The sequence below is a fragment of the Veillonella sp. 27098_8_77 genome (assembly GCF_041431535.1).
Classification (GTDB): Bacteria; Bacillota; Negativicutes; order Veillonellales; family Veillonellaceae; genus Veillonella.
Genome location: NZ_JAPVXW010000014.1, coordinates 1 through 54,119 on the forward strand (window position 1 = coordinate 1; position 54,119 = coordinate 54,119).

Genomic DNA, 54,119 nt, shown 5'->3' on the forward strand with positions numbered 1-54,119 from the left:
AGTTAAACCAGATTTTATCTAGCTCCGAAGCACTTTCATTTGAAGTGTTCCACCAACTGGCGACTAGATTATAATAACATGTTAACCACTCAGTGTCAAGCACTTTTTATAATCTTTTTTGTTTTCCATAGACTCGTTATTGAATCTAAAAAAACAAAAGTTTTAATAAGAAGCCATGTATATGTCTTCTCATTAAGAAACAGTCGCCTCAACGACTGTATGGTTATTATAGTATAAACTATATACCTATGCAACCCCTAATTCTCATTTTTATAAAACTTCACTTTCAACTCATTTTCCAACAAAATATATTGATTTTACGCAATCTATTTTGTACAATATACTTAACTTATGATGATATACATGTTATATTTCAATGAGTGGGCTCTCTGCACCTTCTATTAGTACTATACGTATAGTGGACTCTCTGCCCTTTCTATTAATATTATATATATGAAGATATACATGTCATATCTCAGTGGGGCATTCCTCCCCCTTTCTTTTAATACTATATAAGGAGAGATATATGAAATTCTCAAAACGCTTATTCACCAAAACAGTTGCTTTGGCCGCTATTTGTGCTTCTGTGGCTACAGCAAGCTTTGCAGCACCACAAGGATCCTTTGATACATCTGAAATCCATGTTACAGGTCAGGCCTCCCGTTCTGTGGCACCTACCTATGCAATACTCACTCTAGGCATTACAAGTGACAACACAAATATCAATGCTGCTAAATCAAATAATGATCGCATCATGAGCGATCTTATTAGCAGACTTTCAAATTTAAATGTTGCCAAAAAAGACATTTACACGTCCAATATTTCAATTAATCCTACTAATGATTACCAAGAAGGTAAACGCGTTAATACTGGATATAGAGTATCCAACCTTGTAACCGTTAAAATCAACAACTTGGATAATGTAGGTAAGGTCGTAGACGCAGCTGTTAATGCTGGTGCGAATGACATAAATAGTCTTTCATTCCAAAACGACACATCTCAACAGCTATCCGATTCTTTAACTACAGAAGCCATCCAAAATGGCCAACACAAGGCTGAGGTAATTGCCGCTGCTCTAGGTCGCACCTTAGGTCCTGTAAAAACTGTAAACATTAGCAACACAGAAACAAGTACATTCGACCAAGGCTATTATCGTAGTGCCAAAGTGCTCGCTGCAAATCTTAGCACGTCTACACCTGTCGAAAAGGGATCTTTAATCGTATCCCAAGATGCTGATATTGTATACTATCTACAATAACAACAAACATAACAAAAGACCGTATAACATATAATACTAACTATGTTATACGGTCTTTATTTTGTATTATTTTGTAGTAGATTCTGGCACAACGCCTTCGTGGACTGCCACAATGCCACCTGTTAATTCAGTATACTTAGCATTTTCATAGCCTAGAGATTTCCAGATTTCTAAAATCTCACTTTGATGAGGATAGCGACGCAAGGATTCAGGCAACCAGGCATAGGAAGAATTATCCTTACTCAATTTGCCTATAATAGGTAATATATAGGAGAAGTAGAAATTATATAATTGCTTAAATCCAAATGCACTTGGCTTAGCCAATTCCAAGACTACCACCTTGCCACCTGGTTTTACAACGCGTTGCATTTCGGATAGCACTTGTTTAATATCAGGTACATTACGCATGGCAAAGCCACTCATAGCCGCATCAAATGTATTGTCCGCATAAGGCAATGCCATCGCATCACCTTGGACCAAGTTCACTTGGTCTAACAGATCTACTTGAGCCATACGCTCACGACCTTGCTCTAACATTTCTGCATTAAAGTCTAATGCTTCTACGGTCAACGTCGGTTCTTGACGCAATGCTTCCTTTGTAAATACACAAGTACCACAAGCTACATCCAGCACATGTTGATAAGGTCCGATATTCATTTCTTTAACGGCGAACTTACGCCAGAAATAGTCTTGCCCAAAGCTGAGCAATGTATTCATCAAATCATAATGTTTGGCAATATTAGAAAATACACCTTGCACAAATTGTTCTTTGTCTTCATACGTGTTAAATTCTTTAGTATTCATGGTACCCACTTTCATAATCAAGAATATCACATGTTGACAGTATACCATAACCAACGATGACATTCTAGAACTTAGAACGATTCTAATATATATACTATATATACAAAGAATTACAAAATGTTCATATTAAAAAAACGCATCATATAATTAGCATTTATCTATTGAATTATAATAATGTTCGTTATATAATGACATATGTCTTTTCTATGAGGATTTATTATTTCTCTTCGATAAACGACAGAATTCATTGTTTTATGTAGTCTAATTAAGTATTGGAGTCTATTATGAATCGATTTATGAAATCCATTAATAGAGTCAGCCTCATCCAACAAATCATCATCGGTATGATTATCGGTATTTTGACGGCTCTCTATGTCCCTGATATTGCAAACGAATTATCGCTATTAGGGGTATTATTTGTTGGTGCCCTCAAAGGTATTGCACCAATCCTTGTATTCTTCTTAGTCATCGCGGCGATTAGTAAACATCGTTCCGGACAAAAAACAGGTATGGGCTCCGTAATTACGCTCTATCTATTGGGTACATTCCTTTCCGCCGCACTTGCCGTACTTGTGAGCTGGTTCTTCCCAACTACATTGCATCTAGCAGCTAGTGCCGCTGATGCAGCGCCTCCACAAGGCATTGCGGAAGTCATGAAAACATTACTCAAAAATATCGTTGATAACCCTGTGAAAGCATTAATGTCCGCTAACTATATCGGCATTTTAGGCTGGGCTCTTATCATCGGTGGTGCACTACGTCATGCACCTATGAATACAAAAGAAGTAATGGAATCCATCTCTCAAGCAATTACGACTGTAGTAGGTTGGATCATCCGCTTCGCACCTCTTGGTATCATGGGCCTCGTGGCTGATTCCATTGCAACAAATGGTATCGAAGCACTTATCAGCTACTTCCAACTTCTCGTATTACTCTTAGGCTCCATGATTTTCGTTGCCTTGGTAATCAATCCTCTTTTATCCTTCATCTACTTACGCCGTAACCCATATCCATTGGTGTTCAAATGTTTGCGCGAATCTGCTATCTATGCGTTCTTTACACGTAGCTCCGCAGCCAACATTCCTGTCAACCTTGACTTGGCTAAACGTTTGAAACTTAACCCTGATATGTATTCCGTATCCATTCCATTGGGTGCGACTATCAACATGGGTGGTGCTGCAATCACAATTACTGTTATGACATTAGCTGCTGCTCATACATTGGGCATCATCGTGGATGTACCTACAGCTATCCTTCTATCCATTATCGCTACTATCGGCGCTTGCGGCGCTTCTGGCGTAGCAGGCGGCTCCTTGCTTCTCATTCCGTTGGCATGTTCCCTATTCGGTATCTCCAACGATGTGGCTATGCAAGTAGTAGGCGTTGGTTTCATCATCGGGGTATTACAAGACTCCACAGAAACAGCACTCAATTCCAGTACAGATATTCTATTCACTGCTACTGCAGATTATGCAAAACGTGGCTATCACGAAAACTGGGATTAAACCATCATATAGAACAAGACGATCCATGAGGTCGTCTTTTCTTTTTGTGAAAGTTTCCCCTTGCGCCAGCTTTCACCAATAACAAAAACAATATATTTTCTATATTGATTATTTTCAATATAATAAGGTATAATATATTTAATGATAATAACTATTACTAGATATATATAGAAAGGAATCAACATGAAACAATACGATATTATTGTAGTGGGTACAGGTGGTGCAACCATCGTTGCTGACGCTGCTATAAAAACAGGTAAAAAAGTAGCTATCATAGAAAAAGGTAAATTCGGTGGCACATGCTTAACACGCGGTTGTATTCCTACAAAGGTTATGGTAACAGCTGCGAACGCTGTCCAAGAGGTAAAAGAATTCGGTAAAATCGGCGTCAATGTTGGTGATGCAACAATGGATTGGGGCACTGTAGCCAAACGTACATGGCATATGATTGACAAGTCTGCAGGCATCTATGATTACTATAACGCTTATGACAACGTAGATGTATATCGCGGTGCTGCAAGCTTTGTGTCCGATAAGGTGATGAACATCCACCTCAATGACGGCTCTGGCATCGTAGAAATTACAGCCCCAACCATCGTTCTTGGCACTGGTGGTTACAGTAATATTCCAAATGTATCAGGCTTACAAGAGGCCGGTTATCTATCTAGTGAAAGCCTCTTTGGCAACAAGTTTCCTAAACAACCGTACAAATCCCTTGCCATCTTAGGCGCTGGTCCTATAGGCGTAGAGTTCGCTCATGTATTTGACTCTGCTGGTACCGACGTAACAATTATTCAGCATAATGTACGCCTAGTACCAAAGGAAGATGCGGATATGTCCGAACATCTCCTTAACAATTATAGAGAACGTGGTATTAACGTAATTCTAAATCAAGATACCGTAGAGGTTCGCCAAGAAGATGGCTTAAAAGTCATCGTTACAAAAGATCGTACAACAGGTGAAACCACAGAAACTAAGGTAGAAGAAATTCTTGTAGCCGCTGGCATCCGCCCTGCTACCGAAGAGTTACACCTTGAAAATACAGGTATTGAAACATGGCCAAGGGGCTGGATCAAAACAAACGAGTTTCTTGAAACATCTGTGGATGGCATCTATGCGTTAGGCGATGTGAACGGCGAACCTGCATTCCGTCATCGCGCAAACTACGAAGCGGATATCATTGCACATAATCTTTACTTTGCTAAAAACGAAGCAAATTTCCGGTGGGCCCGCTACGACGTGTTGCCAAAAGTTACCTTCTCCTATCCTGAAATCGGTAGCGTAGGTCTTACCGAAACAGAAGCAATTAAGGCTGGTTACAATGTAGGTATAGGCAAAAACTTCTATTCCTATACTGCCAAAGGGTATGCTATGGGCATTGATCCTGGTGATGTAAATGACGGCTTTGTAAAAATCGTGGTCGATAAAGATACAAACCATATCCTTGGCATTCATGTGATTGGACCACAAGCCTCTATCCTATTCCAACCATACGTTAATCTTATGAACAGCGGTGTGACTCCATTGACAGCCATCAACGAGGAAATCGCATCAGAGCGCACAAAACGATTACGCAAAAAAGGTATTATGCGCAACATGGATCCTAGATCCGTAATCACCGTAGGTGAAACAATGAGCCCACATCCATCTCTTATCGAGGTTATTATGTGGACACAAGTGTACTACGAAAACCGTTGGTAATCGATTGTACCTAACAAATGAAATAGGGAGTCAACATCATTAGATATTGACTCCCTCCTTTTTTATATTATTTTTTATCCATAACGATATCATGGCCCCATACGAGGTTCGTACGGCGTTTGTCAAAACCTTGATCTGGTTCTGGAGGTAATTTTGTTGCTTTACTTTGTTCAATGTAAGCACCTGTATTACCATCAACAGTTACTACTGTTTTCTTACCATTTTGATGCATCGTTACATAGTAATTAACTTTACCATTGTGAGCTTCAACCTTCCAGCCCTTCATAACAGCATCTGCACCTAATTGCGCCTTAGCAGCTGCTTCTGCTTGAGATGGTTCGATAACTTTATCTTTATTGAAGATTTCACCAATAACGCGTTTAGGTTTGCCACCTTCGCTCATATCGGATTGATTGCCAGTGATGATATCAATCTTCATTTTGTATTCGTGATATTTACTATATCCAGTTACTTTATAAGCATAGGCCAAATCATTGGAATTCAATTCTACAGAGTGCAACGCTGCATTAGGGAAACGATTTTGGAAAATCGTACCAATTTCACTCATTGTCATAACCACAGATTGACCAGGTGCACGTTTAATCGTAATATCTGTGCTTGTTTCTGGTTTAGTCTTACGCGCTTGTGCTTCATACGGTGTGGCTACGGAAAAAACACCAACGGCCAACACGCCAGTCATAACCAAAGATAGTAATTTTTTATTCATTATAATCCTCCCAATAGTAATCGGATTCTACAAACTTGTATTTTAATTTATATTACAGCTATAAAACGCTATAAGCCTTCATTAGAGGCTAACCGTTCTTCAACGTCGGTCATCAGTAATTTATAGCAGGTGGCTACTAGTGGCACGCCTATAATCATGCCTGTAACGCCCATCAAACTACCGCCTATGATAACAGCGGCAAAGACCCATAAGCCAGGCAATCCTACAGAGTTACCTACGATTTTTGGGTAGATCACATTGCTTTCAATTTGATGTAAAACTTCTAGAATGATGACGTAAATCAACGCATCCATAGGACTAATGGTAAGCAATATAACTGCCCCCATCACGCCGCCTACATATATACCCACTAATGGAATTAATCCGGTGAGACCGATAACACAGGCAATGGTCGTAGCATAGGAGATGTTACAAATCCATAATGTAACGCCCACCATGATACCTAAGATCAAGGCATCGATAAACTGTCCTACAAAGAAACTACTAAATGTTTGAACAGCAACCTTGGCCACATAGGTTACGCGATTCACCCACGTATTAGATGCATAGGCTTTCAAAATACGCTTACCTTGCGACATGAGGCGTTCCTTATCGAGTAGCATGTAAATGGCAAAGATAAGACCTAATGCAATATTTACGGTCCACGATAGGATAGTGCCCATCGTATTCACCACATAGGTGCCACCCTTGGTCCCCCATTCACGCGTGTAGTTAACTACACTTTCACCATTCAAAGTATTTAATACCGTAGGATTCGAGGCCAATGGAATGGTATCACTCAAATGGTAAATCCATTGCTGAAAGTCTAGATATAGCTGCGGTGCTGCGGACACGATAAGTGTAATGGAATGCACTAACTGTGGCACAGCCATACGGGCAATAAAGTACACAATGAGACTAATCGTCACAAAGGATAGGATAATGCTCAACGGACGACGAATCTTATACCGCCACCCCGATTCGATACGCGGCCATAGCCAACGTTCATAGCGGACGACGAGAATATCGAGGACAAAGGCCATACAGGCACCTACGATAAGCGGTACAAAGGCCTTTATCAATGCATCGATGCCCGATGCTATATCGCTAATGCGCAAGGCCACCAATATCATAAGTCCTGCAAGGATAATCGCGCCGATAAGCTCCTTATAATATTTAAATTTTTCCATACTAATAACTCACTTTTACTAAACACATGGTAAGTATTGTACACAATGTAAATGAAAGCTATATGACAACGAGCATATTACATATGTACAGTAGTATTTCTAATAGATTTAGTATAACACAAAAGTCCATCTTATCGCACTCAAAATATATAGAGAGACGAAAAGATGGACTTATATGGGTTTAAATTAAATTGAGAGAGCTCAAATTAACGGTGAATGAAAACGTCTACACGACGATTTTCAGCTTTGCCGTTTGCAGTTGCATTAGTTGCAACAGGTTTAGCATCACCATTAGCGATACCGATCAAACGGTTAGCATCTACACCATTGTTTACCAAGTATTGTGCAACATCTTGTACACGGCGTTCGGACAAGCCAATGTTGTATTGAGGGTTAGCATCAGTATCAGCATTACCCAACAATTTTACTTGGTCGTTTTTGTATTGGTTAGCAGCGTTCAATGCAGCTTGTAAGTTAGCACCTTGGTCTGCACGAGGAACGTCTTGGTCAGAATCGAAGTAGATGGATTGTACATAGTAATCAGCTTTAGCTGGTTTTTGTACAGGTGCAGTAGTGTGTTCAACTACAGGAGCTGGAGCTGGTGCTGGAGTTACAGCGATAGGTTCAGCTTTTTCAGCGCCACCGAAACGGTAGGACAAGCCCACTACAGGACCTTGGAAGGATACGTTGTGGTTATCAGTTGCTTTTGTGTTTACATAACGGTAACCAGCATTGATATCAAGATCATCAGTTGCTTTGTAACCTAAACCTGCTTCCCAAGTTGTAGTTTCTTTTGTACCGATACCAGCTTTGCCGTATACGTCTACTTTAGAACCTAAAGCAGCTTTACCGATGATACCAACTTGAGCGACGTTGTTTGTATGTTTAATAGCATCGCTATGAATGCGACCCCAACCACCATACAATGCAAAGTTTTTGCTCAATGTTTGAATCAAGTTTACTTCTTGCATGTTGGAATCAACATGTTTGGAGTTCAAACCATGGTAACCGTATTGAACAGCAGTTTTGTCGCGCAATGCGTGAGTGATATCGCCATCGAAGTTCCATTTGTGAGCAGCGTTAAGACCATCTGCTTTAGTTTCAACGCTTGCAGCGCCAAGATCAACTTGTGTTTCACCTTTTGTGAATTGTGTTTGTGGTGTAGCACCTACAACAGAAATACCCATTGTAGCTACAGCCAATAATGCTACTAATTTTTTATTCATTGTATTATTCCCTCCATTAATCACCCTTACACACATAAGGGCTTTTTTAACGATAATTCTATTGTATACAATTCTTCGAAAAAAATCAATATTTCAATGAGGTTCTCATGAATCTGTGCTACCTCTCACATAAAATTCTATAGAATGTGATATACTAGCAATAGAATAGTTGTACATAGTTATAAGGAGGAATCATGAGTAAAACAGCCTATGTAGTACGTCATATCCACTTTGAAAATGCCGGTATTTTAGAACCTTTATTAATAGAACGGGGCTTTACCTTAGAATATATTGAGGCACCTCTTGCTGACTTTAATCAGTACGATGCAACGAAGGCAAATCTTGTCATCGTCTGTGGGGCCCCTATTGGCGCATACGATGAAGAAATCTATCCTTTTTTGACCGATGAAATCAAATTTATAAAGGACCGTATCGATAGTAACAAACCATTGCTCGGCATCTGTCTTGGGGCGCAACTTATTTCCCGCATCATGGGCGGTCACGTAGGTCCTATGAGTCATGGTAAAAAAGAAATCGGATTTGGTCCATTGCGTTTTACTGCCGATGGTCAACATACACCTCTAGCCCTCTTAGGAGATACGCCTGTTCTACACTGGCATGGCGATGAATTTGATATTCCAGAAGGCGCCGTTCGCCTTGCTGAAACAGACCTCTGCCCTAACCAAGCCTTTGTCATCGGCAATCATATTTTAGGATTGCAATTTCACCTAGAGGCAGATCCGACCGTTATTGAAAGTTGGCTTGTGGGGCACTGTGCAGAACTATGTAATGCGGGCATTAATATTCCTAAGATTCGCGAAGATGCACGAGTATTCTCCGAGTCCCTACCAGCAGCAGGCAAAAAAGCTATGACCGCATGGCTAGAATGTAATAATCTATAATTAATCTCATAAACATACTACAAGCCCCCAGTTTATCTGGGGGCTTAGTCATGTGCACACGCATATAAAAGAGGCATCGACCATTACGGCCGATGCCTCTTTATATTCATATATATATCCCTTACATATATACGTGAAATTGATGATTTTTACAAATAACACGTTCCCCAACGTGTCATTTATTCCACATCTGTATTGTAACCTATTCCCAATTTCTAATCAAGAAGTTTTTCATAAAACTTTCATAAATTATTTTAAAAGTTTCAATGTACCTATACCACCTTATGCTGCCATGAGCCACCGATGAAACGTATATATGCACAAACAAGGCGTAACGATTGATCTAAACATAGAGAAATCCACGCTCCATATAGACCAAGGCCTAAGGTAATACATAACACATAGGTAATGATTGGGCGAATAATAGTAACGCTAATTAATGAATACTTCATGATATAGAAGGTATCGCCGGCCCCTTTCAACACGCCTGCAAAGACCTGTTGTAGTGCTTGAGGAAAAGCAGCGATGGCCATAATGCCCATCAATGCCGTAGCCAGTGTGATAACCTCGCTTTCACGAGTATAGGCTTGTACAAGCAAATGACCTGCACTAATGAATATAAGACCGCTAATGAGTCCTACAAATAGCCCCATGCGAGCACCGATACGACCAAAAGCCTTAGCTAAATCCGGCCGTTTATGCCCCAAGTTTTGACCCGTATGAGAAGCACCGGCAAAGCCAAGGCCCATGGCGAAGTAATAGAATATATCCATCAAGTTCATACACACATAATGGGCAGCCAATGGTACGGCACCGAGGGATGCCACAATCATGGTATATGTATACATACCAAAACGTTCAAAGAATTGTTCCCCTAAGGAGCTGCCCCCTACGTGGAACACCGTATGAAGTACGGAACGCTCAAAGCGCCATTTTGACGGATGCAACAATGTGAGACCAGTCTTGGTATGTTGCGAGATAGCTCGCAATAGCAATGCTGCGATAACGGCACTACTAATGAGTGTTGAAATACCGGCCCCCATGACACCAAATTCTGGGAAAAAGGCAATACCATAGATCAAGAAGAAATTCATAATCGTATTTAAGATATTCCCTACCACATTGGATTTAAAGATAACCTTTGTATTACCATACCCGATGAGGGCGCCCCCTACAATTTGGCTAAAGGACTGGAATACAAGGCTCATGACGATGAATCGACCATACCAAACAGCTGTTTCAATATACCCATCCTCTGCGCCGGTAAATCGCAAAATATGCTCTAAATTGAATAAGCATATGGCGAGCAATGGAATATAAATTAAAAAATTCAGTAGGATCGATTGCTTGAGCACTGCATTCATACCATCTACATCGCCTTCACCATGACGGCGGGCAATAATTGCGGTTACTGCAATCGATAAGGCCCGGCAAATGACGAGCATAACCATTTCTGGTTGTCCCATGATACCTACAGAGGCCAGTGCGGAGGCCCCTAACGAGCCTACCATGGCTAAATCGATGGCAGTCATCAGCTGCATCATGAGCCCTTGCAATGTCGCAGGCCATGCGATTTTTAAGTATTTATTATATAAGTTTTTTGTAGTACCTACCGGTCCCAGTCGATCCTTCATCGGTAATATGGTATCTACTGAGAACCAGCGTTGTAATGATGTTAACATAATAACTCCCCATAATAAACCCAAAGAGATTACATTAAACTTCCCATAATATTACCGTATTATATCATATAACATATGAGAAGTCATTCATATGTTATGCAATTTAAATAATAACTTATATCAAAAATGCAAAGAACCCTCTTGAATACGTTTTATACCCAACAGGGTATGAGTATCGTAGTTAAGAGGGTTCTTTATTTTATCCCAAGATTATTGTATCTTTACAATTTGATTTCTATTATCAATCATTTATTACTTAGCCTTTGGATGCTAACAATTTATCTACCGCTGCTTTCAAATCATCTAAGCCCTTCTTCGTTTCTGCCAATTCACGACGTTGTTGTTCGTTCTCAGCTTCTAACGTAGTAAGACGAGCCGCTTGATCCGCGATAACATATTTTTGTTCCGCATTTTCCTTTTTAAGGCTAGATACTTCATCTTGCATTACATACACAGAGCTAATAGGGCCTGCTTTGTAACGATCTGGAATATTTTTCTTTTCTGGACTGTAACCAAATTTATGAGTTACACCAGCATTAACCATATTATGGTTCCCACCAACGGAAACACCTACGTTGAACATAGTGTTTTCATTCGTGTAATGCGCAAGGCCAAGAGCTGCCGCAGTTTCACCGCGATAGTTGCCTACACCGGCCATAACTTGTGTTGGTTCTAATGGGTCGTATTGAATTGGTTTCAATGCTGCCATTGCCGCTGCATGAGCACCAACATGTTGTACTTCACCAGCTATTTGATTGATAGCTTGGCTAGTATTTGTATTGGACGCATTTAATTGAGCTACATTTACTGCATCTGTTGGATCTGTACCAGGTGCAACCCCTTTAATTTGGTTATTACCATTATTGAGTCCATCCTTCGTTAAGGATACAGGGCCTGCATGTGGATTTGTAGGGTTCGCACTACCAGGCGTAATGGTAATACCGTTACTATTCGTTACCGTTGTATTGCCAGCTGCATCCTTGAATGTAGCAGACGTCATGTTTGTAAGCTCAGGGTTGACTGCATAACTGATAGATTTACCGGTTTGAGTTACCATCATGTTATTGCCTGCTTTGAAAGTAACTGTTTCTTCAGCCTTGATTTTTTCAGGGCTTGTACCAACAACATTGCTTTGACCAGATCCCTCTTTATCAACAGCAGCCTTCCAACCAGAATCAGCTACGGCATCTTTCAATTGATCTTCTGTAGCTGCACGGCCAGAGACGATAGAACCTGGTGTCCAAGTTTTATTAGTTAAGCCTGTTACTGTACCAGTAGTACCATCTACTGTAACCGCCTTCGTTGGATCTGTCCCTAATGTAATTTTATCATTCAACTTATTGTTATAAATTGTATGACCATCGGCAGCAGTTGTCTTAGTTAATACAATATTGCCCGTCGTACTACCTGCAGCTTCACCATTATTAGCAGTCAATTCAGTAGTGGACTTAGCGGCATACTCTTTCAACTGACCAACATTAACAGCATCCGTATTCGCCACACCAGCTGCCACATTAACAATCTTATTATTGCCATTATCGAGGCCATTGCTGGTCAAGGAAACCGTATCTTTACCAGTTTTTGTAATCGTTACGCCATCTTTAGTGAAAGTAGATTTATTACCTGCACCATCATCGATTACATTTTTATCAGCTGTAGATGTGTTCGTCTTAGCACCATCAGTGATAGTAGTACCTGCTGCAGTTGTAGCAGTGGATTTATTACCATCTACAACAGTGTTACCCGCCGCATTAGATGTATTTGTTTTACCACCATCTGTTTGAACGATGCTATCGCCTTTGACAACAGTTGTTTTACCGTCTGTTGCTTCAAAGGTTGCGGAATTCATCTTAGTTAGATCTTTATTTAAGGAATAAGATACTGTTTTACCATTTTGGTCGATAACAAGGTTATCTCCAGCTTGAAGTTTCACTTCTTCACCACTAGATACTTTTGTAGAAGCAGCACCAGTAGATATACCGCTAGAACCAGCAACGGTACCAGTATTCACCTTCCACCCAGCGCCTACTGCATCAGATACTTGTTGCAATTGATCTTCTGTAGCTGCACGACCAGTAGTGGCTTTTGTTACACCTGGAACCCATGTTGTATTAGTTAATCCATCTAAATGGCCATTAGCGCCATCTAATGTAACAGGAGTTGCACCATTACCCATAGTAATCTTATTGTTCACACCATCAACAGCAATGTTTCCGATGTTGGCTTTACCAGCAGTTATAGTAGATGTATTTGTTCCATCTGTAATCGTATTCGATGTAGCATTAGATATATTCTTATTACCATTACCATCATCGATTACATTACTATCTACAGTAGATTTATTGGACTTAGCACCATCTTTAATCACTTGACCAGCCGCTGTAGTTTCTGTGGATTTAGTACCATCTACTACTGTATTACCACCGGCAGTAGAAGTATTCGTTTGAGTACCTGCAGTTTGTGTAATACTGTTACCAGTAATGACTGTTGTATTACTGCCTGTGCCAAGGAATGTAGCAGAGTTCATCTTCACAAGGTCTTTGTTAAGTGTGAAAGTAAAGTCTCTTTCATTTTGATTTATAGTCATGTTTTCGCCAGCAATCAATTGAACTTTATTGTCTTTACCAACCTTAGCATCTTTCTTAATACCTGTTCGAACACCAGATGTAGTAGCATCTTTATCTGCCGTGATTTGCCAAGTTTGTTCGCCTACAGCTTTTAATTGTTCTTCTGTAGCCGCACGGCCTTTTGTTGCAAAGTCTGCAGAATTTACAGTTGTGTTAGACAAACCAGTGATATCGTTTGTTGTACCACCAGTTACTGTTACAGCACCAGTCTTAATTGTGCCAGCTGCACCATCTAACTTAACAGCATTAACCCCACCTGTGGTGAATGTGTTGTTTACACCATCCACAATAGAAGAACCAATCGTAGCCTTACCAGCTGTACCATCAAGAGTAATTTTGTTAGCACCTACACCTGTTGTAACGTTATCTTTTGTAATAATTGTGCTGTTACCCGCATTGTCTTTAACAGTTACAGAGTTAGATGTTGTTGCTGTAGTATTTGTACCATCTGTAATAGTATTACCATCCACAGTGGATTTATTAGACTTAGTACCATCTACAATTGTATTTTCATCAACAGTAGATGTATTTGTCTTAGTACCATCTTTAATCACTTGACCAGCTGCTGTAGCTGTATTCGTTCGTGTACCTGCAGTTTGCGTAATGGAATCACCAGTAATAACAGTTGTATTAGTACCTGTGCCATTGAACGTAGCAGATTCCAAATCTTTAAGTGCCTTATTCAAGGAGTATGCTACGGTTTTACCATTTTGATCAACGATTAAATTGTTGCCAGCTTGGAATTGAACTTCTTCACCGCTGGATACCTTAGTAGATGCAGCACCATTAGATTCACCGGTAGAACCAGTGACCTTACCGGTGTTTACTTTCCAACCAGCACCAACTGCATCAGATACCTTTTGTAATTGATCCTCTGTAGCGGCACGACCAGATACCGCTTGTGTTACACCTGGTGTCCAGTCTTTATTCGCAAGACCCATTACATAGTTATTTGTACCATCTACAGTAACACCACCGATATTAGCAGTCTTACCTGTGATTGTACCTGTAGCACCATTTAATGTTACAGGGCTTGCACCACCAGTAGTGAATGTATTATTTACACCATCAACAATGGAAGAACCAATCGTAGCCTTACCAGCTGTACCATCAAGAGTGATTTTGTTACCACCTACACCAGTTGTAATGTTGTCTTTTGTGATAACTGTACTGTTACCAGCATTATCTTTGACAGTTACAGAACTAGATGTTGTTGCTGTAGTATTTGTACCATCTGTAATCGTATTTGATGTAGCATTGGATGTATTTACATTGCCATTACCATCATCAATTACATTGTTATCTACAGTAGATTTATTGGACTTAGCACCATCTTTAATCACTTGACCATCTACTGTAGTTTCTGTGGATTTAGTACCATCAGCTACAGTATTACCACCTGCAGTAGATATATTTGTTTGTGTACCTGCAGTTTGCGTAATGGAATCACCAGTAATAACAGTTGTATTCGTACCGGTCCCAAGGAATGTGGCAGAATTCATCTTCACGAGGTCTGTATTCAAGGAGTATGTGAAGTTTTTACCTGCTTGGTCTACAGTTAGGTTTTCACCAGCAATTAAGGACACCTTATCGTCCTTACCAACCTTAGCATTTTCTTTTAAGCCCGTTTGAGCACCAGATGTACCAGCTTTCTTATCTGCAGTGATCTGCCATGTTTGTTCCCCTACTGCTTTTAATTGTTCTTCAGTAGCTGCACGGCCTTTTGTTGCAAAATCTGCACCAGTTACTGTTGTGTTAGACAAGCCAGTGATATCGTTAGTTGTACCACCAGTTACAGTAACTGCACCAGTTTTAATTGTTCCTGCCGCACCATCCATAGTTACAGCATTGTTACCGCCAGTAGTAAATGTCTTATTAACACCATCAATAATGGAAGAACCAATCGTTGCCTTACCAGCATTGATTGTACTTGTATTTGTGCCGTCAGTAATTGTATTGGATGTAGCATTAGATGTATTTACGTTAGCACCATCAGTTTGAACTATGCTGTCACCCTTAATTACAGTTGTTTTACCGCCTGTTGCTTCAAAGGTTGCAGAGTTCATCTTCACAAGATCCTTATTCAAGGAGTATGTTAAGTTTTTACCTGCTTGGTCTACAGTTAAGTTTTCACCAGCAATTAAGGACACCTTATCGTCCTTACCAACCTTAGCATTTTCTTTTGTGCCAGTTTGAGCACCAGAAGTGCCAGCTTTTTTATCTGCTGTGATTTCCCAAGTTTGGCTACCCGCAGCATCTGCAACAGCTTTCAATTGGTCTTCTGTTGCTGCTTGGCCAGTAGTAGCAGTACCATTCCATGTTGTATTAGATAAGCCGCCAATAGTATTAGCCGTACCGTTAACAGTAACACCACCGATATTAGCAGTCTTACCTGTAATCGTACCTGTAGCACCATTTAATGTTACAGGGCTTACACCGCCAGTAGTGAACGAATTATTTACACCATCAACAATAGAAGTACCAATAGTTGCTTTACCAGCTGTGCCATCAATAGTTACCGCATTAGCACCATTACCTAATGTCACCTTATCATTGAGCTTTACGTCATAAATAGTATGACCATCAGCTGCCGTAGTAGATGTAAGCGTTACATTACCTGTTGTAGCATTAGCAGCCTCACCAGTATTCGCAGTGATTTCAGTTTTAGATGCCTTTTTAGCTGCATTGATAGCATCAGCTACATTTTGAGCTGTTGCTACGCCATCTGTAGTTGGACCTGTAATTGTGCCATCTGCACCAGCAGTGATAGATGCTGTATTTACATCATATTTCACAACGCCATTATCATCGATAGATGCAATTGTTAACGTACCATTCTTGAAGTTTAAGCCATCAGCTAAGGAAACTTGTTTTGCAGTACCATCATTTGCTTTGTAAGATAAGTTAGTCTTATTCGCAATCTTAGTACCATCAATAGTTACTTTGTAATCCTTAGTTGTACCATCTGCACTCGTTGTAGGTGTTACAGTCAATGGATTATTAGTATCTGTTGTATCTGTGCTTACTGTTACAGCAGCTACAGCAGATTTTTTAACCTCTGCTTCAGATACTTTCACAGTCAAATTCTTGCCATTTGCATCAGTAGATACATACTTTCCATCGCCTATAATTCCCAATGTATCATCTTTAAGATTTACAACACCAGGGGATGTATTTGTATCCCCACTGAATTTTAAATTAACCGCATCAGTAGTTGTTTTAGCTGTATCAGCTACGGATTTCAATTGGTCTTCCGTCGCTGCTCGACCAGTTGTAGCTGTGCCGTTCCATGTTGTATTGGACAAGCCTGTTACATGATTGTTATCACCATCGATAGTTACACCACCGATAGATGCATTTTTAGCAGTGATTTTACCAGTTGCACCATCAAGTTTAATAGTTTCAGTTGTACCAGTACCGACAGATACGCTAGTCAAATTAGCAAGATCTTTATTCAAGGAATAAGTAAACTTACGTTCATTTTGATTAATTGTAAGATTATCCCCTGCAACTAATTCAACAGTTTCATCCTTACCAACAGTGGCATTTTTCTTAGTACCTGTTTGATTTCCAGTTGTACCAGCTTTGTCTGCCGTAATATTCCAAGTTTGGCTACCTGCAGCATCTGCGACAGCTTTCAATTGGTCTTCTGTTGCAGCTCGGCCAGTAGTAGCTGTGCCATTCCATGTTGTATTAGATAAACCGCCAATAGTATTAGTCGTACCGTTAACAGTAACACCACCAATAGTAGCAGTTTTACCTGTAATAGCACCCATTGTACCATCGATAGTTACCGCATTAGCCCCAGAACCAAGTGTCACCTTATCATTGAGTTTTACGTCATAAATAGTATGACCATCAGCAGCTGTAGTAGATGTTAATGTCACATTACCGGTTGTTGCATTAGCTGCTTCACCTGTATTCGCAGTGATTTCAGTTTTAGATGCTTTTTTAGCTGCATTAATAGCGTCAGCTACGTTTTTAGCTGTTGCTACACCATCTGTAGTTGGACCTGTGATTGTACCATCTGTACCAGCAGTAATAGATGCAGTATTTACATCGTATTTAACAACACCTGCATCATCAATGGATGCTGTTGTAAGGGTACCATTCTTGAAATTCAAGCCATCTGCTAAGGATACTTGTTTAGCAGTACCATCATTTGCTTTGTAGGATAAGTTCGTCTTATTTGCAATCTTAGTACCATCAATAGTTACCTTGTAATCCTTAATTGTACCATCTGCACTCGTTGTAGGTGTTACAGTCAATGGATTATTAGCATCTGTTGTGTCTGTGCTGACTGTTACAGCAGCTACGGCAGATTTTTTAACTTCTGCTTCAGAGACGGTAAGATTTACATTCTTACCGTTTACATCAGTAGAGATGTATTTACCATCACCTTTAATACCGAATGTATCATCTTTAAGATTTACAGATCCAGTATTGGTTGCTACATCACCAGTGAACTTCAATGTAGTAGCCCCAGTGGCAGCTTTCAATTGTTCTTCTGTTGCCGCACGGCCTTTTGTTGCAAAGTCAGTTGCAGATAGAGTTGTGTTAGATAAACCCGTGATATCGTTGGTTGTACCACCAGTTACTGTTACATTACCAGTTTTAACAGTGCCATCTGCACCATTAACTACTACAGCATTTGTGCCACCAGTAGTAATCTTGCTCGCTACACCATCGATACCAACAGTACCAATTTGTGCCTTACCAGCAGTAATTCTACTTGTATTTGTACCATCTGTAATAGTATTACCATCTACAGTGGATTTATTAGATTTAGCACCATCTACAATTGTATTTTCATCAACAGTAGATGTATTTGTTTTAGTACCATCTTTAATCACTTGACCTGCTGCAGTAGTTTCCGTGGATTTGGTACCATCTGCTACAGTGTTGCCACCTGCAGTAGATGTATTCGTTTGAGTCCCTGCAGTTTGCGTAATGGAATCACCAGTAATAACAGTTGTATTCGTACCTGTGCCATTGAACGTAGCAGATTCCAAATCTTTAAGTGCTTTATTCAAGGAGTACGCTACAGTTTTACCATTTTGATCAACAATTAAGTTGTTACCGGCTTGGAATTGAACTTCTTCACCGCTTGCTACCTTAGTAGATGTAGCACCATTAGATTCACCAGTAGATCCAGTGACCTTACCAGTGTTTACTTTCCAACCAGCACCAACTGCATCAGATACTTTTTGCAATTGATCTTCTGTTGCGGCACGACCAGATACCGCTTGTGTTACACCTGGGGTCCAGTCTTTATTAGCAAGACCCATTACATGGTTATTTGTACCATCTACAGTTACACCACCGATATTGGCAGTTGTACCTGTAATTGTGCCTGTGGCACCATCTAATGTTACGGCCTTAACACCACCAGTAGTGAATGTGTTATTGACACCATTAATGACAGAGGAACCAATCGTAGCTTTACCAGCTGTACCATCAATTGTTACAGCATTAGCACCGGATCCCAACGTTACTTTATCGTTAAGTTTAACGTCATAAATAGTATGACCATCAGCAGCTGTGGTAGATGTTAATGTCACATTACCTGTTGTTGCATTAGCTGCTTCACCTGTATTAGCAGTGATTTCAGTTTTAGACGCTTTTTTAGCTGCATTGATAGCGTCAGCTACGTTTTTAGCAGTCGCTACGCCATCAGTTGTAGGGCCTGTAATTGTACCATCTGCACCAGTAGTGATAGTTGCAGAATTAACGGCAACTTTCACACCTGCTGTCGTAGCAGATGTGCTCACAAGACGTCCATCACCGGTCACGGCAAAGGATACATCCCCATCTTTAAGGTATTTATTACCTGTGGAACCCGCGTCAGCAGTGAGACCAATGCCCTTAGTGGTAGCGTTAACAGTGTCAGCATCTAAACCAACTGTAATCGTTTGGTTATTAACAGTTGCCGTCACACCATTCGCACCGGCCACATTAAGTTTTTGGTGTTTAAGGTCTACAGTGCCATTATTTGTGCCGTCAGTAATATTTAGGTTTTGAGATAAGTTAGCCACTGCATTTTGAACGTCGCCGATATTCGCCGCATTCGTCAATGTAGTGCCACCACTAGCCACATTGCTAATGACCTTATTACCAGCATTGATGCCAGCCGTTTTATCGATGGAAATACCACCAACGGTCACATTGTCTGTCGTAACACCAGTGCCTGTAATGGCTGTTGTGCCATTCGTTAAACCGTTTGTATTGATAACAGTATTGCCTGCCGTGAATGACGTACCTGTAAATGATGTTCCTGTGAAAGTAGTGCCTGTGAAAGCTTTACCAGTTACAGAACCATCAGTGCCATCCAAAGTAATTTTATTCGCACCAGAACCAACAGTTACTTTGTTGTTCGCTGTTACAGAATCAACGGTAATATCTTTCTTCGTAGCAACAGTAATTTTCTTTTTATCTGTACCATCTTGTGTAATCTCGATGTTATCACCATTAACAAGATCTACTGTATCTCCACCTTTGACAGCAGTTTTATCGGTTGTGCTGGAATTCGTTGTAATATTCCAAGCCGCACCTGCTTTAGCTGCATCAGCTGCTTTATTGATAGCATCGGCTACATTTTGCGCAGTTGCCAATCCATCATTGCCAGTTACAGATGCTTCACCTGTCGTAGCATTGCTGTTAATGGTAGCACGCGTTGTAGAAATTTCAACTGTATTACCATTCATATTGGTAGATACAAAGTCACCTGTAGCACCTTTCACATTAAATGCCACATCAGCAGTGCTCAAGGATTGGCTAGACGCAGTGCCAGTATCTGCACCGAGGGAGATATTTCTAGCTAACGCAGTTGTATTAGCTGCAATATTAGTTGTGTTAGTCGCAATTTTACCTTTATTAGTAGCAATATCTGCCGTATTTGTATTGATTTGGTTCTTAGTAGCTGTATTAAGATCAAAGGATACTTTGCCATCGTTATCAACAGTAGCAACTGTAGAACCACCATCTACGAAATTAAGGCCTTTAGATAAAGAAACCTTCTTCGCATCAGCGTCTGCAGCACTGTTAGCACGATATGTTAAATCTGTTTTAGCCGCAAGTTTTGTTGTATCGATACCGATTGCATAATCCTTAGAATTAGTACCCGATGTTGGGGTTACAGTAATCGGATTGTCGGCTTGCGTATCCTTACTTACTGTTACAGCATCTACGGCTAAATCTTTCACCTTAGCCGCATCAACAGCAACTTTCACACCCGCTGTTGTAGCAGACGTGCTCACAAGATTGCCATCGCCAGTTACTGCAAAGGATACGTCGCCATCTTTGAGATATTTATTACCTGTAGAACCTGTATCTCCAGTGAGGCCAATGCCCTTCGTTGTAGCATTGACAGTATCAGCATCTAAACCAACTGTAATCGTTTGATTATTAACAGTTGCCGTTACACCATTAGCACCAGCCACATTAAGTTTTTGGTTTTTAAGGTTCACAGTGCCATTGTTTGTGCCATCAGTAATATTGAGATTTTGAGACAAGTTAGCTACAGCCTGTTTCACATCGCCAATGTTAGCTGCATTGGAATCATCAGTAGCATTGTTGTTTACAGTACCGCTAGCAACATTAGAAATAACTTGGCTGCCTGCACTGATACCATTCGTACCAAAGGAAACCGCACCAGCGCCAGTACCACTCGTTAAACCAGTCGTATTAATAACTGTATTACCTGCAGTTAAGGAATCAACGGTCATATCCTTAGCAGTTTTGATGGTGAAAGTCTTACCAGCTTGGCTGATTTCGATGTTATCACCATTGTTAAAGGTAATAGTGTCGCCACCTTTTACCTCTTCTTCAGCATGAGCATTCGCTTTCACCTTGAAAGAAGAAGCAGACTTAGCAGCATCCTTAATAGCTTGTTCATTAACCGTCAACGTTACATCATTACCAGATGCAGTAGTAGAGATAAACTTGTTATCCCCCTTGATATTGAAAGATACATTACCATCTTTTAAGGACTTAGCCGTCGTAGAGGCACCTTTATCATCAGCTAAAGCTATTGTATGAGCGATATTGGCTGTGTTTGTTGCAATATTTGTTGTGTTAGTGGTAATTTGATTTTTGTTTGCAGTGATATTCGACGTATTCGTAGCAATATCTTGTGTATTTTTTGCAATCTTATTACCTAATACAGTATTTGTATTGTTAATTGCAGCAGCAACCTCTGTGGCTTTAGCTACACCGGTAGTACCCGTTACAGTACCATTCGTTGTATTAGGTGTTAATGTACCTTCTGCTACATCAACAGTAATAGTTTGATTATTAACAGTAGCTTTCGCAGCACCTGTGCCTGTAACAGTTAATTTTTGACTTTTCAGAGCCACGGAACTATCTTTTGTGCCATCACTGATGTTTAGGTTTTGGGACAAACCATTAACAGCAGTTTTTACATCACCAATTGTGGCAGCATTTGTATCATCAGTAGCATTATTATTTACATTACCGCTAGCTACATTAGAGATAACTTTACCACCTGCATTAATACCAGCAGTTTTATCAATAGACAAGCCACCAACAGTTACTTTATCTGTTGTAACACCTGTACCTGTAATGACAGTTGTACCATTTGTTAAACCAGAGGTATTAATAACTGTATTACCTGCAGTAACAGAATCAACCATAAGATTTTTCTTGGTTGCTATAGTGATTTTCTTTTTATCTGTACCGTCTTGTGTAATTACGATATTATCGCCATTTACAAGATTTACAGTATCTCCACCTTTTACAGTAGTTTTATCTGTTGTACTAGAATTGGTTGTAAGATTCCATGCTGCACCTGCTTTAGCTGCATCTGCAGCCTTATTAATAGCATCTGCTACATTTTTAGCAGTAACTAAACCATCAGCACCTGTTACAGAGGCTGCACCACTATTTGTATCACTATTGATTGTAGAGCGTTTAGTAGATACTTCTACAGTATTGCCATTCATCTTAGTAGAAATGAAATCACCAGTAGCCCCCTTCACATTGAAGGCTACATCTGTGGTAGATAAAGACTGGCTAGATTTTGCCCCAGAATCGGCACCAAGGGAAATATTCCGAGCAAGTGCTGTTGTATTTGCTGCAATATTAGTAGTATTAGTTGCAATTTTACTCTTATTGGCAGCAATATCTGTGGTATTTGTAGCAATTTTATTTTTATTAGTGGCAATATCTGAAGCATTTGTAGCAATACTAGCTTTATTAGCAGCAACACCAGTAGTATTAGTATTGATTTGATTCTTAGTCGCTGCATTTAGGTCAAAGGATACTTTGCCATCGTCATTTACAATTGCAATAGTGTTGCTACCATTAACAAAATTTAGCCCTTTAGACAAAGCTACGTTCTTAGCTGTAGATGCGCCATTAGCTGTATATGCCAAATTGGTATTAGCCGCTAATTTATCTGTATCAACCGCAATAGTTACACCAGAATTAGATGCAGTTGTCTTTACTACAGATCCATCACCTTTGATATCAAAAGCGACATTTCCTTCTTTTAGCTTTTTTATACCGGTGCTACCAACATTACCTAATAATCCAATACCATTTGAGATGGCATTCTGTGCATCTGTTGTTAAACCTATATTAACAGTTTGTCCGCTTACTGTAGCATTGAGTCCTGTACCAGTTGTCACCTTGAGTGATTGATCACCAAGTTGAACAGAGCCTTTATTATTGGCTCCGTCTGTCAGGTTAAGCGTTGCACCTGATACATAACGTTTAACATCTCCAATATTCGCCGCATTACTATCTTTACTGCCACCAGTAGCTACATTATTAATGACTTGATCACCTGCACTAATTCCATTTGTGCCAAATAAAACTGTACGTGAACCAGTACCACTTGTTAAACCAGTAGTATTAATTGTCGTACTGCCCGCTGTGAAAGCTTTCCCTGCAACAGTTCCGGTTGTGCCATTAATAGAAACCGCGTTGGTACCACTTCCAAATGCTGCCTGTGCATTGGTTCCATTTAAGCTAATCGCATTACTCCCCGAACCAGCCATAATAGTAGCAGAGGTTCCATCTAACTTAATAGCATTAGTACCTGTACCAGCTGTAATTGCACCTTTTGTACCATCTAGTACAAGTTGCTTAGTTGTCGTACCTACAGATACCTTATTGTTAGCGTTCACAGAATCTACAGTAATATCTTTATTTAATTTAGTAGTAATCTTCTTACCTGCACGTTCAACAGTAATATTAGAAGAATCACCATTGAAGTCTACCTTATTACCTTTTGCTACGCTTTCACCGGCATCACCATTAGCAGACACTGTCCATGTATATGCACTTTTAGAAATGGCATCATTAATAGACTGTGCTACGTTTTTTGCATCAGCCATACCTTTATTTGCTGAAGCCACTCCATTGGCATTAACACTAATATCCTGTGTTTTACCAGCAATGGTAATACCATTTGTATTTGCTGTCGTTGTAATATAGGTAGTGTCCCCTTTAATAGCCAACGTACCATTAGCAAGGTTCACATCACCAGTAGTATCCGTATTATTACCACTGAAAGCAAGGTTTACACTCTTTAATTGAGCCACATTGACTGCATCTGTATTGTTTGTACCAGCTGCTACACCAGTAATTTGACGAGTTACACTAGCACCATCACCAACGGATACCGCTGCATTTGTGCTGGTAAGTATATTATTAGTTAATCCACCATACTTATTAGTACGATTTTCGTTTGGATCGTATCCTTTAGCACCTTTATCAACAGTAGCCTTAGAGCCGGAGCCTATTGCAACGCTATCTTTTACCTTAGCAATTGCACCTGTACCTATTGCGACAGACGAAGCAGCGCCCCCTCGTGCGCCATTACCTATAGCCACAACATCATTAATAGGGGTCGCGCTTGTACTATTAATAATAGTAGCACTTTGGCCTAGTAAAACAGACCCACTAGTGTATACATCACCTGAGCCAGCACTTTTACCAATACTAACATTGTTGCTACCTGTTAATTTACGTCCCGCATCTCTACCAATGCCAATGTTTTCTGACCCATTAGATTGATACCCTGCGGCCCAACCAATTCCTATTGATTTAGAATTATTTTGAGCTCCATAATTTGATTGATAACCAATAGAAACTACAGATTCAGCATTAGCTTGAGACCCATTTCCTAAAGAAACACCATTATCACCGGATGATTGAGCACCTGGACCAATTGCAACAGCATCCGCACCTGTAGCACCAGCATTATTTTTATTACCAACAGCTGATGATTTCACTGAAATGTAATTGATAGGTTTGATTTGGCTAGCCACAGCGAATAGTTGAGACCCATTAATGGCATCTGTACTTGTAGCAGATACTTCACCTGCTGCTACGTTCTTAATTTGACGTTCCTTACCTGCGGCACCAACAGAAACCTGCATTCCTGTATCAGATGTTGCGCCAGAAAAATTATATGTAATGCCATTAATAGTAACGCTCTCTTGTTTGGTAGCACTTGTTGCTGTTGTAGAATCACTACCTAAAGCTACTGCTCCCTTCAAAGTTGATTGTGTATTTTTACCAATAGCAACAGCACCGCTAGCAGACGCAGTCGTTTTATCTTTAGAGGCATCATTATCTTGACTACCAATAGCCAAACCACCATTAGTAGCTACTGCATGATGACCTATAGCCGTAGAGGTACCATCGGCAATCACTTTTCGCCCCATAGCGACAGCATAGTTACCTTTAGCACTTGCATCGTACCCCATAGCCATAGAGGTAGATCCACTAGCAAATGTATAACGCCCCACAGCTAAAGAATAGAGACCTGTTACAGTAGAGTCTTGACCAATTACTGTACCACCAGCTTTGACATTATTTGTATCTTCAAAAACGCCTTTACCAATAGCCACACCTCCAGTTGCAGCTAGCGTATTTTGACCTAAAGCAACGCCACTATTCATTGCATTAGCATAATGCCCTACAGCGACTGCATTATCACCATCCGCTGTAGTGGCTACATTAATATTTCTAATTGTTTGAACAACGCCCGTGTTCTCATCGATACGAGATGCAAATCCTAATCCAACTGTACCTCCCGCACCACTACCAACAGCCACAGAGTCTTTCCCTGTCGCCTTAGCATTAACACCAACGGCCAAAGCTCTGTCATTAGTTGCACCTGAAGATTTACCAATAGCAATAGATGAATTTCCACCAGCTGTGCCAGAGCCACCTGCAAAGGAATCTGTTCCACTTGCAGTTGCACCTGCACCGATGGCAGTAGCTCCTGTATTGCTGCTATTAGAATTATACCCAATAGCAATAGCCTTTTCTCCAGTGGCTTTAGGATAATTAGCTGTAGCTGTGTAATCTCCAGAAACATTCCCACTACCTAACGCAATAGAGTATTTACCAGATGCGTCTGCACTAACCCCCATTGCCATAGAGCCTACTGCTCTAGCTCGAGTTGCAACACCGATAGATACACTAGAATAGTTATTACTAATAGCATTAGCCTTATCATTATTTGCTTCAACACCAATAGCAACAGTATTATTAGCTTTCGCCTTAGCATTAAAACCTATACCTACAGCGTTTACTTTGCTCTCTGCATTCCAGCCAACAGCTACGCCACCACGACCATCGACAATTGCACTAGAACCAAGTGCAATAGCAGATTCACCATTAGCTACCGCATTCTGATTATACGCATCAGAAGTAGCCCCACCAATAGCAATAGCACCAACACCATTCGCTTGTGCATTTACACCACCAGCAAAAGCTCCATATCCTGTTGTTTTAGCATTAGCACCTATTGAGGTTCCATGTGTATCTGCTGATGCTTCGTTACCTACTGCAACAGCCATATCTAAATTTGCTTTAGCCGTTGTACCTATAGCAATCGTATTATTATTTGCAGCATTTGCACCTTTACCTATAGCAATAGCATTATCACCAGGCGCCTTACTACCAGTGCCCCATGCAACTGCATTAGAACTACCAGAACCATTAGTATTCGCAGCTTCTACCGACTGTATTCCACCTATCATCGCCAGCGCAGCAAATATCCCGGCCACTACGATTTTCTTTTTACCTGTTTTGTTCTTTGCAATTTCAGATACTACAATATAGCACTGTTTTGACTTAGACCAAATTACTTTAAAAATCTTATTCATTCATTTTCCTTTTCACTAACTATCTCTCAAAACCATATAATATACTAGTCAATTTCTAATATTCGAATTTTCACAATGTTATAAAATATACGCATTATATTTTAAAGCTCATTTCATAATTCTATCATATTCTACTGGCATCTAACAATAAAATAGTATCTACTTTCAGAATATTTAATTGCAAATTAACGATTTATTGATTCGGCAAAAGAATAGACATAATCTATATTTTTTATCTTATTCGATGTATATTATATACTTTTGAATAAATATTTATAAATATTTATTCATTTAAAATATATAGTATTATAGATGACAAAACATCATTTTAATTTTGATACGTGTATTTTTCATCTCATATTTATATGTATAGATGTATTTTTATATTTAAGAGTAATACACCTGTTTCACTTTATTTTTAAGATAATATTTTTATTAATTAGATAACTCTACATACAAAAAGACACTACTCAAATAGAGTAGTGTCTTTCATCATATACATATTCATTCATCGAAATATACAAATGTAGCAATAATATATACATACTAAGTGTAATATCATCAATTCATACTTAAGTAACAGATGTTTTTTTCACAGAGAATACAAATCTACTTTGTGCAGAAGCTAAGTTAATTTTGCTATGCAAATTTTGCATATATGCCCTATAAAGCTCTTGTGCCTCTTCTATAGATACAATATCAAAGGTAATTCCATCCCCAATAGGCAACTGGCTCAGTCTAGGTAAATCTGCCGTAATAACAGTGCCGATTTTAGTATAGCCACCCGTCGTTTGCCGGTCTGCCATGAGGATAATTGGATTACCATCGGATGGAACTTGAATAGATCCAAACACAGCGCCATCGGAGATGATATCAGCGCTATCGATGTGTTCAACAGGGGCTCCATCTAATCTAAATCCCATGCGGTCGCATTGGATGGTCAATGTATAGAGTTCACTACTAAAATTCCGAATACCTGTTTCTGTAAAATATTTGGCTTGTGAACCCAGTACAACGCGTAGCGGTTCGTGGCATTCACGGCCGCCCCGATTAAATAGGGCCGTATTAAACAGATGATTCGATTCGCTAGTATATTCACAGATGGTACTATCGCAAGTGCAGTCCTTTAAACGTACTTCGTCGCCCGCTGCCAGAGAACGGCCCTCAAATCCACCGATATTCGCCTTTGTGTGCGTCGCTACGCTGCCGTTAATTTCGGGCACATCGATGCCGCCGGCGAAGGAAATATACATGCGCACCCCACATTGGCTAAAGCTGCCAGAGATGACATCGCCGTCATGACAGACAAAGGGAATATATCGCGGCACCTCCACATTATTAATGGTAGGCTGCATATCGGCGCCGGTGAAAGCAACAATGCATGTGCCTTTCACCTTCAGCGTGGGACTGAGCACGGTACATTCCAAAGCCCCTACAGGCGTCGTATTCCCTACGAGGGCTTGACCGATAGAATAGCTTTCACCATCCATGGGACCTGCCACGGGCATACCATATTGTTGAAACCCCACGCGCCCTCCATCTTGGACGGTGGTCATCATACCAGGCGCAACCACCACAAAGGACGCATTCTTATATTCACTTACCGCCACGGAGGTCACCTGCCTTTACATGATGCACAACGGGCTTAAAAGAAGAGCCCAATTTCTTAATACAGTGAAACGCACTTTCATCAATGGGAACATAGCGCACATAGTCGCCCGGCTTGAGAAGGGCCGCCTGTTCACGAGACTCATCGTACATGGATACAGGTGTACGGCCTATAATTTGCCAGCCCCCAGGGGAATCCGACGGATAGGTGCCAGTCTGCTCACCCGCGATGCCTACGGAACCTGCCGGAATATGCGTACGCGGCGAAGACAAACGAGGTGTAGCAATGCGCGGATCCATGCCACCTAGATACGTAAAGCCTGGAATAAAGCCCATCATATACACGAGGTAATCCGTGCCGCTATGAATGCTCACCACATCGGCCTCTGTAAGGTGATTATGAGAGGCTACAAATCCAAGGTCTGGGCCAAATTCACCACCATAGACGGTCGGTATTTCTACGACCGTTAGAAGTTCACTTTCATCAGCACTCATAGGCTGCGTACAGATAGGTTCAAGAATGCGGCACAGTTCAGCATAGGTGTAGCGCAGCGCATCATACTGAATGAGAAGCGCACAATAAGTAGGCACCATCTCAACGATTCCCTCTAAATGGAGGCTTTCAATACTCGCCACAGTCTGACGGATACGCTGATTAATCTTAGGGTCAATAACTTGACCGAATTCGATGGAGATAGCACTATCCCCAACCGGAGAAATTGTGGGATTCATACGTGCCCCCTAACCTAATAATTTCGCAATACCTTGCAAGGATGTAACGCCGATATAGGCGGTCACAAGCACGACGATCCAGCCGGTGTAGAACAGAACCGGATTGTGCTTATAGTCCCCTACAATATCCGTCTTACACGTTGCCAATAGCATAACGGCTAAGGTAACAGGCAAAATCAAACCGTTCACAGAGCCCGCCACGATTAACAATGTAGCCGGTTTGCCAATAAAAATTAGAATGCATGTGGAAACGAAGATGAATGCCATGATGGTCAATTTTTCATACCGTTCTACCACCTTGAACAAGGTTTTAAGGAAGGATACCGATGTATAGGCAGCGCCCACAACGGAAGTCAACGCAGCGCAGAAGAATACGATACCGAATAGTTTATGACCGATTTCGCCAGCACCGAGTAAGAACGCAGAACCTGCAGGGTCCTTCGGATCTAAGGCAAAGCCCATGGATACGACGCCGAGTACGGCCAAGAATAGCAAGATACGAACGATGGCGTCTACGGACATGCCCATAAAGGCAGCGCGACGTACATCCTTTAAATGTTCACGACCTGTAATACCCGCATCAATCAAGCGATGGCCGCCGGAGAATGTAATGTACCCACCTACAGTACCGCCGATAAGGGTAATCGTAGCCAACCAAGGATAATTTGTTGGCACGATGGCATGAGTTGCGGCCTCTGCTACAGGAGGATTGGTAGAAAACGCTACATAGCCGATGAGGACGAGCATCACTGTGCCCAATACCTTCGCCGTATTATCGAGGACGCCGCCCATTTTAGGGGATGCAAATAATAAAATGCCTAAAATACCACTGATGGCCGCCGCTGTCGTCGTATCGATGCCAAATACAATATTGAGCCCCATGGACGCACCGCCAATATTGCCGATGTTAAACGCCAGGCCCCCAAGGGAGATCAAGAATGCCACTGCGTAGCCAAGCCCTGGCAATACCTTATTCGCAATGTCTTGGCCCCGCATCTGGGATACGCCGATAATGGTCCACACATTGAGCTGTGCAATGATGGAGAAAATAACGGACACCACGATGGCGAACGAAAAATCCGCCTGTAACTGGCCTGTGAACGCCGCCGTTTGTAACATAAATCCTGGCCCGATGGACGACGTGGCCATCAAAAACGCTGCCCCTAAGAGGACAGACAAACTCGCTTTACCTGTAATCGGTTTCATACTGACTCCTTTTATCTATTCTGATACTATCTATTCTTACGCAATCGAATGTAAACTATCGATGTTGGAAATTCGCAACAATGACGCCCGCCTTAGTAAGGCCTTCACGAATATACTTTGTGAAAGCTATCGCTTTCGGATTATCGCCATGAACGCATACGGAATCGGCCACAATATCGATTGTTTTACCCGTATTCGTTACGACCTTGCCTTCTTGGACCATCATGAGCACCCGTTCCAAGGCCTCTTGTGGGTCTTTGATGAAAGCCCCCTCTTCCGTACGGGGCACCAATGTGCCTTCCTCTGTATAACCGCGGTCCGCAAAGACCTCTTGGATGACAGGCATACCTCGTCGCTCTGCCTCTTTGGCGATATAACTACCGCTCAATACCATGGCACGCACATTGGAATTTACCGCTTGTAAGCCGTCCAACACCGCATCAGCAAGTTCCGGCGTTACACACGCCATATTGTAAAAAGCACCATGTAATTTCATATGCTGTAACTCAACACCATGTTGATGGCAAAAGGCTTGCAATGCACCGAATTGGTATACCATATAGGCCCGTGCCTCATCAGGACTCACCGCCATCTTGCGTCGACCAAATCCCATTAAATCAGGATATCCTGGATGAGCCCCTACGGCTACGCCCTTCTCTTTACACATCTTAACGGTGGCCTCCATAATGAGAGGATCGCCGGCATGCCAACCACAAGCCACATTGGCACTCGTGACGTGATTTAATACCTCACTATCCATGCCCAAAGTATAATTGCCAAAGCTTTCACCTAAATCGCTATTTAAGTCTATGTATTGTTTCATTATCTGTACCTCTCATATGTCTATATTCTTGCTGATTTATTTTGTATCCATAGTTCATTCAATGCGGATGTATATCTTATAGAACTCATATAAATACACATCTTTCTCTTAAATTCTATAGAATATAACTTGTAGTAAGATTATACAAATTATGAGGTCCATAATTCAAGTAATTTCCCTATGTATACAAAATTCTTAGCATGTATTCATGTATACATAATCCGACTTATATAAATATCTATACAAAATGTGATTTTTCTTACAATTATTGGTATATGATGTAAATATGAAAGACCCTATTAACGCAAAAAAGCACTCGACGTAATGTCGAGTGCTTTCATCATCAATAGAACTATTGGTATATGTGTGTATATGGAGAGAGTTATTTGTCATCATCGGATTTAGCATCGGATGTGTTAGCAGCATCCTTGTCGCTGATCACGATGTGACCATCTACAACATCAGCCAACAAGTGTTTCGCATCGATGTGATCCAAGTAGTAATCTGTTACATTATCACGAATTTCGGATTCGATAACACGACGTAATGGACGAGCGCCCATCGTTTTATCGTAACCTTGTTCCATCAACAAATCTTTAGCTGCGTCAGTTACATCTAAGGTAATTTGTTTTTTAGCCAAAGTTTTGTTAACTTGGTCGAGCATCAAATCAACGATTTTTTTCAAATCTTCTTTGCTCAATTGATTGAATTCGATAACAGCATTGAAACGATTCAAGAATTCTGGGCGGAAGAATGGAGCAATGCGGTCCATTACATCAACCTTGTTTTCATCGTCGTTGTCGCTACCATAACCAAAGCCTGCGTTGGATGTAGCAATGATAACAGTGTTTTTGAAGTTTACTGTGTTGCCTTGACCATCTGTTAAGCGACCATCATCCAATACTTGAAGAAGTAATGTAATAACTTGAGGGTCTGCTTTTTCGATTTCGTCGAACAATACGATGGAGTAAGGATTACGACGAACGCGTTCAGTCAATGTGTTGGAGTTATCTTCGTAACCAACGTAACCAGCTGTAGCACCAATCAATTTAGAAACCGCTGTACGGTCACTGTATTCGGACATATCCAAGCGAATGATAGCGTCCTTGTTACCAAACATATCTAGAGCTAATTGTTTAGCCAATTCTGTTTTACCAACACCAGTAGGACCTACGAATAAGAAGCTACCGATTGGACGGTTACCTTCGTCAAAGCCTGCACGGTTACGACGGATAGCTTTGGATACGGCTTCTACTGCTTTATCTTGGCCGATGACATGTGCTTCCAAACGAGATTTCATGTCTTTCAAGCGTTCGATATCGGATGCACCCATTTGAGAAACAGGGATACCAGTCATACGTTCTACTGCTTCGGCTACATCGTTAACTTGAGCCACAACCTTTTGGTTATCCGTGTGCTTGTCGATTTCTTCTTGTAATTTTTGAATACGCATTTTTTCGTTAATAGCGGATTCATAATCTTCTTTTTGAGCAAACTCTTCTTGTTTTGCTTTAGCTTCTGCAATATCTGCTTCCAATGTTTTGATATCAGTTACAGGATGTTGAGAAGCCAAATGAGCTGCTGTGACATCGATCAAGTCGATGGCTTTATCTGGCAAGCTACGTTGAGGAATGTATTGTACGGAATAATCTACAGCTGCTTTCAACACTGCATCTGGCAATTCGATGTTATGATGCGCTTCGTACAATGGACGAATGCCTTGTAGTATTTTGAAAGTATCTTCTGCAGATGGTGCGTTTACCTTTACTTCATTGAAACGACGAGCAAGTGCTGCGTTTTTCATGATTGTGTTACGGTATTCATCTTGTGTAGTAGCACCGATAACTGTTAATTCACCGCGGGACAAAGCAGGTTTCAAAATATCTGCCAAGCCTTTGGAGCCTTGACCATCACCGGTGGAACCAGCCCCCAAGATTTGGTGGATTTCGTCGAAGAACAAGATGATATTACCAGCAGCCTTAACTTCTTTGATAAGGTTTTGGATATTTTCTTCGAAGGAACCACGATATTGAGTACCAGCTTCCAAACCGGAAATATCGATAGAAATGATTTCTTTATTTTTAATCGCTGCTGGAACATCGCCGTTTACGATTGCTTGAGCCAAGCCTTCTACAACAGCTGTTTTACCAACACCAGCATCGCCGACTAGAACAGGATTGTTTTTTGTACGACGTGCTAAGATTTCAGCAGTTTCTTGAATTTCTTTGTTACGACCGATAACAGGATCAAGCTTACCGTTACGAGCTTCATCTGTTAAGTTCGTACCTAAACGAGCAAGGATACCATCCTTTTTCATTTGACCTTGTTGAGCTGCAGCTTGTGCTGCTTGGATTTCTTCGTTAGTAGGCAAATGACCTGTTTGACGATAATAAGCAAACTCTTCAGGAGTTACTTCACGACCATTAATTTTATAACGACGGTTTTCTGTGGAATAACCACCCATATTACCCATCAATTGATTGAACAAATCATTCATGCTACCAAAATCGCTGCCAAAGTTATTGAAGTTGTTGTTCATATAAATTACCTCACTTTATTACTACAAGTATATCTATTTGACCTTTTAAGTCTCTTTAATTTCTTGCTTTATTTCTAGGTTTCTTTAACCTTATGTCATTATAATAAACTTATTAAGTCAAAAAGTCAATAGGTCAAATTAAAATTTTTTGACTTTTTTTGACTTTTATTTTTACAAATATAATTTTATTGGTGAAAGTGCAGGTAAATACTGGGTTTATACGTGATTTCCTATTTTAGATTTTTGATTATTTTATTAGAAACTCTATTGTTTGTATTGATTTATTGCCTATATAATAGAAATAAAGGTCAAAATATATCAAAGGAGAACAAACTATGGCACAACAATCTTCACCACATACCGATTCAACCACACTCCATGACGCACCTATCATGACAAGTGCTAATAACAAAGAACTAGCAAAGCGCATTAAAGACATTTCTCAGCAAGTACTAAAACGAAATTATGAACTATACAAAGCATTGGAGAACAAATGAATACAACTAACATCCAATTCACCCAGCAAGATATCTACGAACTCCACGCCCAATTAGAAGATGCATTCGTCCTTTCACCGGGCGTACGCGATGAAAACTTGTTAGCATCAGCCGTCAATACACCCTTTCAAACCTTTATGGGGAATGATCTATACCCATCCATCTACGATAAAGCGGCACAATTATGTTATGGCATTGCCAATAACCATCCTTTTACAGATGGAAATAAACGAACGGCACTACACAGTATGTATGTGTATTTAATTATTAATGGATTTGATATTACGGCAACACAACAACACGTAGAAAACATGATTATCGATGTTGCCTCAGGTAATATGACAAATACAGAACTAGCACAATGGTTGCGGGAGAATACTGTAGAAATTGATGTGGACTAATAATTTGACAGGGGTACATAGAGTTCTATTTCCAACAAGGCACATATATAGAGGGTCCTAAAAATTAGTACACGCCTGTTCTATTTCTAACAAGGCACATATAGGGTTCCACAAATTAGTACAGGCCTGTTCTATTTCTAACAAGGCACATATATAGGGTCCCACAAATTAGTACAGGCCTGTTCTATTTCCATAACAGTATATATAGCTCTAACTCTTTTATATACCAAAGGGACTGTAACTAGAATGCGGTAAAACCGCATTCTGTTACAGCCCCTATATTAACAATATTACTTTGGTTTTTTATATTCTGCTCTAAATCCATCACGAAGTACAGCATAGCGTAACAAATTTCTTATGAAGGATTGTACATTAGAATCTTTCCATTCTAGCAAACGAGAGTTATTCAAACGACCAAGATATATTTCATCACCATAAACAAGTTCAGGTGCACGTTCCTTAATATATGTGATAACATCCCCTCTTTTAGCTGCTCCACCTTTACCGCTTGTTAAAGAACCGTTATGTGTAATGTCTACTATATTAGTAATTGGATTATATCTACAAGCCCGATCCAAGTTCAATTGTAAAGAATGATGTCTAGATTCTTTATTTGTTATAGATACATTTAATTGAGTAGTACCGGTACGGTTACCCCAATGTGGGTCATTCTCTGTATGTGCTGTAGCACATATACTAATGCCTAGAACCTGATCTCTATTTAGATAGTCTTTTGCAATAAACATATGAGACCAAACTTGATAATTACCACCTCCACTATTACCAAAATGTGGCATACTTACACGGCAATCTTCGGAAACACCTATTTTTTCCAATAAGTTACTATTTTTAATTTCTTTATAAATAATTAGATTGATCAAATTAAGAGCAAAGCCTTTTATATATTGAGGCGTATATTCGCTAATATCCCCATTCTCTGCAAATGCTTCTTGAAACTCATCTGACATAAGTTCTTCATATCTAAATTCTTCAAACTCTTCTGTCTCAACAATTGAAATTTTACTTTTCAAAAGCTCCTCAAAGGAAGGAATATCCTTAACTTCAAAATATCCCCCTTCATTATAAATATAGACAATAGCCTCTATACCATTAATAAGCATTATATAATCAGCATTTAGTATCTCTCTATATCCGCAAGCTTGCTTGAACACCTCATCACCAAGTACGTTAATATGAGGTGCCTTACACTCTATAATCATTAGTACATCTGTGCACTCATCATCACGATAGACAACAATATCCGCTCTTCCACGTGCGCCTTTTTTAGTATGCGCCATTGATTCTTCCACAAAAATCCTATTAATAGGTATCCCCAAGTCCCTTTGCAAGTATACAATTGTTTTTTGGCGAACGCACTCCTCTGGTGTAGCAGCCAATAAAAAGGAACGTATCGGATCATATATACTATCGCCATCCCGTCCAAATTTTTCAAGGTTTATATTATCAAAAATCTCTTCTATATACTTCATTAGTATTATCACTCCATATCCGTAACAATTTATCTCTATTTAATAATTTTAGCTTTGTAGATATTATTTCTTTTTATATTTTTTTCGCACTTCATCTCGTAGAACAGCATAAAGGAACAGGTTTCTTATAAAATTTTGCACATCTGGCTGATTCCATTCTAACAATCGAGAATTATCTATAGAACCAAAATAAACTTCTTCATCTCGAATTAAATCAGGCGCATTATTTTTTACATAATCAATAACGGTAAATTTACTGATAGAGCCACCTCTACCCGTTGATAAGGTTCCATTATGTGTAATAACAATTTTATTACTTTGATAGTCATACTTACAGTATTTATCCATATCTAATTGTAACGAATGATGTTTTCTTTCTCTATTCATTATAGATACGTTTAATTGTGTATTATATCTACCAAAAAGACTAAGCCCCAGAATTTGATCTTTATTTTTTCTATCCTTTGCAATAAACAAATGAGTCTTAATCTGATAATTATAACCAGCACTATTACCAAATCTAGTCCGCCCAGTGCCTCTATCTTCAAATACACCTAACAATTCTAGAATAGATTCGTCATCTATAGTTTTAAATAAAATTAGATTTAAAAAATTAAGTGCAAAAAATTTAACAGGTTTCGGGGTCTCACATCCAACATATATTTTGGTAAATTTCTTTTGTATTTTATAGGATATGATTTCCTCATAGGAATATGGTTCAAGTGGACTATTTTCAACAAAAGAGACCTTTGATTCTAAAAGCTCTTTATATGAAGAAATATCTACAAGCTCAAAGTTTTTCCCATCTTGGTATTTATACATGATAAGTTTATAACCATTAACCAACATAATATAATCTGCTTTAAGAATGTTGCGATATCTTTCGGCCTGTTCTCTCACATCATCACATGATATATCGACCTCAGGCGCTTTACATTCTATTACCATTAAGGGTTTGTTTTTTTCATCGTCACGATAAACAACAATATCTGCTCTTCCTCTTGCCCCTCTTTTTACATGTGACATAGCCTCTTCTACACGTAGTCTATCAAGAGGTACTCCCAATTGTGTCTTCAAGAATTCAATTGTTTTTTGTCGCACCTCTTCTTCAGGTGTTTTAGGTACAAAATATTTACGCACTGGATCAAAATAAGATGTTGAACTTGGTTTATATTTATTTAACTTTATAGCTTTAAATATTTTCTTTATATCATTCATGATATATTCCTTATACAATAGCAAGATTATATTTCATATATTTTTCATTTTTAATATTATATCATATATAAAATTTACCGCCTTTTGTGCGGTATTAAATACAAAAAAGCGGATAGCTCATTACGAGCTATCCGCTTATTTCTTTGGTGATCCAGGAGGGATTCGAACCCCCGACCCACGGCTTAGAAGGCCGTTGCTCTATCCAACTGAGCTACTGAACCATGTGGATTACCTTTATATGTAATTATCTATTATAGTATAAATTATGTGGCATGTATCGTCAACTAATGACGTCATTTTTCGTTCACCCTAAAAAAGGCAAAAAAAAATGGAGCGGGTGAAGGGAATCGAACCCTCGCGACCAGCTTGGAAGGCTGGGGCTCTACCATTGAGCTACACCCGCAAAATAAAAAATGGTCGGAGCAGCAGGATTCGAACCTGCGACCCCCTGGTCCCAAGCCAGGTGCGCTACCAAACTGCGCTATGCCCCGTCATTAATTACTTGCTAATTATAGCAAACCCGGTAGTTGATGTCAACCACTACTTTTGCTGAGTTTTACTCAGTTGTGAGTACCTCTCTGCAACGAAAATTATTATATCATCGGAGCACTATTCTGACAAGTATTTTTTTATAACTTCATTAAAATTTTATGTAAAAAAACATGCACCCCGTAGGATGCATGTTCAAAGCATATTTTATTTAGTTAAAATTAGCCTTCGTAGTGACCGTCTTCAACGATTTGAGGTTTTTTAGCAATACCTTGTTTAACAGCAATTTCAGCAACTGCTTTGGCAACTACAGGAGCTACGCGAGGATCGAATACGGATGGCATGATGTTTTCATCATTCAATTCGCTGTCTGGAATCAAGTGTGCCAATGCATCAGCAGCAGCCAATTTCATTTCGTCAGTGATTTTGGATGCGCGAACGTCAATAGCACCGCGGAAGATGCCAGGGAATACAGCTACGTTATTGATTTGGTTAGGAGCGTCAGAACGGCCTGTACCTGCGATGCGAACGCCAGCAGCTTTCATATCAGCATATGTTGCTTCTGGATTAGGGTTCGCCATAGCGAATACGATAGCGTCGTCAGCCAAGTTTTCCAAGATTTCTTTTGTAAAAGCACCAGCTGCAGATACGCCAAGAAGGATGTCAGCGCCTTTAGCGTTTTCAGCCAAGTTGCCATGTTTTTCTTCAAGGCCGAGCATGTCGATTAATTCAGTTTGCAAGGAATCGAGGCGTTTGTAGTCTTTGTGCAATACACCAGAGGATACCAATACAGTAATATCACGAGCGCCCGCAAGGTATAACAAACGAGCGATATTTGCACCAGCGGCACCAGCACCGTTTACAACGATTTTAGCTGTAGCTAAATCTTTTTTAACGAGGCGAAGAGCGCCTTTTACGCCAGCCAAACATGCGATTGCTGTACCGTGTTGGTCATCATGGAATACAGGAATTTCCAATTCTTCTTTCAAACGATTTTCGATTTCGTAGCATTTAGGAGAAGAAATGTCTTCTAAGTTGATGCCAGCAAAGTTCTTTTGTAACAATTTTACAGTGTTGATCAATGTATCAGCATCTTTAGTATCTACAACCAATGGAATGCAGTCTACATCGCCGAATTTTTTGAACAATAAGGATTTACCTTCCATTACAGGCAATGCTGCTGCAGCGCCGATATCGCCAAGACCAAGTACACGAGTACCATCGGATACAACGGCAACCATGTTGGAACGGCAAGTTAATTCGAAAGATTCTGCTTCATTGTCTTTAATACGCAAGCATGGTTCTGCTACACCTGGTGTGTAAGCAACGGATAAATCATGAGCGTCTTTTAATTCATATTTAGTTCCTACTGTAAGGAAACCTTTTAATTCACGTTTTTTTAATACTGCTTCTTCACGTACGTCCATAGTAATTCTCCTTTGTGGATGACAACGCACACATTATTTATATGGGATTAAGTATCAATCCCTTTTACAATTTTATTATACAGAATCGGAACCAATAATACAAGATTTTTCGATATAGTTTTTCGAAAATTTTAGAATTAGCAATAATATTGCCCCTATCAGTTGATTTAATATTAGCTATACACTAAGAAAATCAGCCATGTAAACGATTTTTACCTTACATATTGAAAGCAACTACGCTTTCACAGACGGCAAGTTACGGCCGTAGAAGATTTCTGTCATTTCTTGTCGCAATTGGTGTTTAATTTGCTTGATTTCCCGTTCACTTAACTCAGCTTCGGTAATACCGAATAAGTAGTTATCCAAATCAAAGTCCTTGAGCATCATCTTAGTGTGGAAGATATTTTCTTGGTACACGTTCACATCGATCATGTTATACAAATTGCGAGTTTTCGCATTAATGTAGTTTTGAATGGAGTTGATACGATGGTCAATGTAGATTTTCTTGCCCGACACGTCGCGCGTAAAGCCACGCACGTGATAGTCCAAGGTCAAAATATCTGAATCAAAGCTATTGATCAAGTAATTGAGTGCCTTAAGTGGAGAGATTTGACCACATGTGGATACCTCGATATCGGCACGGAATGTGCTAATTCCCTTATGCGGATGGCTTTCAGGGTACGTATGAACCGTAAGATGGGATTTATCCAAATGCATAACCACATCTTCTTTTTCAATTTCTTCTTCGGAAATCAAAATCGTAACCGATGCCCCTTGTGGATCGTAATCTTGTTTCGCAATGTTCAAAATATTGGCACCGATAATATGACTCACTTCGGTCAAAATATTCGTCAAACGTTCCGCGTTGTATACTTCATCAATATATTGAATATATTGCTTCTTTTCTTCCTCTGTACGAGTATAACAAATATCATAAATATTAAAACTCAACGTCTTCGTGAGATTATTAAACCCATATAACTTCATTTTAGGCTTTGCCTTAACTGGTGTATCCATGATATACCATAACCCTTTCTATGCATAGACTTACTATTTTTTGTGAAAGTCATACAAAATCCAACTTTCACACATATTCTATATAATATCTCGTTTATACTTAAATTTTACATCAAAGACACCGTCTTCGTAGGTTACAATAGCAAAGGTACCACCCGTTCCATCCCGAGGTAATGCAATACTACCTGGATTGACAAATAATGTGTCACCTAAAAGTTTCTCTTTACGAATATGACTGTGCCCGCATACGATGAGACGTGCCCCCATGGCGTTGCCAACGTGTACCAATTCTTGTATTCGTTTATCATATGATACCTCATGACCATGGGTCATGTAAATATAGGTATCCTCTAAGGGAATCAACTGTTCCTTAGGTTCTAAAGGATGCACTCGGTCATTATTGCCGCGCACGGCATAGACCGGCACATTGGTGCGCGTTTGCATATACCGCGCATCGTCGCCGTAATCGCCAGCATGTAGCCACATGTCGATATCTTGATTCACCGTCGCATTTAACACGAGATCAATGGTGTCGAGATAACCATGTGTATCACTAATAATACCTATTCGTTTCATTTGTTCACCTTCGCAACCAATTGTTGCAACGCCTTGCCACGATGACTGATGGATTCCTTCGTATCGATATCGAGTTCCGCCATGGTTTTACCAAATTGAGGAACAAAGAAGTATGGATCATAGCCAAATCCATTAGTACCAACCGGCGTATCTTGAATTTCGCCATCACAGGAGGCTTCGGCCGTCACGCTAGCACCATCTGGATGCACCAATGCTAAAGCGCATACATAGTGCGCAGTTCTATCCGATTTACCTTGTAATTCGCGAATTAATTTTTCATTATTTGCCCCGTCATCGCCGTGAACACCTGCATAGCGTGCAGAGTATACACCAGGTGCCCCATCGAGGGCATCGACAGCAAGTCCCGAATCGTCGGCCAAACAAGGTAGTCCCGTTTTTTCACTATAGTATTTCGCTTTGAGGATGGCATTTTCCATAAAGGTCGTGCCCGTTTCCTCTGGTTCCGGAACGTCTACTATGTCTTTCACAGGCACACAGGTAATATTCATATGAGAAAAAGCTCGTTCAAATTCGCGTATTTTTCCCTTATTGCCCGTTGCTAATACAATGCGTTCCATATTACTGTTCTCCTTCAGCAGCTTGAACAGGTACATCAGGATACACCTTGCCAATTTTGTCCGCTACAGAACCGAGTACATTGCGTTGTACCGCCATCAACTCATCGGTAGCAGATTCGGCAAGGTCTAATAATTGGTTAAGCTCATCGCGGCTAAAGGTACCATGTTCGCCTGTACCTTGTACTTCGATAAGATTACCGGTACCAGTGCGCACCACGTTCATGTCCACTACGGCAGCGCTATCTTCTTCATAGCAAAGGTCTGCAATAGGGCCGTCTGGACCAATGCCAACGGAAATAGCGGCACAGAAATCGGTAATAGGGAATTTGCCAAAGCCACCGAATGTAAAATCGATGGCATCCACAAGGGCTACGAAGGCACCTGTAATGGATGCGGTACGAGTACCGCCATCGGCTTGGATAACATCGCAGTCTACGGTGATGGAACGTTCCCCTAGGGCTTTTAAATCTACAACGGCGCGCAATGCACGACCGATTAAGCGCTGAATTTCAACGGTACGACCCGTTTGTTTCCCACGAGCGGCCTCACGGCTTACCCGTGTTTTTGTAGAACGTGGCAACAATGAATACTCTGCTGTCACCCAACCTTGACCAGAACCTTTAAGCCAGCGCGGTACATTTTCCTCGATAGTAGCTGTACAAATGACCTTTGTCTTGCCACATTCGATGAGGACAGAGCCTTCTGCATATTCTGTAAAATGTCTTGTTATTTTAATGGGTCTTAATTGACCTGCTGTTCTATTATCACTGCGCATAACAATGCCCCCTTTATCTCTAGTATACCCATGCTGAACCGTTCATTATAGGATATGTATCACAATAGAAACGCCCCTCACACGAGGGGCGCTATCTCGTTTATTCTATTATATCATGAACAGTGGTTTCCATTCGACAGGCTAAATTTCAACTTGACCCTGTCCCATAGGGTCCACCACTACATAGCGATTAAGCCCACCTTGCTCTTTCATGCAGCGTGCTTCTGTGAAAGCCTCTTCGCGCGTAGCTTCATCGGCCTGCCATGGAATAAACATGGCGTACACACTTTGCTTTGCATAGGGCCCATAATTACCATAGGATTCGATGCTATGCCAACCAATTTTATCCGGATAGAGGCGCACTGTTTCACGGCGCTCTTCTTGTACACCAGATTCGTCGTAATACACAGAATAATCACGCACCCATCTATCCTTGTGACCGATAAGTTCATCTCGTGCAATGTCCTCACGCCGTGCCCATTGGTCCTTCCATTTCAAAATAAGATCATCTATATATCTCGTTACATCAGCCGATTGATGTTGTTCTACATAGTTTGGCTCGATAACACGACTGTAATCTAACCCCGCCATGGATAAGATGATGCCTGTGTTTACGTAAGGCAAAGCCTCTTGTACGGAATAGCCTCCTTCAAGGACAGCAATATCTGCTTGCAATAGGTCGACTAGTTCTGCATAGCCCTTAGCGGTAACATTCATATTCGCTAAGGGGTCCGAGAAATGGTTGTCCTGACCTGCTGAGTTGATGACGATATCCGGTTTGAACTCATGTAGAATAGGCAATACTAATTCGCGCATGACCTTTAACAGGCCTTCATCACCCGTACCTGGTGGCAACGGAATATCGATATTGGCACCGATGGCTTGCGGTCCACCGAATTCATCCATAAATCCTGTACCAGGATATAAGGTTCGTCCATCTTGGTGAAAGCTGATATACAATGTATCTGGATCGTGGTAGAACACATCTTGGGATCCATCCCCATGATGGACATCGGTATCGACGATGGCCACCCGTTTTACACCATAGGTTTGGCGTATATGTTGAATCATGACAGCTTCAATATTGATGGTACAGAATCCACGGATGCCATGAACCATAGCCATCGCATGATGCCCTGGTGGTCTAACGAGGGCAAAGGCACGGTCCACCTCACCTCGTAGCACCGCATCAGCCGCCGCAATGGCACCACCAGCCGATACTCGATGCGCATCGGTTACCCAAGATGCTAAATCAGGGGCCCCAACATGAACCCGTTCTATAACGTCCCAATCAGCTACGATAGGATTGTACTCTCGAATATTCGGTACATCCAATAAACCTTCTTCTACGATTTGATCTCGCGTATAGAGCAACCGTTCTTGCCGTTCTGGATGGGTAGCGGAAATTTTCCAATCAAAGGCAGGGAAAAATACGAGACCTAATGAAGGATGTTCTATTGTACTAGCCGGTACAATTCCATTTCGCACACCGTAACTGTCCTTATGATTCCACATAGTTGCTCACCCCCGCTTTCAATTGTACTTTCACAGTGATAATACGTTCCATCGATTGCCATCCATCGACAACAGGAAAATCTTCAACGCTAATCGTTTCTATAGCAGGCATTACACCTTGAGGTACAAGCCCTTGTTCCTGAGCAGCCTCGCGCAATAAGCCATAAGCTACCTCTTCGACAGCTTGAGCTGAACGCAAAGAGCTACCTTTATCTTGAATGCCCAATTCTGGCACCACCATGGTACGACGTTTTGTATCGACGTGAACCGTAATCGCCATTGTATGGTTAGCCACACCAGCACCTATGGCATTAGCCACAGCCGCATCAGGCGGAATATGAACAGGCAATCCTAGTGTATCTCCAATAATCGGTCCCAAGCTAGCAGCTGTACCGCCGACAATAACGAGCTGTGCCGGTACAAATGGATCTGGATGTACGATATCTGACACTACGTAGATGGGTCGTTTATTTTCTTTCGCCACAACCGTATCAATGCCTTGTTGTACAACGCGGACTGCTGTATCTACGATACGCTGAGCCATGATTTTCGCATCAATGGTCGTATCAATCTGTGTAATAGCATCGTACGCCTTCTGTTCATCACCATAATGCGCGTTACCAAGCACGATGAGGGCATCTCCTAATGTAGGGATAGTACCGCCAAGTGCAACAGACGGACCGAGCCGTTCAGGGCCAACCATGAGTTCTCCATCTTCATAGCGCACAGCCGATTCACCGCCAATGCCCACCGAGGTAACCGCAAAGGAGCGTACTGCACTTGGATATTCACGGATGGATACGCCCTCTTTTGTCATCAGTGGTTTGCCCTGTTTCCATAAGGAAATATCCGTCGTAGTCCCGCCAATATCAAGGGCCACCGTATGGGCTTCTTTTGTGCTGCGCAATGCTTCCAAGCCAAGTACCGTAGCGGCGGGTCCGGTAAATACAGTTTCTACAGGAATGGATTCCACCGTATCAATCGGTAGCGAACCGCCGTCAGCTTTCAAAATATATACAGGTGCCGTAATATGAAAGGTTTCTAATGCGTGGTAAACAGCGGTCTTAAATTCCTTAAATACAGCGGCTACGGCACTATTAAAATAGGCGCTTATAGTGCGGCGTGGGAAGTTAAGATTGCCACTTAGTGCACTGCCTGTAGAAATCGTGCTATATGTGTCAGCTAGAGCCTGAGCAACATCGATTTCTTCCTTCGGATTGCGAACGCCAAATTTTGCGGATACAGCAGCCAAATCAGTACCACTCTTGGATTGCACCATGTTCGCCAGTTGGCGAGTACCCCCTACATCCGTACGTTCCACCACAATGCCGCGATGGTCCGTATACCCTTTAAGATACACAGGTCTTACCGGGAATATATCGTCTACATTGCGCCCTGGCCCCGCTACTACATAGAGATCTACAGGTTGTTCTTTATGCTCCACAATTGTATTTGTCACTACCGTAGTGGATAGAGTTACCTGTTCTATTTGTGCAGAGTCCACACCACTCATCACCGCACCTAAGGCGTCCGTTATGCCATTCATGAGATTGTACTTCGTGGTTCGCCGTTTAGCCGATGAAATGATGGTGCTGCCATTTATGATAACGGCATCCGTAAAGGTGCCGCCTACATCTATGCCTAATAACATATGTCCTCCTTTAAACAGAAAAGAGACCGCCGGAGCAGTCTCTTTTGTTAATCTCTAGACTTACCAGTTCTGCACCGGAATATCGAGAATTTCTTATTTTGCTGCCGAAACGGAAGCGTAGTTTTTAATAATAACGATTGGTGTCATTTGGCTATCATTACCAAATGGATTATCAATCAACAATTTAGCGATTTTCTTCGCATCAATACCGCGGCTTGTACCGAGGATAGCAGAGCGTTTCAAGTCGTTTACGTCTGCTACAACAGCGCCATAGCAACCTGTGCGTTGAACGATTTTTTCAGCCACCTTATCTGGATCTTTTGGACCAAATACGATGTGTTTATCGAATGGAGGCATGGTACCTGTTACGTCATCGGTTAAGGATGCAGCACGGGCGATAGCATAGAACACGCCTGGTTTGCGGAAAATTTTAGCAATAGCGCCTAAGAAGAACGCACCTAATACCTTCCATTTACCATCCAGGTTCATAGCGGATTGCATACCATAAATAGAAGCCATGGAACCATCTGGATGGATAAAGCGGTTAATCATGCGCGCTTGCCAGCACACATTGAGTTCTTCTGGACGTGTAAAGCGACCTTGTGTAATAGCCACAACGGATTCTGCTACGCATACGATGTCTTCTGGTCCAATATTGTGACCACCAAATTCAACGATAGCATCAACGATGTCATCATTATCTGTAAGAATACGTGTAGGAACACATACTAATTCTAATTCTGCCATTGTTATGCCTCCTTAGTGAACCAATGCTGCTTGTACTTCTTCTGCAGTCAAACGAATACGTTGTTTATCGATATGGTAATCGGTACGACCTACGATTTGGTAATAAATGTCGATGTCCATATAAGGGAATCCCTTAATATCTTCACGAATGTTGCCATTTCTACCTGTTAAGGTAACGTAAACGCGAATTGTACCACCCTTGCGAGGCTTGATGATAATAGCTTCAAAATAACCATCGTGGCGTGGATGATCGATATCCATAGCCCAAGCGTCTACTTTCACGCCATCAAAATGTTCTTCTGGAAGCAAAGGACGTGGAAATAAATCCATGATCGTACCAAGTTGACGGCCTTTGTTCACAAATGGCACATCGCAGAACAATGTCATGGAACTCATGTTCATATCTGCCAACTGAAAGCTTGTTTTCCGCTTTGGCAACAAAATAACGCGTTCATTACCTTGTTTTAATACGAATAGACGGAATAATAAGTACAAAATAGCTACGATAACTGCAATGGCAACTATCACATTTATGATGTCATAAAACCACATGTGAATTCTCCTTTATAGTGTAATCAATTCCACCGAAAAATCATCAGTATCTAAGAATTGGGCACCCAAATCAGCCCCTAGGGCAATATCCTTTGTGAAATACAAGGTACTACGGCCCTTCTCTGTAGATGGATTATGCAGATGATTGCTGTCCATCGTACGTCGTACTAGATCGCTAGTCTCATAAGCAGGGTCGATATATCGGATGCGGTCACCTGATAACTCCTGCAGGACAGGGCTAACAAATGGGAAATGAGTACATCCCAATACGACAACATCGATATCCCGTTCTAGCATTGGTGCTAAGTACTCCTTAGCGGCTTTACGAACAGCGTCATCATGCAAATGACCTTGTTCAATTAAGCCGGCTAGTTCTGGGCATGGTTGCTCCCATACAAAAACCTCATGGTCGATGTCCATAGCCACATATTTATGAATATGACTATTAACAGTTGCCACCGTCGCCATGATACCGATGGTATTACTATTGCTTTCACGAATAGCAGTCTTAACACCTTGCGATACACCGATAACCGGCACATTGACGCGACTGCGCACCTCATCGAGGGCCACTACGGTGAAAGTATTGCAAGCGATAACCATCAATTTTACAGGTACTTGATGTAATGTTTCTGCAATACGACAAGCGATTTCTGTAATCTCCTCGGTTGGACGATTGCCAACGGGATTATTAGCATTATCCCCTATATAGATGAAGTTTTCATTGGGAAATTGTTTCTGTAGAACTTTCAAAACGGATAGACCACCTACACCTGAGTCAAAGACGCCGATAGGCAGTCGTTGTGTATCTATATTAGTCATGAGGCATCTCCTCAACAGCATTTAGAATAGGTTGATAAAAGCGATCCTCTAATCGTACGATTTTCCCAGACGATTTAGACATAAAGGCATTCTTAGTCTCACCCGTCGCCAATAGAGCACCATCGCTAGCGCGGCGCATGCGGTATTTAAATACCATCTGAGCACGGGTCATTTTGACTAAATAGGTTTCTATATTAATCGTGTCATCGAACCGAGCAGGTTCCTTATAGTTACACGATACATTCATAATTGGAAATACTATATCCTCGTCCATCATATCCCACAAGGTGACGCCGATGTGACGAAGGAATTCAATACGCGCCATTTCAAACCACCGAAAATGATTGCTGTGGTGAGCAATTCCCATCATATCGGTTTCATAGAAACGGACGTTAATTGTCGCTGTATACATTTATTCATCCTTCTTATTACAATACAAATTCAATTGTATATCTATTAACAAAGGGTGTCAAATAAACAAAGGCAGTCCAATCAATAACAATGATTAAACTGCCTTTTTATGTACTTGTTAGTTGCCAAAAGGGAATAGCTTTTTCGCTTGTTCTTCGTGGGACGTTTTGATATAGCGATTGGCGATTTTGAAAGCAATGCCAAGAACTGCTACATCGTCTACCCAGCCAAGGCCTGCAATCGTATCAGGGATGATATCGATTGGTAGGATGAGATACCCTAAAGCGCCGGCTAAAATAGCCTTTACATATTTTGGTGTATCTTGATCACGTAAACACAAGAATAACACCACTGCTTTTTGTACAAAGGCAAGTTTTTTACCATAGCGAGTAGCAAACGCTAAAAAGCGAGACTCGCTAAAATACTTGCCATATTTGATAATCTTTAATGGATTCATACCGATCCTTCTAACTATTTACGGAAACCGTTAATTGTAGATTTTGTTGTTTCTTTAACTGTTTCAACAGCTTGGAACGCAGTATCTTTCGCATTTTCCACAGCTTGAGCTGCTGTAGTTTTTGCATTTTCCACAGCCACTTGAGTTGTTGCTTTCGCTACTTCTACGCCACCTTTAGCCAATTCTTTAGCCGTATCCAATTTTTCTTTTGCTACATCGATTTTTTCTTTTGCCGCATCAGTTACTTTTGCTACTGCTTCTGCTGCATTATCATGCAATTGGTATTTCGTTTCCGTATTCCATTTTTCAATAGCAGGTGCTACTTTTTCAGAATATACTTGTTCTAATTGTTCTTTTGCAAGACCTGTTTCGTTGGCAATACCAGCCCATACATCGCGTTGGCCTTGAGTGAAAGGAATACTTGCTGCTGCATCGCGAGCGATTTCGCCAGCAATGGCTTTACCATTTTCATAGAACTCAGCAATCATAGGTTTATAGCGTTCGATATCGGATGGCATACCATCTTCGATCCAGATATGAGCTACCTTACCAATAGCATAGGTCAAACCTACAGCTACAGGCACGCGTACCGCTTTAAAAGGTACGAGTAAGGAAATAGCAGCCGTAGCAATAGCAGTGCTCAAGCCACCTACTAAACCTACAACAGCACCTGTTTGTAATTCCACATCATATAAATGAGCAATGCGAGTTACCATGTATGTTGCATTGGTGCATAGTGCAACATTGCTGAATTTTGGAGACAAAGCCAATACAGCAGCACGGCCTGCGCCCCAGAAAATAAATTGTTCAACTTGATAATTTAAATCTTGACCACCATCGCTAAGCGGTTCAATTCTAACGCCATTGTATTCTGCCATAATCGTTCTCCTTTTTTCCGGATTCCACTTGTGAATGTATGTATCGTTCATTAGTATTATTATACCATTCTCAATGCAGAATTGAAATGAATAATATATATTTTACCCTGTATAAACGGGTTTATTATGACTATTAGTAATAGATAATACTCTATACACTACCAGCTTGTGAGTCCTCCATCAATCGTCCAAGCAGCACCGGTAACAAAAGATGCCTTGGAACTAATTAAAAAGGCTATAACTTCGCCAATTTCGTGAGGTTTTGCAATACGTCCTAATGGATAATGTTGCCCCATCTCCTCTTTTGCTTGCTCCGCATCTTGATGAGATTGAGCGATTTGTTTATCTACAAGGGATGTATCTACATCGCCAGGGCACACGCAGTTAACGCGCACCTCATGGGGTGCCATCTCAAGGGATAGGGATTTTGTAAAGCTTACGATAGCACCTTTTGATGCACCATATACTGAACAGGCCACATTACCTTGCAAGCCCGCATCACTAGATACGGTAACAATACTGCCCTTTACTTGACGTAAATAAGGCAATGCCGCTTGGCACAAGAACACCGTTCCTTTTACATTCGTTCCAAACATTTCATCAAAGGCGGATTCAGATACATCGGCTAGTAGCTCTTCTTCATAATATCCAGCCGCCGTCACAAGAGCAGAAATACTGCCAAAGAAATCTACCGTTTCTTTTACAATGCGCTGGCAATCGCTCACACTGGATACGTCGCCTTTCACATATCGCACCTTCGAAGAATAGCGGCGCAATTTCATCTTTGCCCTTTGTCCCGCTTGTTCATCGCGGCCATTGATAACCACGCACCAACCTTCTTGCAATAATAGCTTGGCCGTAGCAAATCCGATACCCGATGTACCGCCGCTAATCAATGCCACTTGAACATCACTTTTATGAGGCATACTCACACCTCCTACAAGGTAGAAATATAATCAAACACTAATTTTAACAACATCACTGTCGTAACAGACAGGAATACAACACGCACCAAAGAGGACCCTTTCGCAATAGCTAAATGGGATCCTAAATAGGCGCCAACCACTTGGCCCACCGCAGCGGCAAGGCCGTACATATAATTAACATGCCCTAAATATATAAATACCAACAAGGATGCTAAATTACTGGTAAAGTTTAATATTTTTGCATTTGCCGAAGCATGGAGAAAATCAAACCCCGTAAAGATAAAGCCCATAATAAGAAATGTACCTGTACCAGGTCCAATGAAGCCATCATAAATACCGATACCAAGAGCAAAGGCCATGCAGATATAAAGTGCTCGCCCCATCACTTGGGAGGTACGGTTCACTTCGCCCCAATTTTTCTTAAATACTACGAATAGAGTAACGGCCACAAGCAATACAATAATAATCGGTTTTACATAGAGCGGAGGCAATGATACGACCGCCAAGGTACCGAGCATGGAGCCTATAAAGGTAAATGGTAGCAATTTGCGAACTAATGCGAAATCGACCATGTGATTCCGTAGAAACGTAATCGACGCACTACCAGCACCAAAGATGCTAGATAGTTTATTACTGCCTAGAGCCATGCTAGGAGGTAAATTGGTTAGCAACATGGCTGGCACAGAAATCAAGCCACCACCACCTACGATAGAATCAACAAAGCCTGCAAAGGCTCCGGCTACGCCAAGCAATATGAGTATCATCACCTCATAGGGTAATCCGGTAATAGAAATCAGCCAATCCATATACGTCCTCCCTATCTCATGTATCTCATGTATCACAAGTATACTATCATTTTACCATTCGTATCGGTAAAAACAATAGATACATATATAAAACAACGGTGACCATCGGCCACCGTTGCCTACATCGATATAGATGTAAATATTTTTAACTATTTCGTACCGGCCAATCGATCTAACACTACTGTATAACCATCGGCACCATACACAAGGCATCGTTTCACACGGCTAATTGTAGCTGTACTAGCACCAGTTTCCTCTACAATAGTTTCATAGCTATCGCCAGCGCGTAACATCTTAGCTACTTGAAGTCGTTGCGATAATGCTTTCAATTCATTAACAGTACAAATATCCTCAAAGAACGCATAACATTCTTCCACAGTTTGAAGTTGTAAGATACCTTCAAAGAGCTCGTCATGTTGAGCACTTCTCAATTTTTCATTGACGCTCATAACGCCTCCTATTTCTTATTCATCGCTTTGGATAAACCGTCACCAATCATTTGGATAACTTGAACCATAATGATAAGAATGATGATGGTAGCGAGCATGATATCCCCTTGGAAACGTTGGTATCCGTAGCGGATAGCAATATCACCAAGGCCACCGCCACCAATAGCACCAGCCATTGCAGAGTAACCAATCAAGTTAACAATAAGCACCGTAACATTATCGATAATAGTTGGCAATGCTTCTGGTAACAATACCTTGCGGATAATTTGGAATGGGCTTGCCCCCATCGATTGAGCAGCTTCGATAACACCGAATTGAATATCCTTAATGGATGTTTCTACGAGGCGTGCTAAAAACGGAATCGCTGCCAATGTCAACGGTACACAAGCGGCCGTCGTACCAATGGATGTACCAACAACCATGCGTGTAAATGGAATGATGGCCACCATCAAGATGATAAACGGGATGGATCGAGTTGCATTCACAATAGCGCCAAGAATTTTATTAAGCGCTGCATTTTCTAGAATGTGCCCTTTAGATGTAACCACCAATACTACGCCGAGCGGTATACCAATAATCATAGCCATGATTGTAGAAATAACGGTCATTTGCAATGTATCCAAGGTACCGGTTATCAACAATTTAATTACTTGCTCTGACATAACCGATCACCTCGCTTTCAATTGGTAATGTTCTGATATAGTCTAGCCCTTCTTGCGCTTTCATAGGGTCACCATTCAAAATGACGATAAGACGGCCTACGCTAGTGTTTTGAATGTAATCGATACCACCGAATAAGATGCTTACATCGAGATCAAAACGACGTACTAAACCAGCCACAACAGGTTCATCTGTAGCTTGGCCGGTAAACTTCAATTTTACAAGCGGTGATGTACCAGCAATCCAGTCATAATGAAGCTCTAGATGCTCAAGCGCTTCTTGTGGTAGGTTATCGCTTACGACAGAGCCGACGAAATCTTTTGTAGTCGGTTTCTTCGGATTTGTAAATACTTCGAGCGTGCTGCCTTCTTCTAAGATAACACCACCTTCAATAACGGCTACGCGGTCACAAATTTCACGGATAACCTGCATTTCATGGGTGATGAGCACAATGGTAAGGCCCATGCGTTCATTAATATCCTTCAACAATTCCAAGATGGATTCTGTTGTTTGTGGATCCAACGCAGATGTAGCTTCATCGCACAATAATACCTTTGGATTAGAAGCCAAAGCGCGAGCAATGCCAACGCGTTGCTTTTGACCGCCGGATAATTGCGATGGATAGTTATTCACGCGGTCCGATAAGCCTACGATATCGAGAATCGGAGTGATGCGCTCCTTAATTTCAGCCTTGCTCAAGCCTTGCAATTCCAATGGAAATGCCACATTGTCATAGACCGTGCGCGATGATAAAAGATTAAAATGTTGGAAAATCATGCCAATATGTTTACGCGCTTTGCGTAGTTCACTGGCACTCAATTTCGTTAAATCTGTGCCGTCTACGATAACGGAGCCCGATGTAGGGGCTTCTAGCATATTAATGCAACGAATCAATGTAGATTTACCGGCTCCTGATTGACCGATAATGCCATAGATTTGCCCCTTTTCAATGGTGAGGCTAATATCCTTCAGCGCTTCTACACGATTAGCACCTTCATAGACCTTGCTAATGTGTTCTAATGTAATCAAAATATGTCCTTTCTTTGTGAAAACTCCCCTTACTAGCCACTATAGGTAGCATAGTGATACCTATAGTCTGCTAATTAAGCCAAGCCTTCTTCCATTAATTTTTCTAGACCATGACGTAATTTCATCGTCACTGCACCTGGTTTACCATCAGCTACAGGATTTCTGTCGAGTTTTATAATCGGAATCACACCACCGGTTGTATTGGTAAAGAATAATTCATCCGCATCATCAACGAAGGCGCGGTCAAACTCTTTTTCGATAACAGTGATGCCCAATGAAGGTGCCACACGAGTGATAACCATTTGACGCGTAATGCCCTTCAATATATAATTATCCGCTGGATGTGTGTAAATAATACCATCTTTTACGGCAAATACATTAGATGTAGCCCCTTCGGTACAAATGCCATCGCGGAATAACATCGCTGTATAAGCAAATTTCTTTTCCGCCTTTGTTTGCGCCAAAATGTTAGGAACCAAATTCGTAGTTTTAATATCTACATGCCCCCAACGTTCATCAGGCAATGCGATAGCTTTCACACCAGATTCCAACTTGTTCACTGCATCCATATCGAGATTATGAATGGACATGAGCATTTGTGGTTCAAGTTTAGAGCGATCATACGCATGATGGCGTGGCGCTACACCACGAGAAATTTGTAAATAAATATAACCTTCTTTGATTTCACTTTGTTCAATCAAGATTTCGTGAAGTTCGGTCAAATCATCTGGCGTCATTTTTACAGGAATATCCATTTCACGCATGGATCGATATAGACGATCTTGGTGATAGGACAATGCAAAACAACGACCTTTAGTTACACGTACAACTTCATATACAGAATCGCCGAATAAGTAACCACGGTCATCAATGCTGATTACCTTTGCACCTGGTTCGACGAATTCACCGTTAAAATATGTTAATTCTTTCATAAGAGCACCTCATTTTCCCTTGTTGTAACTCTAATCAGTATGATTGTATTATAGCACAATCACAGATTAATTTTCACACTTTACATTGTGAAAGTTTTCATTTTAGTCATGAAAAAATCCGCCCTCTACCGATAACTATAA

General features: G+C 40.9%; 38 protein-coding genes and 3 tRNA genes. 6 read left to right on the top strand and 35 right to left on the bottom strand.

Annotated features, from left to right (window positions below):
- Positions 1–526: 526 nt before the first annotated feature.
- Complete coding sequence (locus O3617_RS07885; protein ID WP_371449463.1) at positions 527–1,258, top strand: SIMPL domain-containing protein; 732 nt, start codon at positions 527–529, stop codon at positions 1,256–1,258.
- A 66-nt stretch (positions 1,259–1,324) separates the two neighbouring features.
- On the opposite strand, the gene O3617_RS07890 is transcribed toward O3617_RS07885, so the two are convergent.
- The gene (locus O3617_RS07890) at positions 1,325–2,062 is read right to left on the bottom strand and encodes a ubiquinone/menaquinone biosynthesis methyltransferase (RefSeq protein WP_371449464.1); all 738 of its coding nucleotides are present in this window, start codon (positions 2,060–2,062) and stop codon (positions 1,325–1,327) included.
- 284 nt (positions 2,063–2,346) lie between these two features.
- On the opposite strand from O3617_RS07890, the gene sstT reads away from it, so the two are divergent.
- Together sstT and O3617_RS07900 are read left to right on the top strand one after the other, a co-directional pair.
- Entirely contained in the window at positions 2,347–3,567 is a 1,221-nt protein-coding gene (gene sstT / locus O3617_RS07895) for a serine/threonine transporter SstT (RefSeq protein ID WP_371449465.1), read from the top strand.
- A gap of 183 nt (positions 3,568–3,750) precedes the next feature.
- Positions 3,751–5,268, top strand: a complete 1,518-nt coding sequence (locus tag O3617_RS07900) for an NAD(P)/FAD-dependent oxidoreductase (RefSeq protein ID WP_371449466.1) — start codon at positions 3,751–3,753, stop codon at positions 5,266–5,268.
- Between the two features lie 67 nt (positions 5,269–5,335).
- Here the strand turns inward: O3617_RS07900 and O3617_RS07905 are convergent, their stop codons facing one another.
- The 3 genes from O3617_RS07905 to O3617_RS07915 all read right to left on the bottom strand — a co-directional run bounded on the left by O3617_RS07905 (position 5,336) and on the right by O3617_RS07915 (position 8,411).
- Positions 5,336–5,995 (bottom strand): PepSY domain-containing protein, encoded by a 660-nt coding sequence (locus O3617_RS07905; protein ID WP_005377261.1) that lies wholly within the window; start codon positions 5,993–5,995, stop codon positions 5,336–5,338.
- A 68-nt stretch (positions 5,996–6,063) separates the two neighbouring features.
- The gene (locus O3617_RS07910; protein ID WP_371449467.1) at positions 6,064–7,185 is read right to left on the bottom strand and encodes an AI-2E family transporter; all 1,122 of its coding nucleotides are present in this window, start codon (positions 7,183–7,185) and stop codon (positions 6,064–6,066) included.
- 206 nt (positions 7,186–7,391) lie between these two features.
- On the bottom strand, positions 7,392–8,411 hold the full coding sequence (locus tag O3617_RS07915; RefSeq protein WP_371449468.1) for an OmpA family protein: 1,020 nt from the start codon (positions 8,409–8,411) through the stop codon (positions 7,392–7,394).
- A 194-nt stretch (positions 8,412–8,605) separates the two neighbouring features.
- Between O3617_RS07915 and O3617_RS07920 the strand changes: the two genes are divergently transcribed.
- Positions 8,606–9,313, top strand: a complete 708-nt coding sequence (locus O3617_RS07920; RefSeq protein WP_371449469.1) for a glutamine amidotransferase — start codon at positions 8,606–8,608, stop codon at positions 9,311–9,313.
- A gap of 272 nt (positions 9,314–9,585) precedes the next feature.
- Here the strand turns inward: O3617_RS07920 and O3617_RS07925 are convergent, their stop codons facing one another.
- The 7 genes from O3617_RS07925 to O3617_RS07955 form a co-directional block, all read right to left on the bottom strand.
- A complete protein-coding gene (locus tag O3617_RS07925) occupies positions 9,586–10,995 on the bottom strand; it encodes an MATE family efflux transporter (protein ID WP_371449470.1) in 1,410 nt (469 codons plus the stop codon).
- A 256-nt stretch (positions 10,996–11,251) separates the two neighbouring features.
- A complete protein-coding gene (locus tag O3617_RS07930; RefSeq protein WP_371449471.1) occupies positions 11,252–26,767 on the bottom strand; it encodes a YadA-like family protein in 15,516 nt (5,171 codons plus the stop codon).
- Positions 26,768–27,339: 572 nt separating this feature from the next.
- On the bottom strand, positions 27,340–28,377 hold the full coding sequence (locus O3617_RS07935) for a biotin-dependent carboxyltransferase family protein (protein WP_371449472.1): 1,038 nt from the start codon (positions 28,375–28,377) through the stop codon (positions 27,340–27,342).
- Positions 28,364–29,107, bottom strand: a complete 744-nt coding sequence (gene pxpB / locus O3617_RS07940; RefSeq protein WP_371449473.1) for a 5-oxoprolinase subunit PxpB — start codon at positions 29,105–29,107, stop codon at positions 28,364–28,366. Before pxpB ends, O3617_RS07935 begins: the two co-directional genes overlap by 14 nt.
- Positions 29,108–29,116: 9 nt before the next feature.
- The gene (locus O3617_RS07945; protein WP_371449474.1) at positions 29,117–30,313 is read right to left on the bottom strand and encodes an NRAMP family divalent metal transporter; all 1,197 of its coding nucleotides are present in this window, start codon (positions 30,311–30,313) and stop codon (positions 29,117–29,119) included.
- A gap of 55 nt (positions 30,314–30,368) precedes the next feature.
- A complete protein-coding gene (locus O3617_RS07950) occupies positions 30,369–31,136 on the bottom strand; it encodes a LamB/YcsF family protein (protein ID WP_371449475.1) in 768 nt (255 codons plus the stop codon).
- A gap of 382 nt (positions 31,137–31,518) precedes the next feature.
- A complete protein-coding gene (locus O3617_RS07955; RefSeq protein ID WP_371449476.1) occupies positions 31,519–33,675 on the bottom strand; it encodes an ATP-dependent Clp protease ATP-binding subunit in 2,157 nt (718 codons plus the stop codon).
- A 335-nt stretch (positions 33,676–34,010) separates the two neighbouring features.
- Here O3617_RS07955 and O3617_RS07960 point away from each other — a divergent pair, with 335 nt between their 5' ends.
- Both O3617_RS07960 and O3617_RS07965 read left to right on the top strand, forming a co-directional pair.
- Complete coding sequence (locus O3617_RS07960; RefSeq protein ID WP_371449477.1) at positions 34,011–34,172, top strand: hypothetical protein; 162 nt, start codon at positions 34,011–34,013, stop codon at positions 34,170–34,172.
- Entirely contained in the window at positions 34,169–34,573 is a 405-nt protein-coding gene (locus tag O3617_RS07965; protein WP_371449478.1) for a type II toxin-antitoxin system death-on-curing family toxin, read from the top strand. The genes O3617_RS07960 and O3617_RS07965 overlap by 4 nt, the downstream gene beginning before the upstream one ends.
- Before the next feature lie 290 nt (positions 34,574–34,863).
- Here the strand turns inward: O3617_RS07965 and O3617_RS07970 are convergent, their stop codons facing one another.
- The 24 genes from O3617_RS07970 to dat form a co-directional block, all read right to left on the bottom strand.
- The gene (locus tag O3617_RS07970; protein ID WP_371449479.1) at positions 34,864–36,063 is read right to left on the bottom strand and encodes a type I restriction enzyme HsdR N-terminal domain-containing protein; all 1,200 of its coding nucleotides are present in this window, start codon (positions 36,061–36,063) and stop codon (positions 34,864–34,866) included.
- A gap of 63 nt (positions 36,064–36,126) precedes the next feature.
- On the bottom strand, positions 36,127–37,281 hold the full coding sequence (locus O3617_RS07975) for a type I restriction enzyme HsdR N-terminal domain-containing protein (RefSeq protein ID WP_371449480.1): 1,155 nt from the start codon (positions 37,279–37,281) through the stop codon (positions 36,127–36,129).
- Between the two features lie 144 nt (positions 37,282–37,425).
- Positions 37,426–37,502 (bottom strand) — tRNA-Arg (locus O3617_RS07980).
- Between the two features lie 108 nt (positions 37,503–37,610).
- A tRNA-Gly gene (locus O3617_RS07985) sits at positions 37,611–37,684 on the bottom strand.
- A gap of 11 nt (positions 37,685–37,695) precedes the next feature.
- Positions 37,696–37,772: transfer RNA gene (locus tag O3617_RS07990), tRNA-Pro, on the bottom strand.
- A 219-nt stretch (positions 37,773–37,991) separates the two neighbouring features.
- The gene (locus O3617_RS07995) at positions 37,992–39,197 is read right to left on the bottom strand and encodes an NADP-dependent malic enzyme (protein ID WP_371449481.1); all 1,206 of its coding nucleotides are present in this window, start codon (positions 39,195–39,197) and stop codon (positions 37,992–37,994) included.
- A gap of 234 nt (positions 39,198–39,431) precedes the next feature.
- Positions 39,432–40,214, bottom strand: a complete 783-nt coding sequence (gene speD, locus O3617_RS08000; RefSeq protein ID WP_005377253.1) for an adenosylmethionine decarboxylase — start codon at positions 40,212–40,214, stop codon at positions 39,432–39,434.
- Between the two features lie 78 nt (positions 40,215–40,292).
- Entirely contained in the window at positions 40,293–40,790 is a 498-nt protein-coding gene (locus tag O3617_RS08005) for a metallophosphoesterase (protein WP_371449482.1), read from the bottom strand.
- A complete protein-coding gene (locus O3617_RS08010; RefSeq protein WP_371449483.1) occupies positions 40,787–41,368 on the bottom strand; it encodes an XTP/dITP diphosphatase in 582 nt (193 codons plus the stop codon). Before O3617_RS08010 ends, O3617_RS08005 begins: the two co-directional genes overlap by 4 nt.
- A 1-nt stretch (position 41,369) precedes the next feature.
- Positions 41,370–42,143, bottom strand: coding sequence for a ribonuclease PH (rph, locus tag O3617_RS08015; protein ID WP_371449484.1), 774 nt, complete (start codon positions 42,141–42,143; stop codon positions 41,370–41,372).
- A gap of 141 nt (positions 42,144–42,284) precedes the next feature.
- The gene (locus tag O3617_RS08020) at positions 42,285–43,658 is read right to left on the bottom strand and encodes a histone deacetylase (RefSeq protein WP_371449485.1); all 1,374 of its coding nucleotides are present in this window, start codon (positions 43,656–43,658) and stop codon (positions 42,285–42,287) included.
- Positions 43,645–45,309 carry a hydantoinase/oxoprolinase family protein gene (locus O3617_RS08025; protein ID WP_371449486.1) on the bottom strand — a complete coding sequence of 555 codons (1,665 nt, stop codon included), beginning with the start codon at positions 45,307–45,309 and terminating at the stop codon, positions 43,645–43,647. Before O3617_RS08025 ends, O3617_RS08020 begins: the two co-directional genes overlap by 14 nt.
- Before the next feature lie 93 nt (positions 45,310–45,402).
- Positions 45,403–46,056, bottom strand: a complete 654-nt coding sequence (locus tag O3617_RS08030) for a coenzyme F420-0:L-glutamate ligase (protein WP_295998356.1) — start codon at positions 46,054–46,056, stop codon at positions 45,403–45,405.
- A gap of 12 nt (positions 46,057–46,068) precedes the next feature.
- Positions 46,069–46,608 carry a hypothetical protein gene (locus O3617_RS08035; protein ID WP_371449487.1) on the bottom strand — a complete coding sequence of 180 codons (540 nt, stop codon included), beginning with the start codon at positions 46,606–46,608 and terminating at the stop codon, positions 46,069–46,071.
- A 12-nt stretch (positions 46,609–46,620) separates the two neighbouring features.
- Positions 46,621–47,430, bottom strand: a complete 810-nt coding sequence (gene murI, locus O3617_RS08040; protein WP_371449488.1) for a glutamate racemase — start codon at positions 47,428–47,430, stop codon at positions 46,621–46,623.
- Positions 47,423–47,842: a thioesterase family protein gene (locus O3617_RS08045; RefSeq protein WP_005377257.1), complete on the bottom strand. Its 420-nt coding sequence runs from the start codon at positions 47,840–47,842 to the stop codon at positions 47,423–47,425. Before O3617_RS08045 ends, murI begins: the two co-directional genes overlap by 8 nt.
- Positions 47,843–47,959: 117 nt before the next feature.
- Positions 47,960–48,298 (bottom strand): YkvA family protein, encoded by a 339-nt coding sequence (locus tag O3617_RS08050; protein WP_295229156.1) that lies wholly within the window; start codon positions 48,296–48,298, stop codon positions 47,960–47,962.
- A gap of 14 nt (positions 48,299–48,312) precedes the next feature.
- A complete protein-coding gene (locus O3617_RS08055; RefSeq protein WP_371449489.1) occupies positions 48,313–49,176 on the bottom strand; it encodes a hypothetical protein in 864 nt (287 codons plus the stop codon).
- A gap of 158 nt (positions 49,177–49,334) precedes the next feature.
- Positions 49,335–50,102 (bottom strand): SDR family NAD(P)-dependent oxidoreductase, encoded by a 768-nt coding sequence (locus O3617_RS08060; protein ID WP_371449490.1) that lies wholly within the window; start codon positions 50,100–50,102, stop codon positions 49,335–49,337.
- An 11-nt stretch (positions 50,103–50,113) separates the two neighbouring features.
- Positions 50,114–50,908 (bottom strand): TSUP family transporter, encoded by a 795-nt coding sequence (locus O3617_RS08065; protein WP_371449491.1) that lies wholly within the window; start codon positions 50,906–50,908, stop codon positions 50,114–50,116.
- A 149-nt stretch (positions 50,909–51,057) separates the two neighbouring features.
- Complete coding sequence (locus tag O3617_RS08070) at positions 51,058–51,357, bottom strand: YerC/YecD family TrpR-related protein (RefSeq protein WP_301833907.1); 300 nt, start codon at positions 51,355–51,357, stop codon at positions 51,058–51,060.
- Positions 51,358–51,365: 8 nt separating this feature from the next.
- Positions 51,366–52,019, bottom strand: coding sequence for a methionine ABC transporter permease (locus O3617_RS08075; protein WP_005377242.1), 654 nt, complete (start codon positions 52,017–52,019; stop codon positions 51,366–51,368).
- Entirely contained in the window at positions 52,000–53,046 is a 1,047-nt protein-coding gene (locus tag O3617_RS08080; protein WP_371449492.1) for a methionine ABC transporter ATP-binding protein, read from the bottom strand. Before O3617_RS08080 ends, O3617_RS08075 begins: the two co-directional genes overlap by 20 nt.
- Before the next feature lie 74 nt (positions 53,047–53,120).
- On the bottom strand, positions 53,121–53,978 hold the full coding sequence (gene dat, locus O3617_RS08085; RefSeq protein WP_371449493.1) for a D-amino-acid transaminase: 858 nt from the start codon (positions 53,976–53,978) through the stop codon (positions 53,121–53,123).
- Positions 53,979–54,119: the final 141 nt, after the last annotated feature.

Coding starts and splice junctions, on each gene's coding strand:
- O3617_RS08005 (WP_371449482.1), bottom strand. CDS start 40,790: ATGAAACGAATAGGTATTATTAGTGATACACATGGTTATCTCGACACC.
- O3617_RS07995 (WP_371449481.1), bottom strand. CDS start 39,197: ATGGACGTACGTGAAGAAGCAGTATTAAAAAAACGTGAATTAAAAGGT.
- rph (WP_371449484.1), bottom strand. CDS start 42,143: ATGCGCAGTGATAATAGAACAGCAGGTCAATTAAGACCCATTAAAATA.
- O3617_RS07955 (WP_371449476.1), bottom strand. CDS start 33,675: ATGAACAACAACTTCAATAACTTTGGCAGCGATTTTGGTAGCATGAAT.
- murI (WP_371449488.1), bottom strand. CDS start 47,430: ATGACTAATATAGATACACAACGACTGCCTATCGGCGTCTTTGACTCA.
- O3617_RS07970 (WP_371449479.1), bottom strand. CDS start 36,063: ATGAAGTATATAGAAGAGATTTTTGATAATATAAACCTTGAAAAATTT.
- O3617_RS08030 (WP_295998356.1), bottom strand. CDS start 46,056: ATGGCAGAATTAGAATTAGTATGTGTTCCTACACGTATTCTTACAGAT.
- O3617_RS08045 (WP_005377257.1), bottom strand. CDS start 47,842: ATGTATACAGCGACAATTAACGTCCGTTTCTATGAAACCGATATGATG.
- O3617_RS08010 (WP_371449483.1), bottom strand. CDS start 41,368: ATGGAACGCATTGTATTAGCAACGGGCAATAAGGGAAAAATACGCGAA.
- O3617_RS07960 (WP_371449477.1), top strand. CDS start 34,011: ATGGCACAACAATCTTCACCACATACCGATTCAACCACACTCCATGAC.
- O3617_RS08025 (WP_371449486.1), bottom strand. CDS start 45,309: ATGTTATTAGGCATAGATGTAGGCGGCACCTTTACGGATGCCGTTATC.
- O3617_RS07950 (WP_371449475.1), bottom strand. CDS start 31,136: ATGAAACAATACATAGACTTAAATAGCGATTTAGGTGAAAGCTTTGGC.
- O3617_RS07945 (WP_371449474.1), bottom strand. CDS start 30,313: ATGAAACCGATTACAGGTAAAGCGAGTTTGTCTGTCCTCTTAGGGGCA.
- O3617_RS07925 (WP_371449470.1), bottom strand. CDS start 10,995: ATGTTAACATCATTACAACGCTGGTTCTCAGTAGATACCATATTACCG.
- O3617_RS08035 (WP_371449487.1), bottom strand. CDS start 46,608: ATGTGGTTTTATGACATCATAAATGTGATAGTTGCCATTGCAGTTATC.
- O3617_RS08055 (WP_371449489.1), bottom strand. CDS start 49,176: ATGGCAGAATACAATGGCGTTAGAATTGAACCGCTTAGCGATGGTGGT.
- O3617_RS07885 (WP_371449463.1), top strand. CDS start 527: ATGAAATTCTCAAAACGCTTATTCACCAAAACAGTTGCTTTGGCCGCT.
- O3617_RS07890 (WP_371449464.1), bottom strand. CDS start 2,062: ATGAATACTAAAGAATTTAACACGTATGAAGACAAAGAACAATTTGTG.
- O3617_RS07900 (WP_371449466.1), top strand. CDS start 3,751: ATGAAACAATACGATATTATTGTAGTGGGTACAGGTGGTGCAACCATC.
- O3617_RS07915 (WP_371449468.1), bottom strand. CDS start 8,411: ATGAATAAAAAATTAGTAGCATTATTGGCTGTAGCTACAATGGGTATT.
- O3617_RS08075 (WP_005377242.1), bottom strand. CDS start 52,019: ATGTCAGAGCAAGTAATTAAATTGTTGATAACCGGTACCTTGGATACA.
- O3617_RS08070 (WP_301833907.1), bottom strand. CDS start 51,357: ATGAGCGTCAATGAAAAATTGAGAAGTGCTCAACATGACGAGCTCTTT.
- O3617_RS07910 (WP_371449467.1), bottom strand. CDS start 7,185: ATGGAAAAATTTAAATATTATAAGGAGCTTATCGGCGCGATTATCCTT.
- O3617_RS07930 (WP_371449471.1), bottom strand. CDS start 26,767: ATGAATAAGATTTTTAAAGTAATTTGGTCTAAGTCAAAACAGTGCTAT.
- O3617_RS08050 (WP_295229156.1), bottom strand. CDS start 48,298: ATGAATCCATTAAAGATTATCAAATATGGCAAGTATTTTAGCGAGTCT.
- O3617_RS07975 (WP_371449480.1), bottom strand. CDS start 37,281: ATGAATGATATAAAGAAAATATTTAAAGCTATAAAGTTAAATAAATAT.
- dat (WP_371449493.1), bottom strand. CDS start 53,978: ATGAAAGAATTAACATATTTTAACGGTGAATTCGTCGAACCAGGTGCA.
- pxpB (WP_371449473.1), bottom strand. CDS start 29,107: ATGAATCCCACAATTTCTCCGGTTGGGGATAGTGCTATCTCCATCGAA.
- O3617_RS08065 (WP_371449491.1), bottom strand. CDS start 50,908: ATGGATTGGCTGATTTCTATTACCGGATTACCCTATGAGGTGATGATA.
- sstT (WP_371449465.1), top strand. CDS start 2,347: ATGAATCGATTTATGAAATCCATTAATAGAGTCAGCCTCATCCAACAA.
- O3617_RS07920 (WP_371449469.1), top strand. CDS start 8,606: ATGAGTAAAACAGCCTATGTAGTACGTCATATCCACTTTGAAAATGCC.
- O3617_RS07965 (WP_371449478.1), top strand. CDS start 34,169: ATGAATACAACTAACATCCAATTCACCCAGCAAGATATCTACGAACTC.
- O3617_RS08060 (WP_371449490.1), bottom strand. CDS start 50,102: ATGCCTCATAAAAGTGATGTTCAAGTGGCATTGATTAGCGGCGGTACA.
- speD (WP_005377253.1), bottom strand. CDS start 40,214: ATGGATACACCAGTTAAGGCAAAGCCTAAAATGAAGTTATATGGGTTT.
- O3617_RS08020 (WP_371449485.1), bottom strand. CDS start 43,658: ATGTGGAATCATAAGGACAGTTACGGTGTGCGAAATGGAATTGTACCG.
- O3617_RS07905 (WP_005377261.1), bottom strand. CDS start 5,995: ATGAATAAAAAATTACTATCTTTGGTTATGACTGGCGTGTTGGCCGTT.